This window comes from Paenibacillus sp. BAC0078 (genome assembly GCF_054483875.1).
The window spans coordinates 516020-573690 of the sequence record NZ_JBTLRW010000003.1 but is presented as its reverse complement, the minus strand read 5'-3'; the positions used below and the strand labels follow the sequence as shown (position 1 = coordinate 573690).

Genomic DNA, 57671 nt, shown 5'->3' with positions numbered 1-57671 from the left:
TGATCCGGGCTATTTTAATGATTATAGTTGACAAATGAAATAAACATGCTATTATATATGCGTGTGCATGCATTTTATTGAGATTTTTTTATAATAATAACAAGAGAGGAGTCTTTTCACACATGAAAGACTTGTTTAGTCCCTATATAATTAAAGGATTGGAATTGAAAAATCGCGTAGCTATGCCACCCATGTGCCAATACTCGGTTGACCAAAAGGATGGAGTCGCCACAGATTGGCATTACGTGCATTATGTTAGCCGTGCAATAGGCGGAACCGGTCTGATCATGATTGAAATGACAGATGTAGAGCCGGATGGCCGTATTTCCGACCTGGATCTTGGCTTGTGGTCAGACGAACAGATTCCTGCTCTCAAACGGATTGTAGATGCTTGTCACAGCTACGGTGCCAAAGTGGGAATCCAAATTGCGCATGCCGGACGCAAGGCGGAGGATGCTGAAGTTCCTGTAGCGCCATCTGCCATTGCTTTTGATGAAAGTTCAAAACAACCCCGTGCGCTTACGACAAAAGAGGTTAAAGGGCTGGTGGAGAAATTCCGCGCTGCTGTAGCCCGCGCTGTCAAGGCTGGATTCGACACTATTGAAATTCATGGCGCGCATGGCTATTTGATTCATCAATTTCATTCTCCGCTTACGAACAAACGGGAAGATGAATATGGCAAAGACCTTGCCCTGTTTGGCCGGGAGGTTATTCAGGCAGCGAAAGGTGAAATGCCGGAAGACATGCCGCTCCTGATGCGTATTTCCGCCAAAGAATACGTAAAAGGCGGATATGGCATACAGGAAAGCACAGCTTTTGCTAAGGAATATCAAAAAGCAGGGGTAGACATGTTCGATATTTCATCCGGCGGTGAAGGACCTATTGCTGCATGGGGCAGACCAGGAACTCACGCAGCGTACCAAGTACCTTTGGCAAGAGCTATCAAAGAAGCTCTGGATATTCCGGTGATGACCGTTGGAAGACTCGATGATCCAATTTTGGCGAATGCAGTTATCGGAAATGAAGAGGCTGATCTGGTGGCTGTGGGCAGAGCAATGCTGAGAAACCCTTATTGGGCACTGGAAGCCGCGTCGAAATTAAAAAAAGAAACTGCAATTCCTAAACAATACACTACAGGATTCTAAGGCTGGCTATTTTGCCAAATCAAATAACATTGGAGGTATTCTGCTATGTCTAGTTCTGTATCTGTACAACCCTTATTCCGTCCGTTTACGCTGGGAAATCTTACGCTGTCCAATCGTATAGTGATGGCGCCAATGACTCGGGGTCTGTCGCCTAATGGCGTTCCAGGGCCAGATGTTGCCGCATACTATCGCCGAAGAGCCGAAAATAACGTTGGCCTGATCGTGACGGAAGGTACCGTAATTAATCATGCTGATTCATCCAATCAGAAGGATATACCTTTCTTCTATGGAGAAGAAGCACTAAAGGGCTGGGCAAATGTGGTGTCCGAAGTGCACAAGGCAGGAGGGAAAATTATTCCTCAAATCTGGCACATGGGGGCAAGAGGCAATGTTAATGATTATTCGGAACCCGAAATCAGAGACATTGTTGATGCATTTGCAAAGGCAGCAGTTGAGGCCAAGCGCATTGGATTTGATGGAATCGAGCTCCACGGAGCGCACGGCTATTTGATCGACCAGTTCTTCTGGGAGAAAACCAATGAACGTACAGACCGTTACGGAGGCAGCTTGATTGCACGTACCCGCTTTGCTGAAGAAGTGGTCAGAGCATGCCGCCTTGCAGTAGGCCCTGATTTCACGATTGTGCTGCGGATTTCGCAGTGGAAGGGAACGGATTATACAGCTAAATTGGCCAAAACACCAGATGAGCTAAAACAATTTCTGGAGCCTTTGGTTGAAGCGGGAGTGGATATTTTCCACTGCTCAACCCGCCGATTCTGGGAACCGGAATTTGAAGGCTCTGCCTTGAATTTTGCCGGCTGGGTTAAACAAATTACCGGCAAACCAACGATCACTGTCGGTTCGATTGGCCTGGATGGTGAATTTACCACACTCTTCACCGAAGGAAAAGGTGCTGGAAACGCAAGTATCGAGGGATTGGGTCAAAAGCTCGAAAATCAGGAGTTCGATCTGGTTGCTGTCGGCAGAGCGTTGCTGGTAGACCCTGCTTGGGCCAGCAAAATTCGGGATGGAAGATTGGATGAACTAGTGCCATTTACTCCTGAAGCGCTTAAAACACTTTCCTGATCGGTAATAAAGTGATTAGAGTCCGTTGCGGAAATGGCGAATGAAGTGGAAAAAGGGATTAAATAATTATTCGTAAAAAAGCAGCCGCTTGGCATAGGCATTGCGGAACTCGCTTGGCGTCAGGCCGACGATTTTTTTGAAGGATTTCATGAAGGTATGGCAATCTTTATAGCCGAGCTGGAGCGAGACTTCGTTAATATTCTGGTTGGTGTCCGTCAATAGAAACTTGGCCAGCTCCATCTTTTGCTGCAGAATATACTGCTTCAGGGATGTGCCGGAAATTGTGCTGAAGAGATGGGAGAGGTATTTCTCGTTGTAGCCAAAATAGCCGGCGATTTGGGACACCTTGATATGCTCGCTCCGGCTCCATTTGATATAATCCACGATGTCGTTGTAGAGCTGTTCCTGTTTGCTTTTTCCAGCAGGAGGGTGCGATGAGAAAATGACCTGGTTGTACAGCTCGCACAAAATGACGGTGGACATATAATTGTTCAGCGTCTTGTCGTTGTAGCAGCGGACGGAGTCCTGAAGCTGTTTCATCATGACGATGATTTTTTCCAGGCTGCTTAGTGTTCCCGACTGGGGCAGAATCACTTCTCCAGCGCTTACGCCAGGGGAAACGGAGGCGGGCTCTGTCACTTCGATGGCATTCTCCGAAGAGAAATGCAGCCAGTAGAAGCTGCACTCGGAGGCTTTATATCCATATTGCTTCGTGAGCGGCGGGAGGAGCAGATACTCTCCTTTGGACACGGAAAAACGCTGCTCACCGCTGGCAAGATACAATGTGCCGCTGGTCATAACAATAAGCTCGTAATCGCACAGCACCCGGCTCAAATGCATCCAGTCCGGCGACGGCGCAACAAATTTCCCCGTAATCTCCAGAGCAACAGGCTTGTCTACCGCCAGTTTGTAAGCAATCATTTGTGTGGCCCCCTTTCTAGCATAGCTGCATAAATAAAACTAACATAGCATGCTCGATAAAAACAACCGGCCTGCCGGAGCGGTGAACCTGCTCGGCAGACCGGTTATTTTTATACTACTGGATCTGTTGTTCTAAGCTGGCTTAATAATGGTAACTTTGTATTCCTTAGCCGTCTCCAGATCCTCCGCCTTGACGATGATATGCAAGCTCGTAATATGATCCGGAAGGAACACTGTTCTCGGAAGGGTATCCTCGATCAGGATATCATTGATATAGACGAGTGCATTTTTGTGCGACGGTACGGCATGCATACGCACAGCCGGTGTACCGGCGGCCACTGTCAAGGTATAGTCGGACTGATCGGCGGTGAACGTCTTGGAGAGGGTGCCTGCATCAAAGTACAGCTCCGCCAGCTCCGCATCACTGCTGTAGCTTGTCATCATCCGCAGCAGATCAAATATTCCGTTCATTTGCCCCGGAATGACAAATTTGGCTTCTACCTCGGTGGAGGACTGTATCCGCTCTGCTGGAATGAGGTAGCGTTTGTTATAGAAGGTGCGGACCTTATCCGTCATGAGAGTATCGCTGACAAGCAGCTCACCGTCTACATAAATATCAAGGGTTCTGCCGTTGTTGCCGGAGAAGCAGGTGACAGACAAATAGTTGTCCTGATCAGGAAGCACCTTCAGCCGGTAGCTGAACCAGCCGTTGTTCTCCGCTTGTCTCAGGGTATACCCGTCCCAGACGGCGACGGAGGTATTCTCTCCTTTGACGCCATGCTCAAGCTCGTATTGATCATTGCCTACAGGCAGACTGTCAATGGTGGCCTCGCGGATGGTCTGATTTTGTTTTCCCTGCAAAATATGCTCCTGCAATTCCCGCGAATCCGGCTCTACAAGCTTCCAGTAGATGCCGTAGCGTTCCTCATGCTGCTTGTAATGCGGTGTGAATTCCAGCCGCCCGTCCTCATCTGTTCCCCGCAGGACGAAGACCAGTTCATCACTGCTGCGTACAAAATGCTCCTCGAAGCGGTCAAGCCATTCGCCGATGCTCTGGTTCGACGGCGTAATGAAATCCTTGATCAGCATGTTTTTTGTCGGCACGCTGACGGCCACGCCTGTTGCGGACTGAGTCAAGTCTTCTTTTCCCAAAGCGGCGCTGAGCACTACCGGTCCGTATTTGAAGGCCACTACATTCGGCGCGTCTGGCAGTGTGTGGTAGTACGGCTTCATCGGCAATTGAATGCTCAGCTTGTCGCCTTCCTTCCAGCTTTTCTCCAGAACAGCATAACCGCCCTCAGTCTTGTAGGCCACCGCCTCACCGTTCAATTGAATTTGCATCGGCCCGGCAATCCACTCTGGAATGCGAAAATGCAGCGCAAGTGTGGCTTCCAGGCTGTCCAGGGTACGTACAGTAAATGTTATCGTGTCGTTATAAGGAAGATTAGCCGACTGTGTCAGCTCAATCCGGTGCTGTTCCGACATCAGGCTGGAGCTGGCATATTGATTAATATAAATGCTGTTGCCCCGGTGGAAATACAGGCTGTCATTCAGCTTGGTGAAGCTCTCCATGCCGGTTCCGGTACAGCACCAGAAATGCTCGAAGGGAGAGCTGTACACCTTGAAATAGCCCGTAGCCATCGGCTGAAAATACATCGTCATGCCGGTGTGCGGATGCTGTGACGAAAGAATGGCGTTGATGAACGTATTTTCATAAAAATTCGCGTATTTGATATCGCCCGTGAGCTTGAACAATTCTCTGGTCAGCTTCAGCATGTTGTAGGTGTTGCAGGTCTCGGCGGTAAAGTTGGAGCGTTCCCCGTCCAGAATATCCGGATCGCCGAAATGCTCCCATTCGCTGTTCCCGCCGGTAACATAGCTATGGTGGTTGACAACCATGTCCCAGAACTCTACTGCAGCTTCCAGATAGAAGCGCTCGCCTTCTCCCAGCACAAGATAACGGTTCAGCGCACCGAGAAACTTCGGAATCGTCGTATTGGCATGTTTGCCTTTGAGAATATCCCGGCCTTCATGGACTGGCGTGAATAATGTCAGCTCATCGAACATATGGGCTGCGTACAGATGATGCTCGTCTTGCGTAATCTTATACAGGTCATAGAGGCAATCATTCATTCCTCCGTACTCAACCGCGAGTACCCGCTCCTGAATTTCCGGCGACCAGGCAGAGACGCGCCGGTACACCCACTCGCCCAGCCGGGATACTATGCTATATGCCGCTGCGCTGCGGGTTGAGCTGTAGACGGCGACCAGACCTGCGATGATTTTGTGCATGGTATACCAGGGTACCCAGGCAGGCTGCTTATTTTCCACATGATCGAACAGCTTCTCGGGAAAAGCCGACAAGTAGCCGTTATCGAACTGGCATTCCGCCAGCTCGTCTATGATATATTCCAGCCGTTGCAAAAGCCCGCCGCTGCCGGTACTTTGGTAAGCCTGAGCCAGCGCCGTCAGATAATGACCCAGCGTATGCCCTCTGATTTCGGTATTTTCCCAGCCGGGGTATTTTTCGCTTTTGGGAGTGAGCCCCCGGTTTTCGCGGAAGCCGGCGAGGAGCCGGTCGGGGTCATAGCTTTTGAGATAGAGGTTTTCTTTGGCAAAAGCGTTAACCATATACGGGTCGGTCAGCGTAACTTGATTCATGGGGAAGCTTTGAATGTGGGGCTGCAGGGTTGTCAGGAGTGGTTTGTTGTCTAAGGTCATTTTTTTATTCTCCTATATCCAGATTATATGGGCAGGTTTTCACTTAAAGCTTATATTTTACACAGGGTATGCGTAAATAGAGCAACGTTCGAATATGTGTCAAAAGGTTAGATTTTACGAAAAAGCGGATGACAAATCAGTGCAGCTCACGTTATGGTAAACCGGGATATTGACAGCGGCAGCGGTTGGTGATGGTGTCGTTTTTTGAGTTTAATTTTAAATATAACTAAATAAATTCATGTTTACATAAAAATAATGCTGTGCTAATTTGGTAATGCATGAATCGCAAACGGTAAACATGCATTCCCGGCTGGCGGGGCACGGGTGAACCCCGGATAGCTGCGGCAGCCGGCATCATAGTAAAGAGGAGAGATCATTATGCCTGCAAACAGAACATTTACCAATCCGCTGGTGGAGCAGCGCGCCGATCCTTGGGTGTACAAGCATACTGACGGCTGGTATTACTTCACAGCTTCGGTCCCTGAATATGACCGGATCGAAGTGAGAAGATCAAAAACACTGGAAGGCCTGCCGGAAGCTCAGCCTGTTGTGGCCTGGCGCAAATATGCAGCCGGACCGCTTAGCGCGAATATCTGGGCACCGGAAATTCATTACCTTATGGGCAAGTGGTACATTTATTTCGCGGCGGCACATACGACTGAGACGAACGAAGGACTGTTCGACCACCGCATGTATGTGATTGAGAATGAATCGGCCAATCCGCTGGAAGGAACCTGGGTGGAGAAAGGACAGGTGAAGACGGCCTGGGAATCCTTTGCCCTGGATGCAACGGCGTTCCAGCACAAGGGAGTGCTCTATTATGTGTGGGCGCAGAAGGACCCTGAAATTGAAGGCAACTCCAACCTGTACATCTCTGAAATGAGCAACCCCTGGACACTGCGCGGTAAGCAGACGATGATATCGACTCCTGAGCATCCGTGGGAGATTATCGGCTTCAAGGTCAACGAAGGAGCAGCGGTTCTCCAACGAAATGGCCGTATCTTCATCAGCTTCTCGGCCAGCGCCACCGATCACAATTATTGCATGGGGCTGCTTGCGGCGGATGAGAACAGCGATCTGCTGGATGCCGCTTCATGGACGAAGCATCCTGAGCCGGTGTTCCAGACAACGGAGGAGAATGGCCAGTTTGGACCGGGACACAACAGCTTTACAGTAGATGAAGACGGCGGGGATGTTATCGTGTATCACGCGCGTAATTACAAGGAAATTACCGGTGATCCCCTCTATGATCCGAACCGGCATACGCGGGTACAGGCATTCGGGTGGAAAAAGGATGGCACACCAGATTTCGGAGTGCCAGTGAAGGATAACCGGAGCTAACGTGCGGGCTTTAAGCCGTAAGAAGCTAACCGCAGCTCTGCACCGCAGGGCCAGTCAGGCTGTTGAGAACTTCTCGACAGCCTATTGGCTTTGTCGGAAGGGGAACATTGACTAGCTTTGTAAGTTGAACTTAAAAAAATCATAAAAGGGGCAGAAGTAACGGAGGGGAAGTTTGGAACTGTAGGAGCGGTAGCGTCCGCCTGAGAGCTTTCCGTAGGAAAGCTGGCATCGTAAGCATAGGCTATGTTTGGATTTCTACCGCAGCTAGCGGTTTAAATCAGGAAATCCAAACATAACAGCGGCCGGAAGTCCAAACATTCCCCGCAGTTACGACCAGGCCCCAATATGAAAATCTAGAAAAACTTGATAAATGGTAGGCAAACAGAGTAGGATAAGTATAGTTCATACTTTTATTAATTTATTCACTATTTTATTAATTAAATGTATAGGAGAATGCATATGGCTACTTTTCAAGAGCAAATGATCGCCCATTACAGATTCGATGATGCCGGGAACCCCGGCAAAGACAGCTCGGGTCACAACAATCACGGGGTTGCAGCCGGCAAGCTGCCTCCGGCGGTCTCCGGGGTAGGCGGCAGACCGGCTGTTACCTTTGCGGGAGGCCGGAACAGCTCATCCTTTATCGAGCTGCCCTCTACTCTGCTTGAAGGAGTGAGCGACAATACCGGGATAGCGGTTACGGCCTGGGTGAACTTCGGCAAGGGGACCAGCGTGTGGGAACGGATTTTTGATTTTGGCAATGGAGAGGCGGGACCGGCTGTGTTCCTGACCCGTCAATTGCGCGGAACATTGTCTGCGGGCGGAGACCTGGTCGTTGATCCGGGCCGGGGTTTTGCCAGCGGCGAGTGGATGCACATTGCGATATCCATCATTGGGACGGAAGGCGGCAAGTTAAGCAGCGCAGGTCCGGTTGTATATATGAACGGTGAATTGGTTGCCGACGGCTCTATCAGCCAGACCTCCAGCGGCAACTATGCCCAGCTTCGCCGCTGGTTCGCGACGTTAACCGAAACGTCCAACTACAGCAGCAACTTTATCGGCCGCTCCCAATATGCGGCGGACGATGATTTTGCCGGTTCGCTCTCGGATTTCAGAATCTATAAAGCTGGTTTATCTGCGGATAAAGTGATTGAGGTGATGTGCGACTCCCTGACGGATGAGGAGATTGTGAAGCTTGCCGGGGACAAATACCTGATCTTGCCGACAGCGATTGTAGCCCATGACCTGACTTTGCCCTCCGCCCTCCTGGGTGGAACAGTGCAGGTTGCATGGGAATCCAGCCGCCCTGAGGTGCTCTCGAACGAGGGTTGCATACAGGCCATTAACTCTGCGCATGGAGTAACGCTTACCGCTATTGTGAGCAAAGGCTCCTGCATTAGCCGGAAAAGCTTTGAAGTATCGGTCATCCCTTCGAATCTGCCGCCGTACACCTTGAACGTGCACGGGAACCGGGAAATATTGGACGTCAGCGAAGTGCTGTACGGCTTATTCTATGAGGACATTAACAATGCAGCCGACGGCGGGATTTATGCGGAGCTGGTGCAGAACCGGTCTTTCGAGTCCTTCGCCTTTGACACCTATTCCCATGCTTCGGGAGAATGCGGCTGCTCGACCGGCCGGAACCGGGAGCCGCTGTTCGCCTGGTCCGGGGATGTACACCGGATGAGTCCGCAGAACAGCGGCGGGCTTAACGAATTTTTTAATACCAGTGATAAGGACGTCAATTCCTATTATGTGAAGGTGGCTGACGGGGCGACCATTCGGAACAGGGGTTTTGCTGATTCCAATCAGCACTGTGCCATGTCCGTCCGGGCAGGCGCTAAATATGACTTTACGATATGGGCCAAGGCCGAAGCTGCGGGGACAATTACGGTGCAATTGCAGTCGCCGGATGGCGAAGCTGTAAGTGATGCCGTAGCCGTGCAGGTGGAAGGCGGCGGCACTTGGAAGAAGTACGGGGTGGACGCTAAGCTGGTGCTGACGGGATCGGCTACGGTTCTGGGCCAGCTCGCGCTCACTTTTGCCGGTGAAATCTCCATTGATATGGTCTCCTTGATGCCGCAGGATGTTTGGGGTGCAGGGGAAGAACCGCGTTCTGCTTCGGCGCATGCCAATTATCAGGGCAATCCGAATTACCGGTTAAGAAAAGATCTGGTCAACGCGCTTGTGGACATGCATCCGAAATTTCTGCGTTTTCCGGGGGGCTGCATCTCTGAAGGCTCCTTCATTTGGGAGAATGTCTATGACTGGAAGGATTCAGTGGGCGACATCGAGCTTCGCAAGGAAAACTACAACGTCTGGGGCTACATGATGACTATGGGGCTGGGATATATGGAATATTTCCAATTGGCCGAGGACCTGAACGCTACTCCGCTCCCGGTTATGGCTTGCGGCGTGCTGTGCCAGGCCCGCTCCGATTATGCCCATCCTGCCGGAGGCAAGCTCAGAGAGTATTACATCAAGAACTTTACGGATTTGATTGATTTTGCAATCAGTACGGATTTTGCGGGCAACGAATGGGCCGCCATGCGCAAAAAAATGGGCCATGAGGCGCCGTTTGATCTGCACTATCTGGGAGTGGGCAACGAAAACTGGGGCACAGAGTTCTATGCCAATTTTGAAGTGTTCAAAACGTCCATTGACGAATACATGGAGCGTAACTATCCGGGCTATACACTGCACATTATTTCGACAGTCGGCGCTCAAGCGGATGACGATGCCTATCAGCAGGGCTGGAAATTTCTGAGCGGCAATATGGAAGGCTCTGCCAAGGTCGCTTTTGCGGACGGGCATGAAGTCATTGAAGAGACCGTAACCTGGTACGAAAAACAGCCGAACTATATGGATACCATCGCGGACGAGCACTACTACCGTTCCAATGAGTATTTACTGAACAATGTGGACCGTTACAATTACTACTACCGGGCAACCAATCCGGACGGAAGTGTGAACTGGAAGGAAACCTCGAAGGTGTTTGTCGGAGAGTATGCTTCCACGGATAAAAATACATTGGCTGGCGCCGTAGCGGAGGCGGCGATTATGACCGGCTTCGAGAACAACGCCGATGTCGTATTGCTGTCCGCCTATGCGCCGCTGTTCAACAAGGTGCTGACAGATGGAACGTACAGATGGACCCCGGACTGCATCTGGTTCGATGATGAAACCGTATGGTTCACTCCGAACTACTATGTACAGCAGCTATATGCCAAATATTTGGGCGACAAGGTGCTGAAGACATCCTTTTCAACATACAGAAACGGCAAGCCGACCGAGCTTATTCCGCATGGCGGCATCGAGATCGCGACAGGCAACGCCGAAGTGGCGGTTAAGCGGGTGACTGTAACCTCCAACAAGGACGGCAGCGTGCTTTTGAACCAGGATTTCACACAGCAGCTAGACCCGGCATGGCAGGTCATTCCCGGCTCTGCGGGTTATGTTGTCCGGGCAGGAGAAGGAATTGTGCTTAAGGCCCAGACCGGCGGGCTGAACGGCTTGTACATCCTGAATGACAACTGGACCGACTATAAGGTGGAGGTTGCCGCTACAAGGCTTGCAGGTGAAGACGGCTTCTACGTGGGAGCAGGACTGACGGATATTAATCCCGGAACCAAAAGTGTTATCGAATATGCCATCGGGTATGGCGGCAATGCCACCGGCGTCAAAGTGTATAAGCAGGGTGTAGAAGCGTACACCTTGGGAGATTACTCTTCCAGCACGGCGGCGGGCAATTTAAGAGCGGCCCAATATGAGGAGCTTGCCGACAACACCGAGTATACCCTGATGCTGAATTATGGCGGCGGTACCGGCGAACGGCTGATTTGCTCCTATACGGATGGCCGGACGACCAGCAAAATTCTGGATTATAAGCTGGAGGCCTACAACCGGGAGATCTTCAGCTCGGTTACAAAAGACGCAGCGAATGTATATGTGAAGCTTGTTAACGCCGACAATGTGGACAAAACAACACAGCTCCATTTCCATGACCTGCACGTTCAGACAGCCGCGAAGCTGGTGACCTTGACCGGTGATTCCTCGCTTGTGCATGTGCCGAATGTCAATAAGAAGAACAATGAACAGATTGTGCCGAGCGAGCGCATGGTCTCCCTGGACAGCAACGCCATCGTCCTGAACCTGCCAGCCAACTCTGTAAATGTACTGGTGCTTGATCTGTAAGCGTAAACTGAAAAGTTCTATTGTGAAGCGGAGCTGTTCCATCGTCATGACTTGACGGAGGGGCGGCTCTTTTTTTGCTATACTAGATCAGTCAGCGGCATGCTGTGCCGTTAGTTATATGTTTATCTAAAAAGTCTCAGCAACAGGTAAAGAAAAGATACAGAAAGTCAAAGGATACCACTCGCGGGTGTGAACGCTTTCTTTATACAATAGGATTGTAAATAACAAGGGAGGTTCATCAGATGACAAAAAAGCATAAAGCATTGCCGGTGCTGGCTTCAGCGATGGTGTTATCAATGGTTCTCAGCGCATGCTCCGGTGGAAACAGTGATAACAGCAGCAAGGATAGTGCGTCCGCCAAACCGGACAATGCGGCCCAAGCCGAAATGCAGGGCGGACCGCTTACGAAATATGACCCGCCGATCAAGCTGAGCTCAACGATGAGCGAGACAGGCAAAGAGACGCTGGCCCAAGGCGACACCTATGCCAACAATATCTGGACCAGAGGGTATGAGAAAGAGCTTGGCATCAAGGTATCCTATGACTGGATCGTTCCCGGTGCCAACTATGATGAGAAAATGAACGTTACGATGGCGAGCGGCGACTTGCCCGACCTTCTGAAGGTCAATATGGTGCAGTTCGAGCAGCTTCATGAAGCGGGAATGCTTGAGGATTTAACCCCGTACTTCGATAAATATGCTTCAGATCTGGTCAAGGGGTACTACCAGGAAGAAGATGGAGCAGGTCTGAAGCCGGTTACGAAGGATGGCAAGCTGTATGCATTAACCAGCTTCGGCGGTTCGCTTGACTCTTCGGATATGATGTGGATTCGGAAAGACTGGCTTGACAAGCTTGGCCTGGCAGAGCCGAAGTCGCTGCAGGATGTCATCAAGATTGCAGAGGACTTCACCACTAAAGATCCTGATGGCAACGGTAAAAAAGACACGTACGGCATCTTTATGAACAAGGATCTGCCGATCAACGGCTTCCTGCTTGGCTACCATGCTTATCTGGAAACCTGGATCAAAAATGACAAGGGCGAGATTGTCAACGGTACGGTCCAGCCTGAGGTGAAGGCGGGCTTGACCGAGCTGCAGCGGTTGTACAAGGAAGGCGTTCTTGATCCTGAGTTCGGCGTCAAGGATTTCGCTAAGGCTATAGAGGATGTCAACGCAGGCAAAATCGGAATTATGTTCCTGCCGCAATGGGCTCCTTTCCAGGTCATGAATATGATCAAAAAGGATAAAACAGTGAACTGGGTTCCATATCCGGTACAATCCATTGACGATCAGCCGGCCAAAACACAGAATCACCTGGGAATCGGCGGAGTCTTTGCTATCCGTAAAGGGTATGAGCATCCTGAGGCTCTGATCAAACTGCTTAACTTCCAGGCTGAAAAAATGTTCGGCGCGTCGGCGGCCAAAGAACGGGCCAGCTATCTGAACGGTGAGACAGGTCTCGGATTCCAGAACGCAACTGTAGCCAACCTGCCTCCGAACAAAAACGTGAAGGCGCAGGATGAAGTAGAGCAGGCGCTGAAAACAAAGGATACTTCCAAGATGGGGCTGGAAGCCAAGCTGTTCTACCAGGACATCCAGGCATACCGCAATGGTAATCTCGACAAATGGAATATGGAACGGATCTTTGGACCGCTCAGCTCGCAGGGGGTAATCAAGCACTATCGTGATAATAACCTGATCGTGATGAACCAGTTCATTTATGCGCCAACCAAAACGATGAACAGCAAACAGGCAACACTCGATAAGCTCCGCGCCGAAAATTTCGTAAAAATCATCTATGGCAACCTGCCGGTTGATGCCTTCGATAAATTTGTAGCGGACTGGAAAAAACTTGGCGGCGATCAGATTACCAAAGAAGTAAATGAAGTGGTAAAAGGCAACTAATCCTGTCCTGTAGGCCTGCTATTAACGGGATAGCCCAAAGTCATGCGAATGGCGGTGCGGCTGTCCCGTTTTTTGTGAGTGCATCGCGCCGGGGAGAGGTCAATAAAAGATACCAAATGTCAACAGGCTCCACTGTCGGCGTTCTTTTGGGGTGAACTATAATTTAGCATATAAGGAGGGACAGAGATGCACTTTAATACCAAAAAATTCGTCCGTAACATCCCGCTGCATGCCATGATTCTGCCGGCGCTGATTGTAATCATCATCTTCAGCTATGTGCCGATGGCGGGTCTTGTCATTGCGTTTCAGGATTTTTCCCCGATTGCAGGCTTTAAAAATATTACATGGAACGGATTGGAAAACTTCCGTTACTTGTTTAACTTGCCCGGCTTCAGCCAGGTGGTGTGGAACACGGTGTTTATTTCTGTGATGAAAATTGTGGCCGGCCTGACGGTGCCGGTAATCACCGCCCTGCTGCTCAATGAGGTCCGTGTGAACGGCTTCAAACGCACAATACAGACCATAATATATATGCCGCACTTTTTCTCCTGGGTTATTCTTGGCGGCATCGTTGTTGATGTGCTGTCCCCAAGCTCCGGGATCGTCAATATGCTGCTCAAAAGTCTGGGCATGCAGCCGATTCAATTTCTGGCGGACAATCACTGGTTTCCATATGTTCTGGTCATCACAGACCAGTGGAAGGAATTCGGCTTCGGGACCATTATCTATCTGGCCGCGCTAACCAGTATTGACACCTCATTGTATGAAGCAGCCATTATCGACGGCGCCGGCAGATGGAAGCAAACCTGGCATATTACGCTGCCCGGCATCCGTCCGATTATGATTCTGATGCTGACGCTCAGCCTGGGCAATGTCCTGAACGGGGGCTTTGATCAAGTGTTCAATCTCTATAATCCGCTCGTTTACGAATCAGGAGACATTCTGGATACGATGATTTACCGGATAGGTCTGCAGGATGCGCAGTATTCGGTATCCACGGCCCTTGGCTTGATTAAATCCGTCGTTTCGTTTGGCTTTATCGGGCTGGGTTATTACCTGGCTTACCGGTTCGCTAAATATCGGATATTTTAGGGGAAGGAGATCAACCTATGTCATTCACATCTCGGCCGTATCGCTGGTTTATCCGCTTTAATTATGTTTTTCTTGCTGTGCTTGCCGGCCTTTGCCTGTTTCCAATCGTCAATGTGCTGGCGGTTTCCTTCAGCTCAAGCGCGGCTGTCAGCGCCGGAAGGGTCACCTTCTGGCCGATTGACTTCACATTATCTTCTTACCGGTACATGCTGGAAAATAACCAGTTCATCCATTCCTTCGGAACCAGTCTGCTCAGAGTGGTACTGGGCGTGTCCGTTAACCTGCTGTTTACGGTTCTGGTTGCCTATCCGCTCTCGAAAGAAGCGGCGGCGTTCCGTTCGCGGACCGTATATGCATGGATCTTTGTATTCACCATGCTGTTCAGCGGCGGCTTGATTCCCGGCTATTTGGTCGTTAAGGAAATGCACCTGCTGGATAGTGTATGGGCACTTGTCCTTCCCGGGGCTGTGCCGATCTTCAATGTGCTGCTGATGCTGAATTTTTTTCGGGGTCTGCCGAAGGAGCTGGAGGAAGCGGCCTGGATGGATGGCGCCGGCCATATGCGGACTCTATGGAATGTGTATCTTCCGGTGTCTATGCCCAGCATTGCAACAGTGACGCTGTTTGCGCTTGTAGGCCACTGGAATGCCTGGTTCGACGGAATGATCTTTATGCGGAGCCCGGAGCATTACCCGCTGGCTACTTATCTGCAGTCGATGCTGCAACAGACAATGGCTTCGATGGAGAATGTTACGCTTGAGGAAGCAGCCTTGCTAACCCAGGTCTCGGACCGTACGACGCAGGCTGCGCAAATCTTTTTATCCATTCTGCCGATCATGGCGATTTACCCGTTCCTGCAAAGATATTTCGTGCATGGACTGGTCGTTGGAAGTGTAAAAGGTTAAAGTGTAATAATGAAGAAATCAATTCTATTCCGTTGGAACCGCCACTCCATCGTTCACAAGCTGCTGGTTGCGTTTTTGCTGGTTGTGCTGCCGCTGTATATTCTGGGCATATCCATTACCTTTTACAGTTCCAACCAAATGCAGGCGGAAGTGGAAAGGGCGAATGAGTCGAAGCTGCGTTTTTATTACAGTCACCTTGAGTTTGAGCTTCAAAGAATCACCCGTCTGGTTGCGGAATATTCGATTGATGATACAATGGCCTCCTTCAGCGCCAGGCTGCCGATCATGAGCCAGTATGAAGTGGACAATACGCTGAACAATATATTCACCAAACTGAAGCAGATCAGAGAAACCAGCCCTTACATCGCCGATGTGGTCTATTATCTGCCTGAGATCAATAAAGAAGTCAGTGTTCAGGATGGCGTCCAGGATGTCAGTCCGCCGGATTGGCAGAGCCTCTCCGACACTATGGGCAATCTGGGCGGTCCTGTCTCTGTCTATAAGGACGAGCTGTATGTGCTGCGGCGCAATCCGTTTAATCTGGACAACAAAGTTCCGCCTAATTTTCTATTGGGCATCAAGCTGTCGAACACGGAGCTGGAGCTGCGGCTGAAGGAGTTCGCGGTGTCCGGCGGAAGCAATATTACCCTGGAGTTCGGGAACAACAACGAATATGTTCTTTCGACTTCACAGCCTGCGCCAAAGCTGCTGCCGAACACGGAGCGTCCGCCGGAAGATGAATCTGTCAGTGTGCAGCGCTACAGGCAGAATGATTCCTTTGATTATTCACTCTATGACCATAACGATCATTTCAGGCTGATTGCCAGCATTCCCAATTCGATACTGCTGAAGCCAATCCGTGTGTTCACCGGGCTGATGTGGCTGTTGACGCTGCTGTCGCTGATCGTTATCCTGGTGTTCTCCGTATGGTCGTTCAGGGCGATCCACCGTCCAATCACTATACTGATCAGGGGGTTCGAGAAGGCGGAGCAGGGGCAGACAGGACTTCACATTACCCATTCCCGCAAGGATGAATTCGGATATTTGTATCTGCGGTTCAATGACATGCTCCGGCGCCTGCATACTTTAATAGAAGAAAATTATGTGCAGCGTATCCGCACCGGGGAAGCGGAATTGAAGCATTTGCAGTCCCAGATCACCCCTCACTTCTTGTATAACAGCCTGTTCAGCATCAAGCAGATGGCGGAAGTGGAAAATGTGGAGCTGATCAAAGAATTCTCCGACTATTTGGGACAATATTTCCGCTACATGACGCGCGATTTTGCCCAGGAGGTGACCTTGCAGCAGGAGCTTGACCACGCGCTGGTATATCTGGCTATTCAGAGAATCCGGTTTGGGCCGCGTATCCAGGCTGAGATTGATGATATGGAGCCGGATTGCAGCCGCATCCATGTTCCCCGGGTGCTGCTGCAGCCCATACTTGAAAACGTGTTCGAGCATGGCCTCCGGCAGAAGACCAGCGGCGGCCGGCTGCGAATGAAATATGAAAAAACAAATGACACGCTGACGATCCTTATAGAAGATAACGGCGACACATTGACCGAAGAAGGGCTGAACCGGCTGCAGCAGCAGTTATCCCGGCAAGAAATCACCAGGGGAGAGACAACCGGCTTGTTAAATGTAAATCAAAGACTGCGCATCAAATTTGGCTCATCTTACGGACTGCAGGTTGAACGGAGCGAACTGGGTGGGTTATGCGTAAAAGTCAACATTCCGGGAAAGGGGGAGGCCACCGGTGCGGCGGATGATGATCGTTGATGATGAACCGGTTATTTTGGACGGGCTGTATGAATTTTTTGTAAAAGCCGATTTTGCCGATTTGGAAATTATAAAGGTGCATTCGGCAGATAATGCGATAGAATGGCTGAACACGCTGAGGATAGATATTGTACTAAGCGATATTTGCATGCCGGGCATGGATGGTATGGAGCTGATCCGGGAGATCGTTGACCGGTGGCCGCGCTGCAAGGTTATTTTGCTGACCGGACATAACGAATTTGATTATGCCCACCAGGCCATCCGCAATCCATGCGTCATCGACTATTTGCTGAAGACCGAGGGCATGGACAAAATCCGTGCCTCCGTAGCCGTGGCATTGGAGCGGCTCTCTTCAGAGGAGGAATATCAATATCAGACGCAGTGGTTCCGCGACAAGCTGCCCCGCACGCTGCCCCAATTGCAGCAGCAGCTGCTGCATGACATTCTGCGGCGTACTGAAAAGATTGATTACCGGTCCTTGCAGGAGGAATTCGACACGATTCAATTGCCGTTTCAGGCTTCAGAGCCTATATTGCCTTTGATTATCAGAATTGAAGCCTGGAGAAATTACGAGACTCCCTCAGACCGGACCCTGATCCGCTATGCTGTAGCCAACATCTCGGAGGAGCTGCTTGGCGACAAGGCCGAAATTAAAGCCGTCGATCTTGATCCCGTTACAATTGCCTGCTTCGTTCAGCCGGAGGCCGGCCGCTTGCCGGCAGCTTCCGGTGAAGAGGTCTGGCTGAAGACGCACCGCTTCGTGCATGGCACGATGGAGTCCATCCAGCAGGCCTGCGACACTTGTCTGCGGCTGTCCGTATCCATCATTGTCAGCAGCCATACGGTAGACTGGCATGAGCTGAACTATACCCTCAACCGCTTGCGGCTGGCTGCCTATGACAGCTTGGGGCTTGGGATGGAGAAGCTGCTGAAGGTCAACACGCTGGAAGCGGAGCCGCCACAGGGTCTCATGCAGAGCCGGCTTGCGTCTACGGGTGTGCTGCTTGAATATTTAAAGCAGCGGCTGCTGGAGGGGAATGCGGATTGGAGCGCTTCGTTCCGCAAGTGGGTGGATCTGGCCGGAGAGGACGGCCCGGAAGATCCTTTTATCAGATGGAGAATGCTGTCCGGCATCAGCAACACCTTGCTGGAGGTGGTGCAGGAGTTGGGCTTGACTGAACAGGCTTTGAGCGAACAGGACTTGTCGCAACTGCTGCATTTTAATATCGGCACCCCCTGGCCGGCTGTCATCGCTTTCTATCATTCTTTCTTCGAATGGATTGCTGCCAACCGCAGCGCCGCCTTCAGGCATGATGAATCCAGCATTCTGTCGATGGTCCATCAATACATCAAGCTCCATTTAGCCGATGATCTGTCTCTGACCCGGATTGCCCAGGAGGTCTCGCTTAATCCCTCCTATCTGTCACGCTGGTACAAAAGAGCGACCGGAAAAAGTCTTTCGGATTATATCGCTGAGAAAAAGCTGGAGTTAAGCAAGGAACTGCTGCTGGGCACAGCTCTGAAAATGCATGAAATCTCGACCCGGCTTGGCTTCAGCGACCAGCATTATTTTTTTCGTTTCTTCAAGAAAACGGCCGGCTGCACGCCGCAGGAATTCCGGGAGCAGCGCAAAACAAGGGCCTAACAATAGCGCAGACTATAGTCCGGCATGCCAAACAGCCTTACCTCCATTCGTGGAAGTAAGGCTGTTTGCTGTGCAGGCTTCTTCCCGTACTATGAGAGCAGACGCTCGATGCTCCACCATGATTAACCTGTTTTTATAGCCTGATTATACATTAAATTCTAATATCATAAATTTATTGACAGTGGTGGAACTCGTTGAGTGGGCTGCTGACACAACCTTAATTCTCTACTGATATTTTGATAACATTGCCATGCCACAATGAAATATAGTCAGTGAATTAATGCCGTTAAGCATTGATACGTTTTCATATGAACGTCGACCTGACGAAATGGCTTGGCGGGCGTTGCGTTTCTGTTACATAGAAGCGAAGAGGCACTCAATCATATGACTGAGTGCTGCTTGGCTGTAAGCAATGGAAAACGGCGTTCATTATTATGTTTGGGGGGAATTACTGGTGTTTCGAAGGAAATTTGTAGCTTCATTGTTCAGCTTCTCGATTATTGCAAATACGTTAAGTCCGGTCATGATGGTCGGCTCCACTGCTTATGGTGCCGGTGACAACGGGGGCTCCCAGGGAAGATGGATGACCGGGGAGTATCATGCCCATACCATTCAGTCCGATGATGCCCAGGGAAAACTTACGGATGTGCTGGATACCGCTTTTGAGAAGTATGGGCTAGATTGGCTGGCGTTGTCCGATCATTTGCGTATGTCCAGCCGTGATGCAGACGGCAATACGCTGGCCAGTCCAATTCCGTTATCGCAAGGCATTGCGAAGTACCAGGCACCCAAAATCAAGGAGCTGCAGGATTCCGGCAAATACGCGGGCAAGACGATATTTAACGGCTTCGAATGGGACATGCCTACCTATGATCACGTTGGTGTCGGCATTGTCACCGATAACCCAGGCTCCGCGGAAGCGTTGAAAGCGATCAATCAATTTGAGTATCTGTTCACGAACCGTGATGCCAGCTTATTCAATGCCGATGATGTTGCTGCGTGGAGTGCAAAGGACAGCCGGGCGTATACCACGGCAAGCGATGCGCGCAAAGCATACCAGTGGCTGGCCGACAATTACCCCGACAGCTATGCCCTTATCAATCACCCTTCCAGAAAAAATGGTACCGGCTCTGAGCTTAAGGTCAGTGATATTCGTGACTTTAACAACATTGCGCCGAATATTGCCTTCGGGTTTGAGGGAATGCCCGGGAATCAAATGGCGCCGGACCGCGGAGAGACTACGGACGTCTATGGCGGTGCGGATATCCGCATTGCTAAAGTAGGCGGAATGTGGGATGCGCTGCTGGGCGAAGGCCGGCACTACTGGAACTTTGCTAATTCCGACTTTCATTTCAAGATCAGCAGCGATCGTAAGTATTCGAGCGGCTATTGGCCGGGTGAATATGCCAAGAACTACACCTGGACCACAGGCAGCGACATGAAGTCAATTGTGGACGGCATGCGCTCCGGCAAATCCTTTTCGGTTACCGGGGATTTGATTAACGCTCTTGATTTCCGCATCGGCGGCGGCGGCTCCGAGAAAGAAATGGGCGGAGATCTGGAGGTGCCTGCCGGTGAAGAGCTTAAGCTTAACCTCCGGTTCAAAAGCCCCGGAACGAACAACAACGGTGATCCCGTCAAGGTAGATCATGTCGATCTGATTGCCGGTGATGTTACCGCAAAGGCTGAGCAGGGAACCGCTGCCTACAATAAGGCAACCAATGACTCAACCAAGGTGGTTAAACGGTTCACCAGCGCCGACTGGACAACTGATGCCGATGGATACAACACGATTTCGTACACCATTGGCGCTGCGAGCAAGAACCAATATTTCCGGCTGCGGGGAACAAATCTCGGAACGGATGTTGCCGGGGAGACAAGCGGCGGGGAGCCGTTAATTGATCCGAAAAATACGACCTCCGACAACGAGACGCGGTTTACGCAAATCAATAACCGTAACTACTCGGATATGTGGTTCTATTCAAATCCGATTTTTGTGAACGTGACCTACACGGATAGCCAGGCTGTACAGGAAGCCCTCGAGCATATCAATTTTCCTGCCGGCAAGGTGACTTCGGCGTTCACATTGCCTTCTGCCGGAGCACAAGGAGCATCCATTACTTGGGCATCCTCCAATTCGGCGGTAGCTTCCGTTACAGGAAGCAGTGTACAGATTACCCGTCCTGCGCTTGGACAACCTGATGCCAAGGTAACACTGACGGCTACAGCTACCAAAGGTGCCGAGAGTGATACACGTGCTTTTGAACTGACGGTAAAAGCGCTTGGTGCCAACGATCCGATGCTTCATTATTCATTTGATGCGGATCAGGATTACGGCACAGCGGTTCCCGATGTTTCGGGGAACGGATATAACGGTACGCTAATCGGCGGCGCTTTAGTGACCTCCGAGCATGGCGGAGCGGTGACGCTTGACGGCTCGAACGATGCGGTTCAACTGCCGAACGGCATCCTGTCAGGGCTGAGCAGTGCCTCGTTCACCATGAGCGTCAAAGTTGATTCCTCGCTGGTACGTCCGGCGTGGCTGTTCAGCTTCGCTACTGCACCGGCTGCTGTAGACGGGACTAAGTATTACGGTCTGCTGGAAGATGGAAGCGGGCGCTTCCGCACTGCGAGTACCACCAACTGGTGGGCTGCTGAGCAAAATGTCTCGAAAGGATCAGCTCTGACTCGCAATGTCTGGAAATCAATCGCCTACACGATTTCCGGTTCAACCGGAACGTTGTATGAGGACGGTGTAGAGGTTGGGAAGAATACAGTTCTTTCAACGACACCGCAGGATATCGAGAAGACTGTCGCGAACTATCTCGGCAGACCTACCTACTCGGGCGATAAGTATTTTAAAGGAAAAATCTCTGATTTCCGCATCTATTCGCGTGCGCTGACGACAGAGGAAATCACAGCACTAGCAACTGAAGAGAATGATGGTGCTGTTGCTGATGACAAGGCCGCGCTTACGCTGGGGGATACGACTGCAGTTATCTCGAACCTGACGCTGCCTGCAGCCGGTTCGAACGGAAGCACGATTAGCTGGCAAACCAGCAATGCTGCCGTAGTTGGAACGGATGGGACGGTTACACGCCAGAATGATGCCACGAAGACTGTCACGCTGACGGCTACGATCAGCAAAGGCACGTCCTCTGCCGTTAAAAACTTTTCAGTAACAGTGCTGGGAACGGGCGATGCTGAAGCGGTGGATAAGGATAGTCGTGCCATCAACCTGGGCACCAAGGCGATTCAGTCGGATAAGCTGACGCTGCCTGCTTCCGGAACAAACGGCTCAGCGATCGAATGGAAATCCAGCAATGCAGCGGTGCTGGAGGACGACGGTACGGTTCACCGTCCTGCGGCTGCGGACAATGCCAAGGTCATGTTGACCGCTACGGTAACGAAGGGCAGCGCGGTAACCACCCGTACCTTCGACCTTGTAGTGCTGTCGCAGACACCGGTTCTGGCACACTGGAAGTTCAGCCAGGACAATGTAACATCCGGCGCGCTTGATACCTCCAATCTGAGACTTGGCGATTTGTCCGGGCTCGGCAATGATCTGACACTGGCGACGACTGGAAACGGATTGTCCAGCGAAGCAGGTTCAATGCTGAAGTGGTCAGAGGACGGTAAGAGTCTCGACTTCGGCAATTACCGCGGGGCAAGTGTCGGCAAGTATTTCAAGACCGTAGACGGGGCTCCGATCAACAGCGAAGAGTTCATGAACGGTTATACCATCGAAGCGGTATTCAAGATGCCGAAAGGGTTCACGCCGGCCAGAAATCAATGGACAGGGATTCTTACCCGTCAGGGCACAGGCAAGCAAGCCGGTAAAACGGCTGGCGAGACTGAGATCCTGACTACACTGTCTGTTTCCAATCTGGGCGAGCTGCAATGGGAGAGTTACCCGACCAACCTGAACAACAATCCTTCGGCATGGTCGTTCTCCTTGAGCAGCCCTAATAACTGGTACCATACAGCAATCGTCAATGACGGGAAAAATACCAAGCTGTACATTGACGGTGTAACGGATTTCCGTAATCCGCCCGAAGAGCTGATCGGTATTAAAGCTGTAAACGGCAAGGGCTGGAACATTGGCGCCTCCGAATGGGACGGAGCAATTGACGGCTTGTTCGCCGGATCACTTGAAGAGATCAAGATTACAGCGAACGCGCTGCCGGAGAGCAAATGGGTGGTACAGGATTATGATACCGCCGGCTTGATTGAAGGCAACAATGACGATACGCCGCTTGTTAGCGGTGATGGTACGTATACATTTGCCTTCCTTCCCGACACGCAGATGCCGGTGCGGTATCAGGAGAACATTTTCTTCAGTCAGATGCAGTGGCTGGTTGATAATTATAAGAAAATGAATATTAAAATGACCTCCGGTCTTGGTGATATCGTTGACCAATCGTGGGTATCCGAACAGTGGGACCGGGCAACAGTCGGCTACAATATGCTGGATACCGCCGGCGTACCTTACATTGTTACCCGCGGAAATCATGATGTTGGCGGCTATGACTCGTACACTTATCTGAACAGGTTCGGAGCGAGCAGATTCTCGGACAAATCCTACTGGCATGGCGGTTCGCCGAGCGGGACAAGCTCCTATGTTATCTATGAAGCCGGCAGCTACAAGTATATGGTGTTGTCCATAGATATGAAGGATTTCAACACCGATCTTGCCTGGGCTAAGAGTGTCTTAGCGGCAAACAGCAAGCTTCCGACTATTCTCATCTCGCATGAGATTCTTGTAATCGGCGGCAATGGAGATCTGGAGTATAGCGGAAATGGCCAGTCGATGTTCGATAATCTGGTGAAAAACAACAATCAGGTGTTCATGACGATCGCCGGGCATAACCACGGCACAGGATACCGGGTTGTAAAAAATACCAGCGGCAATGATGTGCTTGAGATGCTGGTCGACTATCAATCTTATTATCACGGCGGCAACGGCTGGATGCGGCTCATGGAGCTGGATGAGGCGAACAATAAGCTGATATTCAGAACGTACTCCCCGTGGGTTGATTCATTGTCTCAAGGAGATCTAACATTCTTCGATCTGAAGAATTTGACTAACAACTCCGAAAATTTCACAACGAACTTTAACTTTGCCGAGCGTTTCAGCTTCTACAACAAAGTAGGCTCCCTGGCTGGTACAGTAACCGACGGGACGAAACCGCTCGAAGGTGTCAAAGTTAACTTAACTGTGAACGGACAGCAGTATTCGGCGCTGACATCTGCCGACGGCAGCTATAAGGTTGCTGACATCCCAGCAGGCGATGGCTACACAGTGACGGCAAGCAAAGCAGGTTATGTTGATGCTGAACTGAAGCAGATTAGTATCGGGTCCAACCGCACGACCGAAGGTGATATAATGCTTAAGCCGTTATCAACGGTGTTCTACAAGGTGACCTTCGATTCGAACGGCGGCGATACAGCTGCGGACCCGGCTGAGAAGGTTGTTATTGAGCACGGCAACGTTGGAGTATTGCCTGCACCGCCGACCCGCAGCGGATATGTCTTTGCCGGCTGGAACAGCAAGCCGGACGGCAGCGGAACTGCATTTAATGCGGCTACTGAAGTAACTGGTGATTTGACGGTGTATGCACAGTGGACCGATTTGGTGCTCCGTTACACATTTGATGCGAATGCGGCTAACGGTACAGCAGTACCGGATCAATCAGGCAATGGCAACAACGGTCTGCTGATTGGTGGTGCTGAAGTGACAGCGTCACACGGTGGTTCAGTGAAGCTCAATGGAACGAATGGTGCGGTGCAATTGCCGAACGGTATATTAAAAGGCTTAAGCGACGCCACCTTTACAATGAATATTAAAGTAGACTCCTCTATGGCCCGTCCAGCGTGGCTGCTCTCCTTCGCTTCGGCGCCGGCAGCGGTCAGCGGCACTAAGTACCTTGGACTGCTGGAGGATTCAGGCAGTAAATTCCGTGCTTCTATTACGCAAAACTGGTATCCGAACGAACAAACGGTGTCCAAAGGCTCGGCGATCGACCGCGGCGTATGGAAGAGCATAGCGTTTCAAATTTCGGGTACAACCGGTACATTATATGTTGACGGTGTGCAGGTAGGCCAGAACACGAGCATGACTTTGACACCAAAGGATGTCGAGGCAACGGTTGCGAACTATCTGGGCAGACCGGCATATTCAGGCGACAAATACTTTATGGGTGAAATTTCTGACTTCCGTATCTATTCCCGCGCGCTGTCTGCTAACGAACTTGCAGCAGTAGCGGCTGAGGATCTGACCAATTACGGCACGATCAGCGGTACGGTAACAGATGGAACAGATCCGCTCGCGGGGGCTGCCGTTGAAGTAACAGTTAACGATCAAAGCTACCTCACGGTAACGGGTGCGGACGGCAGATACGTTCTCGGCAGCATTCCGGCTGGTTCGGGCTACAAGGTCACTGCTTCCTTGAAAGGATATGAGGCGGGGGCTGCAGACAATGTTACGGTAGCTGCCGATGCGGTGGCAAATGCCGATATTGCACTAAAAGCTATTGTCTACTCCGTATCCTTTGATAAGAACGGTGGCGACACCGAGGCTGATCCGGCAAAAGTAACGGTAGCTGAAGGTAAGAGTGTAGGTACATTGCCAGCTCTGCCTACGTATAATGACTATCTGTTCACAGGCTGGAATACAGCAGCAGACGGCAGCGGTACTGCATTTACGGCAGCAACGCCGGTTACCGCCAATCTGACAGTTTATGCCCAGTGGAAAAAGATAGAAAAGACTGGTGCTATCTCTGGTAAAATAACTGACGGTTCGCTTCCAATGGCAGGGGCCGTTGCTCAGGTTACGGTAAGCGGAAGTGTGTATTCGGCCTTCACCAATCCATCAGGCGAATACCTCCTTACTGGTATACCGGAAGGCAAGGGCTATACTGTCACTGCCAGCAAGTCCGGTTATTTGGACGGCAGCGCAGCGAACGTAAGTGTAACAGCTAATGAGACGACGGAAGGTGTGAATATTACCCTTGGTCTCGTTGTCATCATTACCAAGCATACTGTAAGCTTTGACCGTAACGGCGGTGACACGGCAGCCGATCCGGCAGAGGTTACCGTTGATGAAGGCAAGAGCCTGCATGCTCTGCCGGCACCTCCGACCCGGGCCGGTTACTTGTTCACTGGCTGGAACTTAGCAGCTAACGGCAGCGGGGCAGCCTTTACTGCGGAAACACCGGTAGTAGCCAACCTGACAGTCTATGCCCAGTGGCGCGCAGTAGAGCCTGGTGAACCGGAAGCACAGACAGGCAGCATCTCCGGTACTGTAACAGACGGCTCGCTTCCGGTAGCAGGAGCCATTGTAACGGTAAGCGGCAGCGTGTATTCGGCTATTACGAATGCAGCGGGCGGTTATATTATTGCCGGTGTACCGGAAGGCAATCGTTATACAGTTATCGCAAGCAAAGCGGGCTATCAGGACGGCAGCGCAGCGGATATTAGTGTCAAGGCTAATGAAACGACAGGCGGAGTAAATATTAAGCTAGCTCAGGTGGTCGTTGTTAAGAAGGTCACTGTCACCTTCAATGGGAACGGTGGCGATACGGCTGCCAATCCTTCAGCGTTGACGGTGAATGAAGGGGAGAGCCTAACTTCGCTTCCGGCAGCGCCGACTCGTACCGGCTACAGCTTTATCGGCTGGAATACAGCGGCAGACGGTAGCGGAAAGAGCTTTACGGCAGGCATGCCTGTAAGTGCCGACCTGATTGTGTACGCACAGTGGCAACAACTTAGCACTCCGGCACCAACGCCAGTGCCGACCACGGCACCGGTATCGACGCCAGCACCGGCGCCGACGGCATCACCATCGCCAACGCCGACCGTATCACCGTCACCAACGCCAACAGCGACGGTGACTCCAGTACCGACGGCAACAGCAACACCGCAGCCGAGCGCGCCTGCTCTGAGCGATATTACGCAGCATTGGGCGAAGACGGCCATTCAGCAGGCAGTGGAGCTGGGAATCGTGAAAGGTTACCCTGATGGCTCCTTCAAGCCTAATGGAGAGGTTAACCGCGCCGAATTTGCTTCCTTGCTGGTGCGGGCGATGAAGCAGGGCACATCGAATGGTGATCTGGCTTTCGCTGATAAGATCAGCACACCGGCCTGGGCCTCCGCGTCCATCCGCAGTGCGGTGGATGCCGGTTGGATTAAGGGCTTCGAGGATAATTCCTTCCGGCCGCTGCAAAAGGTAACCCGCATTGAGATGACCGTAATGGCTGTCCGTGCGCTTGGGCTGGAGGTTGGCTCGCCAGAGAAGTTATCGTTTGCCGATGCCAAAGACATTCCAGCATGGGCTAACGCATATGTGGCGGCTGCCGTGAAGGCGGGAATTGTCAAGGGCGGAAGCGACAACCGGTTCAATCCTGGAGCTGCGGCTTCGAGAGCAGAATCAATTGTGCTATTAATGAATATGCTTGATTATAACTCTAGCAAATAGCTATACCTGGTATTTTTTAAATGGAAGCCGACCGGAGAAACAAATGCCGGTCGGCTTTTTTTGTGCGCTACGCTTAGCAAATAGTTTCAAATTAATTTATTGTACATATTGCAATAGTGTGTGGCATACAGTATGATGCAAACAGGAGTTGATGATGAAATGGACATCCGCGAGACGATTAACGGACTGACCCTGGAACTGCGCCGCGGAACGATCATTCTTGGCGTACTCAGCCAACTATCCGAGCCTCAATACGGTTATTCGCTGGTTCCCATTTTGAAGGAAAGAGGTATTCCCGTTGACCCCAATACACTGTACCCGCTGCTGCGCAGGCTGGAGAAGCAGGGACTGCTGAACAGCACCTGGGACACCAACGAAGCCCGGCCGCGTAAGTACTATTCGCTCAGTCCCGCAGGGAAAGAAGTATACGAGCGTTTATGCGGAGAGTGGAACAGCCTGAAGATTAGCATTGACAGTCTTATTGAAGGGGGAAGCAACAATGGATCAGATTAAGCGGTACATTCATGAAGTGACCAGGCAACTGCCGGAGCAGCAGCGGAGCGAGATCGGGAAAGAGCTCGAAGGACTAATCGGAGATATGCTGGAGGAGCGGCTTCAGGACGGGAGCCCAGGGGCGGCAAAAGATGTGGAGGAAGTGCTGCTGGAGCTGGGAAATCCCCGGCAGCTAGCGGATCGATACAGAGGTTCCAGCCGATATCTGATCGGGCCGGAGCTGTTTGCCCCCTACGTATCTGTTCTCAAAATTGTGTGCATCGCCATTATAATCGCCATAACTGTCGAATTCGCAATCACAAGCATTATTCAACCGGTTCACCAGCCTGAGCTTACCGAAAGCGGTATGCTTGACAGATTCGTAAACTATATAGCCGATCTGTTCATGGGCGGCCTCCAGGGATTCACCAGTGTAACGATCATTTTCGGACTGATTGAATATACGGGACTGCGCAAAGGAAAAGCGGGCTTCAACAGCAAAAAGGATTGGCATCCCTCACAACTGCCGCCCCTGCCAACAGAGCACAGCAAGATTCGCCGTTCTGAACCTGTTGCCGGTTTGATTTTTACTATACTATTCGGTGTGTTGTTCACCACTATCTCCATTGATTGGCTTGGTGCTTGGAGATTCAGGGACGGTGGCGGAATGTCGATTGTGCCTCTTTTTGATGGAGGGATATTCCGGGGATATCTGCCGTTGATCTGGGTCTTCCTGGCGGCAAGCATTATTAGGGATACACTGAAAATCATCGTTGGAAAATGGACGGAAACACTGGTCATATTCAATATTGTGATCAGCATCTTAGGATTCGGGCTGGCGTTGCTGATGTTCACCAATCCGGAAATCTGGAATCCCGATTTTATGGCGCAAATGGTTCAGGCCGGAATAGTTCAAGACGGAAGCGAGGCGTATGGTACCCTCTTGAACTTCTGGAATTCGGCAGCAGGCGGACTTATTTTTATTGTGGGGATCGTGTTTGTCATTGATCTAATCGTTGCCGTAAGCAAGCTGTTCAAGCTCAGAAGTGCCGCTTAGGATTAGTTGCGGGTTTCTCCGCGGGGTTGCTTCATCTTGGCAAGGTGAAGCAACCCGGCCCCGGTAATGGTTATGAGGCATAACAGTCCAAAGACGGGAAGGCCGGACTCGAGTCCGAATTGCTCAAGCAGGAGTGTTCCGATGATGGGGCCGCAGATGGTGCCGATTTTGACAGACTCCGAGCAGCCGAAGTATAAGCCTTTGGATTCTTCTGTTGCCAGCTCATCTACAAGGGTATCGAAGCGGGCCCCGATTAATAATTCGCCCAGACTGTAAAGTACAATGAACACCAGCAGAAGTGTATACGAGGTGGAGTGGACAAGGGACAAGAAGCTTATGCCGATCAGCAGATTGCTGACCAGAACAACGTTAAAGGGGTTCCAGCTTGCGATCCAGCGAAGTATTGCAAACTGCGAGACCAGAATAATAATGCCATTGAGCGATAAGAGAGTGGAGTATAGCTGAATGCCATTTCTTAAGGTGCCGGTATTCGCCATAAACTGTGAGACGGTCGCGTTAAGCAGGGAATAGCCAAAGAAGGAGAAGCTCATGCCAGCCAGCAGGAGAAGAAACACATGATCCTTTCGAAGCGTAGAGAAGGCCTGCCCCAGACTGTATTTCTTTTTTTGCTGCTTGGGTGCTGTGACATCAGACAGGTCTCTGAAGAAAAACCATGTGGATAGCCCGTATAAAATATAGAAAATGCCGAGGATTACATAAGGAAACAGGGTCATTTTCATATTGAACAGCAGACTTAGCAGCGGCCCGATAAAAGCTCCAAGGTTAATCGCCGTGTATCTCAGGTTGAATACAAGCAGCCGATTCTCCGGGAGGGTCTGGGTGGACAGCACTTTTTTGCTCGCCGGCTCGAAGATAGAGTAGCATAAACCGTTAAGGCCGCTAAGCAGGAGGAATTGCCAGAAGCTATCAGCGAAATAAAAGAGGATAAATACGGTTCCCCAGCCAATGGGGACGCAGCCTATGATCCTTTTCAATGAAAACCTGTCTGCGAGTCCCCCGCCAAAACCGCCGAACAACACATTAATGAGCGGGTTCACGCTGAGAATATAGCCGGTGTGGAGGATCGAGATGTCCTTTTGATTCGTTAAAAAGATGGCCAAAAAGGGGGTGCTCATAAAAAGCGCCGTTCTTGTAAAAAAGGTTCCTGTCAGGATGTTCCATACTTTGCTGTTCAGCTTCTGTTGCAATGCCATGACTGCCCCATCCTTCCCCCAAGATATGTATTTCCACCCTGTCGAATGTAGCATACAATGAAAAAAACGCTGATAAATTGTGCTGCATACTCACATAATGGTGGGGGGACAAGGAATGTATCTCGGCAAAACGATTCAACAGATCCGTAAGTCCAAAGGGCTGAACCAATCCATGCTTGCAAGGGGAATTATGAGCCGCTCCAACCTGTCGCGCTTTGAGGGAGGGAAGTATTTTCCCGGCTATGACAAGCTGATTCTGCTGCTGGACAAGCTGGAAATGTCGCTCGAGGAGCTGCTGTTTCTGCATCAGGATCTGACTCAGCCGCTCAAACGGACGCTGCACCTTACACTGGTTGAAGCGGGGAACCGTTATGAATTTGAGCGGGTTAGGGCACTCAGCTATGAATGCCATGCTTTGTATGAGGAGACGGGAACAGAAGCCTTTTACCATTTGTATCTCCTTGGACAAGGGTTTCTGCTCCAGCATCATCAGGAAGATCAGATTAGGCGTCTGAGTGAGATCGCTGATTATATCAAGCCGTATTTGCTTGGAGTAGAAACTTGGTATTTGTATGAATTCAAGCTGCTCAACAACTTCTTATTTACGCTGAGCAGTGACGATGCCATTTTTTTTGGACAGAGGGCTGTGCGGGAATTCGATAAATATCACTTCTTGGCCGAGAGCAAAACCATTCAGCAGCATTTGCTGCAGAACATCTCCCGCATTTGTCTGGATGAACGGAATTATGAGAAAAGCTTGTTTTTTCTGGGGAAGGCGCTGCCTTCGGCGGATAAAACCAACCTGCTGTACGATAAGATCGTGACCTTGATCTATTATGAAATTACAGTGATCTGCCTGAAGATCAGCAAGGACACTGCTAAATTAATCAGTTATTTGGGCATTCTGAAGGAGCTTGATTTCATGGACAGCTATCATGCTATGCTTAATTTGTGCCGGAAGCATCTTCATGAGGGCTTGCCTTTGGCGTAAGGAATTTTGGTGTATGAAAAGATAAGCTGTAATGTTGCTAATAGCAATTTTACGGCTTATTTTTTTGTTTATTTTGGAGGGTTAAGACGGAGGTTTCACCTATTTGTGACAAAATTATGAAATTTTTATGGTTTTTTTATTTTTTTCTGAATCTAAAAGAAGGGGAATATGGTGGATTATAGAATATTTACTCTCTAATCAAATTTTGGATATTTCTATTTTAGGAGGGGAAATATGAAATTTTACTCTAAGCATTTAAAAAGATGGCTTATTCTCACCCTTGCGCTCTTGTACATCTTCTCGGGTGTGCTTATTCCAAAAGGGAGAGTAGCAGAAGCGAGCGGGGCCGAAAAGTATTTAAGCAGAAGTGCGGATGACAAGTATATTTTGTATAAAAACAGTGATGGAGATTATTATGTAAATGACAAAAAGATTAAGATGTCGTGGTCACGAATCTACTCTTTTAGCTATTCCGGAGGTTCTCATTACAGGAGCCAATCCGCGAGTCTTTCTTCGAGTAATTTGCTCGATGTTAAATTCGTAAGATATGTATCCAACTACACTGGAACTGTTGAGAACGCGTTTAGGATTCGCTTTGATAACTTTTACTATCTACATACTCTTATGATATACACTCAATCTGGTATGAACCCTGGAGTCTGGGACATTACTAGAACAGATGTTTACGGGAATGAGACACCAGTACAAACCCGGGACTATCGGTTGCAGGAATATTTCATTGTGAATGCAGATACGGGTGAGGTCGTAGATTATGATTCTAATGAGAACGTATACTACGCTTCCGGTGGAGAGAAACGGACGTCTACGCCTAAGGCGGAGGGTACAGGGGAGCTTGCCGCTCCTGGTGCTATGGGAAATGTAACCGCGGCTGCAGCCAGCAATTCTGTATTGCTGTCCTGGCCTTATGCTGACCGGGCAATGTCCTACGAAATTGAAGAGAATGGATCAATAGTCGCTTCCAGTTCATCCTCAGCATTTACCAGATCGGGACTTACTCCCAACACTGAATATACGTACCGGGTCAGGTCGGTAAATCCTGCAGGAAAAAGTGACTGGAGCAGCCCAATCACAGTAAAAACTTTATTGTCAGTCCCTGTTGTCACAGCACTCTCGAAAAGCAGTGAAATCAGCTTGAATTGGGATGCGGTAGCCAATGCTGAATCCTATGAGGTAGAGTATGACGGCGTGGCAGTAAATGTTGGAGCACAAACCTCCTATACGCTTACCGGTTTGGAGCCCAGCACTGAACATACCTATAAAGTAAGGGCGCTTAGCTCCGGGAATGCCAGCGTCTGGTCCACACTAACCAAAAAATTCACAACACCGGTTATACCGGCCAATGTGACAGTTAACCCAACAAGCTCAACGCTTGCCGTTGCCTGGACTGGAGTCACAGGAGCGACAGGATATGATGTGGAGATTAATGGGGCAGTCTCTGGAAGTTCGGCAACAACCAGCTATTCCAAAACAGCGCTTGCAGCTAATACGGACTATACCGTTCGGGTGCGGGCCAAAAATACCGGGGGAACTGGTGAGTGGAGCGCACCTGTAACAGTAAAAACGCTGCTGGTGACGCCAGCGCCAACGCTAGTTTCGACAAGCAGCCAGGTAACGGTAAGCTGGGCGGCTATTACTGGGGCCACGGAGTATGAAATCGAAGTAGATGGCACTGTAGTGGATAATGGAGCTGAATTAAGCTACACCCACAGCGGCCTGACATCAAGCACTTCCCATACGTACAAAGTACGGGCCTTAAGTGCGGATAACGCCAGTGCCTGGAGCGCTGCGGTCAGCAAGTTTACGACGCCGGCAGCAGTAGGGCCTGTAACAGTAACTCCGGCGGCTTCATCTTTGGCAGCCACATGGACCGCTGTCACAGGAGCTACGGGATATGATGTGGAGATTAATGGGACCGTTGCAGGCAGCGTGGCAGCAGCCAGCTTCTCCAAAACGGGATTAGTAGCCAACACCGAATACACGGTACGCGTAAGAGCGAAAAACGCCGGTGGAGCGGGCGAATATAGCGCCCCGGTGAAGCTGAAGACGCTGCTGGCAACGCCAACAGCAACGGCGGTTTCAACAAGCAATCAGGTAACGGTAAGCTGGGCAGCCATCGCCGGAGCAACTGAGTATGAAATTGATGTAGATGGCGCTGTAGTAGATAACGGAACAGAATTAAGCTACACCCACAGCGGCCTAACGCCAAGCACTTCCCATACGTACAAAGTGCGGGCAAAGAGCGAGGATAATGCCAGTGCCTGGAGCGCAGCGGTCACCAAGTATACAACGCCGGCAGCAGCAGGAACAGTGACAGTTACGCCTGCCAGCACATCGCTGGCTGTGACGTGGACGGCAATTACAGGGTCAACGGCTTACGATGTGGAGATCAATGGTACTATCGCTGCCAGCCCGACTACAACAAGCTATACCAAAACAGGGCTGACTCCAAACACGGAGTATACGGTTCGAATACGGGCCAAGAATAGCGGAGGTATCGGAGAATGGGGAACGCCGGTGAAGCTGAAGACGCTGCTGGTGACGCCAACGGCAACGACAGTTTCAACAAGCAATCAAGTAAAGGTAAGCTGGGCAGCCATCGCCGGAGCTACGGGATATGAAATTGAAGTAGATGGCACCGTAGTAGATAACGGAACAGAATTAAGCTACACGCACAGCGGCCTAACGCCAAGCACGTCCCATACGTACAAAGTACGGGCATTAAGTGCGGATAATGCCAGTGCCTGGAGCGCAGCGGTAAGTAAGTTTACGACGCCAGCAGCAGTGGGTCCGGTGACATTAACTCCAACGTCTACTAGCTTAGCAGCTAGCTGGACTGCTGTTACGGGAGCTACGGGATATGACGTTGAGATTAATGGATCGGTTGCAGGCAGTGTGGCAACGACTAGTTTCTCGAAAACAGGATTAGTAGCCAACACCGAATATACGGTACGCGTGAGAGCGAAGAATACCGGTGGAGCGGGCGAATATAGCGCACCGGTGACAATGAAGACGTTGCTGGTAACACCAGCGCCGACAACAGTTTCGACCAGCAACCAAGTGACAGTAAGCTGGGCAGCCATCGCCGGAGCCACGGGATATGAAATCGAAGTAGATGGCACGGTAGTAGATAACGGAACAGAATTAAGCTATACACACAGCGGCCTAACGCCAAGCACTTCCCATACGTACAAAGTACGGGCCTTAAGTGCGGATAACGCCAGTGCCTGGAGCGTAGCGGTAAGTAAGTTTACGACGCCAGTAGCAGTGGGAGCTGTGACAGTCACCCCAACGGCTACTTCTTTAGCAGCCACTTGGACCGCTGTTACGGGAGCCACGGGATATGATGTGGAGATTAATGGAGCGGTTGCAGGTAGTGTAGCAACGACTAGTTTCTCGAAAACAGGATTAGTAGCCAACACCGGATATACGGTACGCGTGAGAGCGAAGAATACCGGTGGAGTGGGCGAATATAGCGCACCGGTGACAATGAAGACGTTGCTGGTAACGCCAGCGCCGACAACAGTTTCGACCAGCAACCAAGTGACAGTAAGCTGGGCAGCTATCGCCGGAGCTACGGGATATGAAATTGAAGTAGATGGCACCGTAGTGGATAACGGAACAGAATTAAGCTACACGCACAGCGGCCTAACGGCAAGTACTTCCCATACGTACAAAGTACGGGCCTTAAGTGCGGATAATACCAGTGCCTGGAGTGCAGCGGTCAGCAAGTTTACCACGCCGGCAGCAGTGGGTCCGGTGACAGTTACCCCAACAGCTTCTAGCTTGGCAGCTAGCTGGACTGCTGTTACGGGAGCTACGGGATATGATGTGGAGATTAATGGAGCGGTTGCAGGCAGTGTAGCAACAACCAGCTTTACCAAAACAGCACTTGCAGCCAACACTGAATACACGGTACGAGTAAGAGCGAAGAATGCCGGAGGCGTAGGTGAATATAGCGCTCCAGTGACACTGAAGACGCTGCTGGTGACCCCAACACCAACGACAGTTTCAACAAGTAACCAGGTGACGGTAAGCTGGGCAGCTATCGCCGGTGCCACAGGCTATGAAATTGACGTGGATGGCACTGTAGTAGATAACGGAACAGAATTAAGCTATACGCACAAAGGCTTGACGCCAAGCACGTCCCATACGTACAAAGTGCGGGCATTAAGTGCGGATAATGCCAGTGCCTGGAGCGCAGCGGTCAGCAAGTATACCACGCCGACAACTGTAGGTCCGGTGACAGTCACCCCAACAGCTTCTAGCGTGGCAGCTAGTTGGACAGCGGTCACGGGAGCCACAGGATATGATGTGGAGATAAATGGAGCGGTTGCAGGCAGTGTAGCAACAACCAGCTTTACCAAAACAGCGCTCGCGGCCAACACCGAATACACGGTACGCGTGAGAGCTAAGAACACCGGGGGAGCAGGCGAATATAGCACACCGGTGATGCTCAAGACGCTGCTGGTGACCCCAACACCAACGACGGTTTCAACAAGCAGTCAAGTGACGGTAAGCTGGGCAGCTATCGCCGGAGCCACAGGCTATGAAATTGACGTGGATGGCAAGGTAGTCGATAACGGAACGGAATTAAGCTATACGCACAAAGGGTTGACGCCAAGCACTTCCCATACGTACAAAGTGCGGGCCTTAAGTGCGGATAATGCCAGTGCGTGGAGTGCAGCGGTCAACAAGTATACTACGCCGACAACTGTAGGTCCGGTGACAGTTACCCCAACATCTTCTAGCGTGGCAGCCAGTTGGACAGCGGTCACGGGAGCCACAGGCTATGATGTGGAGATAAATGGAGCGGTTGCAGGCAGTGTAGCAACAACCAGCTTTACCAAAACAGCGCTCGCGGCCAACACTGAATACACGGTACGAGTAAGAGCTAAGAACACCGGGGGAGCAGGCGAATATAGTGCACCAGTAACGCTGAAGACGTTGCTGGTGACACCAACGCCGACAACAGTTTCGACAAGTAATCAAGTAACAGTAAGCTGGGCAGCTATCGCCGGAGCCACAGGCTATGAAATCGACGTGGATGGCAAGGTAGTCGATAACGGAACTGAATTAAGCTATACCCACAGCGGCCTAACGCCAAGCACTTCACACACGTACAAAGTACGGGCATTAAGTGGGGATAATGCCAGTGCCTGGAGCTCAGCGGTCAGCAAGTATACTACGCCGACAACAGTAGGTCCGGTGACATTAACTCCGACGTCTTCTAGCTTGGCAGCTAGCTGGACAGCAGTCACAGGGGCTACGGGATATGATGTGGAGATTAATGGAGCGGTTGCAGGTAGTTCGACAACAGCCAGCTTTACCAAAACAGCGCTCGCGGCGAACACCGAATATACGTTACGCGTGAGAGCAAAGAACACCGGGGGAGCAGGTGAATATAGCGCACCGGTGACGCTCAAGACACTGCTGGTAACGCCAACGGCAACTACGGTTTCGACAAGCAACCAGATAACGGTAAGCTGGGCAGCCATCGCCGGAGCTACGGGATATGAAATCGACGTGGATGGCAACGTAGTGGACAATGGAACAGAATTAAGCTACACGCATAGTGGCCTAACGCCAAGCACTTCACATACGTACAAAGTACGGGCGAAGAGTGAGGATAATGCCAGTGCCTGGAGCGTTGCGGTCAGCAAGTACACCACGCCGGCAGCAGTAGGCCCAGTAGCATTAACTCCGACAGCTTCTAGCTTGGCAGCTAGCTGGACAGCAGTCACAGGAGCCACAGGATATGATGTGGAATTTAATGGAACGGTTGCAGGCAGCGTCACAGCAGCCAGCTTCTCCAAGGCCGGTTTAGTAGCCAACACCGAATACACGGTACGCGTGAGAGCAAAGAACAGCGGAGGTGTAGGTGAATATAGTGCACCAGTAACTCTGAAGACGCTGCTGGCAACACCAACGGCAACAACCGTTTCAACAAGTAACCAAGTGACGGTAAGCTGGGCAGCCGTCGCCGGAGCTACGGGATATGAAATCGACGTGGATGGCAATGTAGTGGACAATGGAACAGAATTAAGCTACACGCACAGCGGACTGACGCCAAGTACTTCCCACACGTACAAAGTACGGGCGAAGAGCGAGGATAATGCCAGTGCCTGGAGCGCAGCGGTCAGCAAATATACCACGCCGGCAGCAGTGGGTCCGGTGACAGTAACTTCAACGTTTTCTAGTTTGGCAGCCAGTTGGACCGCAGTTCCAGGAGCCACGGGATATGACGTGGAGATTAATGGAGCAATTGCAGGCAGCGTGACAACGACCAGCTTTTCTAAGGCGGGACTAGCAGCCAACGCAGAATATGCTGTTCGGGTCCGGGCTAAAAACAGCGGCGGGCTTGGAGATTGGGGCAATGCAACATCGGTAAAAACGCTTTTGGCAACTCCTGCAGCATCTGCTGTAGCAACAAATAATCAAATCACAGTAAGCTGGGGGACGGTTGCGGGTGCAGCCGGATACGAAATTGAGGTAGATGGTGCTGTAGTGGATGCTGGCGCAGCAACGAGTTATACTCATTCTGACCTGCTTCCTAAAACTACACATACGTATCGTGTAAGGGCAAAATCCCCTGACAATAGCAGTGCATGGAGTACAGTTGTAAGTAAACAAACTTTGTCTTAGGTATCTATAGCGCTACATCGCAACTGTAGCAAGACGGATCACAAGTAAAAAGACGTTCCCTTCGGTTACTGCTGAAGGGAACGTCTTTTTTTGAGATTAGAGACTCTTACGGATTCTCAGTGAATTACAAAACCTGATTGGGAATATCTACCTCAGGGTCAATATCGGCTTCATAGTCCACACCATCCGTGCGGAAGCCGAACAGGTGGAAGAAGTCGTCCTGATAGCCCTTAAGGTCGGACAGCTCAGGAACATTATCGGTCTCCAGTTCATTCCACCGTCTCATAACCTCAATCTGCACATCCTCGCGCATTTCCCAGTCATCAATCCGGATCAGGTGGCTGCCGTCGGCAGACGCTTCGCCGCCATTATACAGATGCTCTGCGAACAAGCGGTACATTTGCTGGATGCAATTTTCATGCAGATCTTTTTCCTTCATTACTCTGTATAGTGCGGAAATGTACAAAGGAACTACCGGGATCGCCGAGCTGGACTGCGTGACGAGTGCTTTGTTGACTGATACATAAGCACGTCCGCCCTTTGGACTCAGCTTTTCATTTAGCCGGATAGCTGTCTTTTCCAGATCATTTTTAGCCTGGCCAATGGTTCCGTCCCGGTAGATCGGATGGGTAATCTTCGGGCCGATGTAGGAATAGGCGACTGTTGTTGCCCCGTCAGCAAGCACACCTGCTTCCTGAAGCTGATCAATCCACATGCCCCAGTCTTCTCCGCCCATGACGGCAATCGTCTGGCGAACCTCATCGTCTGTCGCAGGTTCAATAGTCACCGTGGATACTTCTCCGGTATGGAAGTTCATGGTTTTGTTCGAGTAGGCTTCGCCTACCGGCTTAATGACGGAGGAGAAGGTTTCTCCGGTTACCGGATGGGTACGGCGCGGGGAGGCGACACTGTATACCACAAGATCGACTTTACCGTATTCCGCTTTGATAAGCTCAATGGTTTTGGTTTTGATGGCATCGGAGAAAGCATCTCCAACGATGCTGTGTGATTTCAGGCCCTGTTCTGCGGCAGCCCGTTCAAAAGCTGCGGAATTGTACCAGCCTGCCGAGGCTGTGCGGGAGCCCTCTGCCGCTTTGTCAAAGTATACGCCAATCGTATTTGCACCGGCGCCAAAAGCGGCGGTAATCCGTGATGCGAGTCCATATCCTGTAGAGGCGCCGACCACCAGCACGTTCACAGGTCCGGTCAGCTTCTTTTGTGCTTTGACATAATCAATTTGTTCTTGTATTTGTTTGGCGCACCCTTCCGGATGGGCGGTTGTGCAAATGAAGCCGCGTGTTTTTGGTTGAATGATCATCGAGGATTACCCCTTTGTTTTAGTTTTTAACTAATTCGCTAATATAGAGTATAGCAAATGATGGCTTAGAATGATAAGTATGAATGTATTTTTACACCCAACCGGGGGGATTCGTCAAATTTTACGTCAAAACGCATAAAGCCTCCCTTCACAGGCCACAATAGGAAAAAAGCAGAATGAAGGGATCAACGTGAATGCTTTTCGCTTAAAAAAACAATTGTGGCGGCGTTGGAGACGCTGGAAAAAAGCTCCCTGGGTAGGCGCGGCTTGTATTGCCCTGACAGTGCTGGCCTGGCGCGGCATGCAGGTGCCGGAGGAGCTCAGCGGATTGCTGACCGATAAGGTGTGGACTGTACCTGAGGGGCTTGGAGAGCTGCAAAATGGTGATGCGGGCGGAAGCGTGCCGGTTGCGGCAGCCGCGTATAACAATACAGAAAGCGGCAGGACAGAAGGAAACCCGGCAGTGGCAGTAGACCGTGAGCAGCTGCTGCAAGCGGTTAGCAGGGAGCCGATTGCCCGCACGGTTCATTTGAAGACGGCCTATATTTCCGGCGAGGAAGTGCAGACGCTTCCCGGTGAACGTTCTCCGGCACAGCTTAGAGAAGTGATTGCGGCTCATCCGGGCTGGAACGGCTGGATCAGCCAGGAGGGCGATCTATGGCTGGAGCGCAGCGTCAATGATTTATCTCCGCTGGTTAAGAAGGATGCCTATTTCGGAGTGGATGAACACGGGAACCTGACCCTGTTCAAAGGTCCGCCCGCAGCGGATAAGGTGCTGAAAACCTTTTTTCAAATGGATATGGGCTCGATGAAATCCTCACTGCCCGAAGAGATTCTGAACCAGCTGCATGAGGGTATCCGCGTGCAGGACATCGAAGAATACAACAGCGTGCTCTCCACCTTCAGCGATTATGCGCGGGATACGGCGGAGCAGGTGATGCAACCGGAATAGGCCGGACTTGAGGTCCATCATATTAGTCCCGTGATGCTTAGCATCGCGGGTTTTTGTGTTGTTTCAGATGGTGCGTGTGCTGCTGGATGCGATTCTCGAGCTGCTTCCCCTGGATCATTATGCGCCGCATCAGGCGGCGTTCATGGCAGTATGGAAATAGAATTATCAAGAGTGGTGTCGTCAAGCCGGGGGACAATAGCTGAGGTTTACTAGTTTATAAAAAAGGAGGTTGCAGCAGCCAATCAAGGCTTTTTGCAACCTCCCTTTTTGCATACCTACGCCAGTTCGATCACGGCCAGCTGATGATTCTCAAGGTAAGGAACGGTGTAACTGAGTTCATCGTCTTGACCTACTGTAAACGGCAGCTCTGTCATCGACGGTGCCAGATAGACGCGCTGGACGGACTCCGGAGCCGGGAAGCGCAGGCTGACGGAAATATCCCGCAGTGGCACGATATCCTCAATAACCTCGATGCGGCCCTTCAGAGCCGGTGCGGCATAGAGCAGATGGTTCACATAACGGCGCTCCGCCTGCTGGTATTGCAGGGTCGTAATTCCCCGGGCCGGCAGATTGGTCCGCAGGGCAGGCTGCGGAAGCAGCAGAGATAGTGCATGAAGTACCATATCCTTCAGGATAAGTTGACCGCCGTCCGCATATTCACTGAATACATTCCAGCCGATATAGATTCCGTACTCGCTCTGAACCATGCCTGGCCCATTATCCTGTCTGGCACCCGGTGTGTGCTGATGCGAACAGAACGTGAAGACATCGCGGTTAAAATACGGATTCTCCAGATGGCCTAGCAGATGGCCGCCGTCAAGCTCCACAAGCTGGCCTTCGCCGTACATCACATAGGAGGCGGGCAGCAGGGCGCCGGGAGTGAAATGCGGATGGAAGTAGGACGGCCGGAACGGATTGATGCCCAGCCAGCGGACACCAAGATCCAGGGCAAAGGCATCGCCCGCCGTGTTCAGGCCGGATCGTCCGGTAGCGAGTACCTTGCCGCCGCCTGCAGTAAACGCTTCTATTGCAGCAGCCAGCTCCGGCCACACCAGCACGTCATCCGGCAGAACCAGCACCTTATAGGCGGAAAAATCGCTCAACGTGTCGACTATGTCGTACAGGTAGTGGCCTTCACTTAATATCCGCACTGCGCCGGCGTCGGCCAGATTGGGCTTCCCCTTCAGCACCTCCCTGTCAGGACAGGCTTCCCGCGCTGCCTCCAGGGACAGGACAGCGATGTCGGCTACATTCTCTACTCCGCTGCACCAGGGCTCCTTCGCCTCCACCTCGGCATAGGCGGCGCCGATCAGGGTGTAGGTTGCTTCATCCATCAGGCCCGAGGGGTGAAGCTGGTCGCCGATGGAGCATTTGGCGCCGTGCGCGAGACTGAGCGCGGCTTCATACCGCAGTGCATTCGGATGCTTAAAGCCGCCGAATTCGCCCCACGAGGTATGGAATTTGCCGGTCATGCCGAGAAAATCCAGCCCAAGCTGCTGGGCGTATCTTGCGGACAGCGGGAAGTGGTCGTAGCCCCAGCCTCCGGTCGGAAGCGATTCCAGCTCAAGGTGGGTGTTGACTGCGGCCAGGTCACGACGGCCCCGCTGCTGATGGCCGCTGTTGTGAAAGACCGGCAGGCCGGGCTTCACGGCATCGATGGTCTCACGGACGCGGCGGGCGTAGTTCAGGTAGGTCGCTTCGCCCAGGGCGGTGACGGCGGCTTCGTCGCGCGGATCCTGCCCGGCTGCCCGCAGTGCAGCTACGCAATACTGGCAGCGGCATTTACGGATGCCGACGATATCGAGGAAGATGCCGTCTGCGTCATAGCGGGAGACAACTTCATGGATCTGCGCCAGCAAAATATCCAGATAAGGCGTATTAAAGCAAAATTCGTGATAACCCGGCGTCATAAAATCCTTCACCCAGCGTGTCCGGTCCTCGGCATCGCGGATCAGCCATTCGGGATGACGGCGGGCCAGCTTCTCATCCAGACCGGCCGATAAATATACCGGCGTCCGGACTCCGATCTCATGTGCGGCAGTGATCATCTCCTCCAGCAGGTCAAAGTTGAGGTGCGGGTGCATCTCATTGGCATCGCTTGGATGGTAAGCCCAGCCGTGATGGCATTTGGAGAACACGGTGATTGAATCAACATGGCCGGTGCGCAGCATGGACTGAAACTGGGATTTGGAGAATTCGCTGCCTATGCCGGGAATTGCCTCCGAAGTATGGAAATCGAGGTGGACCTGACGAAAACGCATCGTTAAACAGCCCCTTATGTGGTTGGTGATAAAGCTTATTCCCAGTCAATGTAACTCTTTTTTGCCGGGGCAGCCAGTGATAATATAGACTTTGAATAGCACAAAACCGACTTGTGAGAGAAGGGATAGAAGATGCTGTGCCTGGAATTCGCCATCCCGCCGCTGCCTCAGTTCGTAACGGTCGGGCATGCGGTCTGGTCGCCGGGAGACCGGCATTTCGCCCGTACCTTCGGCGTCTACGATCTGCTGCTGGTGAAGCGTGGGACGCTGTATATGGCGGAACAAGATAAGGAGTACGCGGTAGGTCCGGGGAAGCTGCTCGTCCTGGAAGCGGGGCTGCCGCATGCCGGATACGGGGACTGCGCAGAGGATACGGAAATCTACTGGGTGCACTTCATTCATGGAGGCAAGCCGGCCTCGATCCGGCGGGAGGAGATCCCCTGGTCGTCGCTGCTGGCGAAAGGGACGGTCGACGATGAAGCGCCTTCCGCCCAGCAGCGGCTCTATATACCGAAGTTCGCCTCAGTTGATGTGGAGGCCATAGAGCCGGTGCTGCACGAGATGAACGAGATTCACAGCGGGCTGAATACAGAAAACGCGCTCCGGCTCCACCTGCTGCTGGCCAGGCTGCTGGCGCTCCTGCAGGCGGAATGCAGCCGGACTGCCCAGCCGGAGCCGGCAGTCCGGCTGGCCCGCGCGGCCGCAGCCTATCTGGATCTTCACTGGAGGGAACCGTTTCAGCTGGCGGGGCTTGAGGAGGAGCTGCATTTCCAGGCGGATTATATTACGAGGTGCATGAAGCAGCATATCGGCACGACGCCGCTGCAATATGTGCTGCACCTGCGCCTGGAGGAAGCCAAGAAATTGCTGGGGGAGACGGTGCTCAGCATTCCCGAGATTGCCGAGCGGGTGGGTATCCGTGATTCGAACTACATGATACGCCTGTTCAGCGGGCGGTTCGGTATTACCCCCGGGGCCTACCGGCGGCGGCTGCGCCAGAGAGACGAGGCTGCTGCCGGAGCCGACAGGGAAGAAGGATAAGAGCGGTTGAGGGCAGCGTCAGGAAGGCCGCAGGTTCCCGCGGTATTCGCTCGGCGAGCAGTTGAATACCTTGCGGAACTGGCGGGAGTAGTAGTTCTGGTCATGAAAGCCGCTGTCCATGGCCACCTGGGAAATGGAGAGATCCGGGTTCCGCAGCAGCGTGCAGGAATAATCCAGCCGCTTACGGATCACATAGTCCATCGGAGTCGTCTGATAATTGCGGGTGAAGACCCGCAGAAACTGGCGGGTGGACATATAGGCCATATCCGCCATGGACTGCAGGGTGATGGGCTGCAGGAAATGCTCCTCGATATAGGTGACCGTCTCCCCGATCCGCAGCGCCTTATTGTCCTCGCTTCCGCTGCTGTTCTGGTAATACCGCGACAGCAGGCCGACGAGCGCAGTAAAATAGCTGCGGATCATCAGCCGGTACCCTTCGGGCCGGCGGTCATGCTCTGCGAGAATCACATCCAGCAGCCGCGTAGCCTCCTGGAGCTGCGGTTCATCAAGCGTAAGCATGCCCTTGAAATACATCTCTTTCCGGTAGAAGGGCTCGATGTAGAACAAAGCCTGAAAGCCCGGCAGCAGCCTGAGCTCGGTCAGCTGCAGCAGCTGCTCAGGCTGGAACATGACGTTGACGTATTCGATCCCGTCAACATTCTTGTAGCCGTGGGAAACGTTGCTGTGGATCAGAAAAACCTGACCGGCGGTAACCGGATACTCCCTTCCCTCGATGATATGCACGGCATTTCCCGACAAAATAACGACCAGCTCGGAGAAATCATGGCTGTGAACATAGTAGTCATGATTCAGCGGGCATTTCTGGATTCTGAAAGTGAACCCGGGCTCAAGTCCGATGTCCCGGGCAAATAGTTTGGTTGTCATGGCCATATTATGCTAAAGATGGTCGGTATCGTCAAGGCAGAACGGGGCGGGCGGTGCTACCATTAGAGTGCGGGCGTACCGCCCGGTTTCGGCCGGGAGAAGGGCCTGGGCAATGATCAGGAGGGAACAGCATGCAGCAAATAATAACCGAGTTGATCAATAAAGATTTCGCGAAGCCGCTGATTCTGTTTCTCGGGGACAGCATTACGGCAGACGGCCTGTATATCCGGCTGGCCGGCGAATGGCTTAGGAAGTACCGTCCGGATCTGGGCGTGGAGCTGCTTGGCCGCGGGGTCCCGAGCGAGACGGCCTCCGGGCTCAGTGAAGCAGCCCATCCGTTTCCGCGGCCCTGTATCCATGAACGGCTGGCGGGGGAGCTGGCGGAAGCTTCGCCCGGCGTAGTTGTGGCTTGCTATGGGATGAACGACGGGATATATCATCCCTTTTCAGCGGAGCGTTTCGCAGCCTATCAGGCGGGAATGCGGCGATTGAGCGCTGAAATCCGTGAAGCCGGCGCCAGTGTCATATTGATGACTCCTCCGCCATTTGACGGCACGTCGATGAATGTTCAGCTTTTGCCGGCCGAAGCGTCCGGGTTCAGTTATCTGACTCCTTATAAGGAATACGATCTTGTACTGGAGCGTTATGCGGACTGGCTGTTATCCGGGGGCTGCCCCGCTGATGGCGTGATTAATCTGCGGACTCCGCTGCTGGAGCATATCCGCCAGGAACGCGCGCGGAACGCTTCATACCGCTATGGTGACGGAATTCATCCGGATGCATCGGGAAACCGGGTTATGGCTGAGGTGCTGCTGCGGGAGCTGTTCGGCGCAGAACAGGTTACCTTGCCGGATGCGGAAGGGTCCCTGGAATAATTTCACTGAGCTGCGGATTGACAAGCAAAATCGCGCAGGATTATAGTTAGGTCACTCTAAGAGCAGGGAGAGAGGGCCCATGAATGTAATGCAGACGATCCGTTCGCGCAAATATTTACAGCGGATTCTGCTCAGTTTTATGCTTGTAGTGGCTATTCTGGCCGTGGCTTCGCTGTTTCTGAACGCCGGCGCCCGCAACAAGGTAATGAGTCTGCAAAACGAAGCTGACCGTAAGCTGCTGACCCAGATCAACTACAACATAGAGAATATGAACGGCATTGTGAAGGATTTGGCGGTGTCGCTGTACAATGACGATGAGCTGCTCGGGCTGAAGTCCGGTGCGGATTACAAGATGAGCATTCTGAAGATCGAACGCCTGAACCATACGGTGGCTTCTTCCCCGTATCTGCACGCCGCCGTCTTTTACAACGGTGCCCAGCACAGGTTTTTCTCGTCGCTGAACCATGAGATGGATAACAGCGTGTTTTATGGAGCTCTGCAAAAATATATGGATGCCCACGCGGATGTGCCGAAGCTGCAGCTGATTCCGCTCGATCTGGACGGAAAGAACGGTGGAATCGACGTATTTGCGTGTTTCCTGTACGACGGGGATTCCCTGGGTTCGATCAATGATAATGTGCTGGTTCTGACCGTGAAGCCGGGCTGGATGCTTGATAATATGAAAGCGCTTAATATGGTGGCGGAGCGGCAAAATGATGTGCTGTTCGTCACCGACAGCAACGGGGAGGTACTGATCTCTACCGATGGGCTGCTGCCCGCCGGGCTGGATATCAAGACTGACCTGCTGCCGCAGATAGCCGCGGCAAATTCTCCGCTGGATTCATTTATCTACCCGCATGGAGATAGGAAGTACAAGGTAACCTTTTTGAGTAAAGCCCTGAACAACTGGCAGATCATCAGTATGCAGGATTACGATATCGTACTGGGCAGTGTCCGGCAGATGAAATGGACGGAAGTGGCGGTAACGCTGTCTGTCGTCACGCTCGCCGTCATGCTGTCCGTATTCTTTGCGCTGCGGCTCTATAAGCCGGTGGGCCAGCTGCTGATGCTGGTGCCCGAGGAGGTGCGCGGCGCTCCGCAGGGGAAGGATGAGCTGTCGCTGATCGCCGCCAATGTCAGCGAAATGATCGGCAAGCTCAAGGGGCTGGAGCAGGAGCGGGCAGCGCAGTCGAACGTCGCTAAGCTGTACCAGCTGCGCAACCTGATCGGGTCCAGCCGCAGTATTGATGAGCAGGCGTTCCTGCAGATCAGGGAGCAGTACGGGCTAGACATCGCTTATCCGTCGCCGCTGCGGCTGGCGCTCGTGCAGCTGGATGACCTGCAGGAGCTGGCGAAGGGGCCGGGGTCCGCAATGGAAGCACTGCTGTATTTTGCCGTGGCGAACATTGGCCAGGAGCTGTTACGGCTTGATGGCTCCTGCGAAGCGGCAGATATGAAAAGCGGGCATCTTGTCTTCATCGCCGGCGGCGGAACCGGCACGCTGGAGAAGCTTGGCGGGCGCTTCAGAGAGCTTCAGCAGACGATTCTCGGGTATTACCGCATCACCTTTACCGTAACGCTCAGTGAGATATTCACGGATTACCGCAGCATTTCGCAGCACTACAATCTGGCGGTGCGCCATTCCAATTACCGGATGATCTACGGCAAGGGAGCGGTGCTTGAACCGGAGCAGCTCCGCGAGAATGAGCGGAACGAGTCGCTGCGTATCCCGCTGGAGCTGGAACGGCAGCTGACCGAGGGGCTGAGGGGCGGCGATCTGGCGGAGACAGAGCAGGCGATCCGCCGCTGGCGGGAGCTGCTCGGCGGATTCAGCTATGAGACGATGTTCTCCGCCGTGCTGCATCTGGCGGTTACACTCAGCAATACGCTGGGTGAGATGAATAACCACAGCGTCAATCCGCTATCCATTAATCTGCAGGCGATTAACCGGCGCATTCTGGAAAAAGAGACACTGGATGAGATTGAAGCCGTACTGCTCGAAGTGGTGCAGGAGGTGACCGAGCAGCGCCGGAGCGGACGGGAGGATAAGAACCGGCTGCTGGCCGAGACGGTTAAGGAGATTATCGATAAGCATTATGCTGACCCCGATCTTAATGTGCAGCGGATCGCCGACATGCTGAAGATGAGCTCCGTCTATCTGGGCCAGGTGTTCAAGGCGCAGGAGGGCACGACGGTAGTTGACCAGATCAATGCAGCCCGCCTGGCCTATGCCAGAGAGTTCCTGGAACAGAAGGATTTAACCGTGACGGAGATTATGGAGAAGGTCGGCTTCGGCAACGAGAGCTATTTTTACCGCCTGTTCAAACGCCGCTACGGAACGACTCCCAAGGAATACCGCCTCAAATCAGCCATCGACCGCAGCAGATAATCCATATACGCATTAACACCCAAGGCCCGAATGAATCCATGTTCATTTTCGGGCCTTTTCTTGTGCAGGGGCTCCATCCGGGCCGGCCGGCACAGGAATCCGGGAACTATACAGCCCCTCTGTACAGCAATCCTGCGATTGTACAGTACCGAAAAAGCCTGATTCTACGCTATTCTTAGTCGTGCAAAGCCTGAAACACAGGCATCAGCTAAGGAAGGAAGGGAAGGGGCTTTGGTTATGATGAAGAAGGTTACACTCGCGGAGCAAAGAGCAAATTCGGGTGCGCCGCCGGTCACGCGTAAACGGTCGTGGGCCCGGAGAGAGCTGAATCATTTCCGCAACAACCGGGAGCTGTTCCTGCTCTCGCTGCCGGGAATACTGTACAAATTGATTTTTGCCTATATTCCAATGATTGGTCTGGTCATCGCATTCAAAAATTACCGCTATGACCTCGGCATCTTCGGCAGCAAATGGACCGGGCTGGATAATTTCCGTTATTTGTTCAGCACCGATACGGCATGGCGGATTACCCGCAATACGGTCCTTTATAACACCGCTTACATTCTGGTGGGGACATCGGTGGCCCTGCTGCTGGCGATTCTGCTGAACGAGCTGAAAGCCAAGTGGACCAAATTTTATCAGACGGCGCTGTTCCTGCCCCATTTTTTATCGTGGGTGCTGGTGGGTTATGTGGCGTACGCGTTCTTGAACCATTCCGACGGCTTCATTAACCGCACGCTGGAATCCTTCGGCCTGGACCCGGTGAGCTGGTATCAGAATGCCGCGCCGTGGCCGGTAATACTCATCCTCGTTCAATTGTGGAAAGTGGTCGGGTTCAACACGCTGATTTATTTTGCCGGCGTCATCGGAATCAACAGTGAATACTACGAGGCGGCGCGGATCGACGGGGCAACCAAACGGCAGATGGCTTTTAAAATCACGATTCCGCTGCTGGCACCGCTGGTCATTATTATGCTAATTCTGTCGATCGGCAACATGTTCCGCGGGGACTTCGGCCTGCATTACTTTATCCCGAACAACTCAGGCTTTCTCTACGGCTCAACGGATGTCATCGATACGTATGTGTACCGCGCGCTGCGTGAAGTCGGCAATGTCAGCATGTCGGCGGCTACAGGCTTCTATCAGTCGGTTGTCGGTCTCGTGCTGGTGCTGACGGCTAACAGAATCGTGCGCAGAATCAATCCCGATCATTCCCTGTGGTAAGGAGGTGCCTCAAGTGCCAAAAAAATTCGAATTCTCCAAATTGTTCATCAACCTGCTGTTCATCGTGCTGTCGCTTGCGGTCATCCTGCCGTTCCTGCTGGTCATTGCCGTGTCGCTAACGGATGAACAGTCGCTCAAAGAAAATGGGTATCAGTTCATCCCGCATTCGTTCAGTCTCGATGCTTACCGCTATCTGCTGGATGCTCCGGATATTCTGCTCCGTGCCTACGGCGTAACCTTCACGGTGACGATCATCGGCTCGCTGCTGGGTCTGCTGCTGACGGCAATGACCGCTTACGTCATCTCAAGGCAGGATTACCGGTACAACCGGGTGACGACGTTTTATGTATTTTTCACGATGCTGTTCAGCGGGGGGCTGGTTCCCTCCTACATCCTCATTACGCAATATCTGCATCTGAAAGACAGCCTGCTGGCGCTCATTCTGCCGATCCTGCTGTCGCCGTTCAACATCATGGTCATGAAGGGTTTCATGTCCAAAATTCCGCTTGAGATCATTGAATCGGCCAAAATGGACGGGGCACGGGAATTCCGCATCTTTTTCAAAATTATCCTCCCGCTGTCTACGCCAGCGCTGGCGACGCTGGGTCTGCTGATTTCGTTTACCTATTGGAATGAATGGTTCAACGCGATGCTGTACATCGACGATCCGAACAAAGTACCGCTGCAGCTGCTGCTGGTGCGAACGCTCAATAGTATTGAGTTCCTCACCACGAATTCAGAGTTTACAGGGCAGCTCGGCATCGACTTAAGCAGTTTCCCGAACAGTTCGGCGCGGATGGCGATTGCAGTGCTGGCCGGGGGACCGATGCTGGTGATCTTCCCGTTTTTCCAGCGTTTTTTCGTCAAAGGGCTTACGGTTGGCTCCCTTAAGGGTTAACATACAATTACATGTACTAAGTACAGGAGGTCACTCACATGAAAAAGAGGCTGATTGGGGTTTTGGCGCTTTGTCTGCTCGCCGGGTCCGTGCTTGCCGGCTGCGGCGGCAACAATAACGGAAACGGGGGAAACAGTGCTGCGCCGGCCGGCACGGAAGGGGCTCAAAGCGCTGCTCCGGATTCGGGGGGCTCAGATGAACTGAAGCCGGTCGAACTGACCTGGTATTATCCGCTGTCACAGCTTCAGGCTGATCAGGACAAAGTGCAGGAGGAAGTCAATAAGATCGTAAAATCGAAGATCAACGCCACAGTCAAGCTGATGCCGGTCGCGGTCGGGGATTATGTGCAGAAGATGAACACGGTGCTGGCGGCAGGCGAGAAGTTCGATATTCTCTGGACCGGCTACATGCTGAAACCGGAGGAGCTGGTACGCAAAGGCGCGATTCAGCCGATGGACGCCTTGCTTGATCAATACGCGCCGGAGCTGAAGGCGGATGTGCCGCAGGTAATGTGGGACGGTCTGTCGGTCGACGGGGAAATCTACGGCATTCCAAACCAGCAGATTAACGGCTCCCGCTACGGCTTCATTATCCAGAAACGTTTTGCTGACAAGTACAAACTTGATACCGCTTCCATCAAAAAGATCGCCGATATCGAGCCGTTCCTGGCCCAAATCAAGCAAAATGAACCGGGTATCATTCCGTTCGGCATATTCGGCAATTCATTTATCAATCCTCAGTCACATGACGACCAGTACTGGGTAGTTCCGGGGCTGGATGACCACTTCTATATCAAAACAGATGACCCGACCTATACGCTGTACCGCTATCCGGAAGAAGAGCTCGACAATTTCCGGCTGGCCAGCAAATGGTATAAGGAAGGCTATATTTACAAGGATGCAGCTACGGAAAAAATGAACGATTACCTGGCCAAAGGCCAGATCGCGGTAGACTTTAACGTAACGCTGAAGCCTGGGGTGGAAGCGGAGGTTAAAGCGAAAAATGGCGGAAATGAAGTCATCACCGTTCCGCTGAGTGACTGGTTCTCCAACGGATATTCGGCTACAACCAACCAGTCGATCAGCCGCACGGCACCAAATCCCGAACGGGCGATGATGCTCCTCAACCTGGTGAACACCGACAAGGAGCTGTACAATCTGCTCTGCAACGGTATTGCCGGTGAACATTATGAGAAGACAACAGGCGATTACATCAAGCCGCTGGCGGATTCGCGCTATATGCCGAACATGGACTGGGTTTTTGGTAGCGTATTCAACTCTTATCTGAAGGAAGGACAGCCGGAGAACATCTGGGAGGAAACGAAAAAGATCAATTCCGATTCTGAGGTTAATCCAGTCGGCGCCTTCAAATTCAACTCCGAGCCGGTCAATACAGAAATCGCCAACCTGAACGCGGTATGGGGAGAGTACAAACGGGGACTGGTCACCGGTACGCTTGATTTCGATGAAACCTGGCCTGCACTCTACGGCAAGCTGAAGGAAGCAGGCGAAGAGAAATACGTCGCGGAAGTAACCAAACAATTTGAACAATTCCTGAAGGATAAAGGATTGAAGAAGTAGGCGGCGGTATAGGCTAAAGCTTGGGCTAGATTAACAGTTCAATGTAGACAAGAGACCTGCAACATCGTGGAGTCCGGAGAACCTGCTGCTCACGGGCGGCTTCGCCAAGGCATAGACTGGCGGAGCCGTCAACATTCCCATCTGAAAGGAAGAGGAGCTATGGTGAAAAAAAGGTTGCTTGCCGCACTTATGACCAGTCTTCTGCTTCTAACAACGCCCTATCTGCCCTTTGCTGCTTCTGTATCAGCGGAGAACGGGCCTGCCGGAAAAACATTTTTTGTTGCTACAAATGGAAGCGATTCCAACAACGGGACGCAAAATGCCCCGTTCCTGACCCTGGAGAAAGCGCGGGATGCCATCCGTGCACTGAAAGCGGGTGAAGGGCTGCCGGCGAGCGGCGTCACCGTGTATCTGCGCGAAGGCCGGTATGAACGGACGGCCAGCTTTGAGCTGGGCCAGCAGGATTCCGGCGAAGCCGGCAAGACGGTTACCTACACCGCCTATCCGGGTGAATCGGTAACGCTGACGGGATCGGAGAAGCTGGCGAAGTCAGCATTTACGCCTGTTACGGACTCGGCCATCCTCAGCCGGATCATCAGCCCGGAAGCGAGAACCAAGGTGCAGGTTGCCGATCTCGCCGCACTCGGGATCACCGATTACGGTGAGCTTAGCCGCCATGGCTATTATCTGGCCAATGATCTGAGCGAGGTACCGCCGATGGAACTGTATGTGAACGGACAAGGCATGACGCTTGCCCGCTGGCCTAACGAAGGCACTGTCCAGATGGATGAGATTATCGATCCCGGACCGACGCGGAAGGACCCGAACGGGGAAGTGCATACGCGCGGCGGCACCTTTACCTATACGTATGACCGGCCTCAGTATTGGACGCAGGCCGATGATATCTGGCTGGACGGCGTGTTCGGCTACAGCTGGGAGTGGTCATACAACAAGATCGCATCCATTGATACAGCCGCCAAGACCATTACGCTGCGGTACGGGGAAATGAGCGGTTTATTTAAGAACTGGTATCCGGATTTCCATTTTGCGCAGAATCTGCTGGAAGAGATCGATATGCCCGGTGAGTACTATATTGACCGGCAGGCCGGCAAGCTGTACTTCCTGCCGAATGCCGAGTTTGCTACATCAGACCCGGATATCGAAGTGACAATGCTGAAGACGCCGATGATCAACGCGATTAATGCTTCGTACATTGATTTCTCGGAGCTGGTGCTGGAGAACGGCCGCGACTCGGCGGCTGTGTTCATGGGCGGCAGTCATATGCGCATCCTGAACAGCGAGATCCGCAACTTCACCAACAGCGGTGTGCTGGTCAATACGCAAAGCCGGTTCTATTACAACAATTTCGACGGTGCGCCGGGGACGGATCACGCCATTATCAGCACCCATATCCATCATATCGGCGGCACTGCGGTTACCCTGGCGGGAGGCGACAAAACGACGCTCCAGCCGGCGAATAACAGCGTGGAGAATTCGCATATTCATGATTTTGCTTACTACCACAAAGCTTACAATCCCGGTGTCCTGCTCTCGGGGGTCGGCAACCGGATGTTGCACAATGAGCTGCATGATGCGCCCCATCCCGGTGTGCTGATTTTCGGCAACGATCATGTTGTGGAATATAACGAAATCTATGATGTCTGCACCACCTTCTCGGATCTCGGGGCGATCTACATGAACGCGGGAGAGACGCCTCAGCAGCGGGGGACAGTGATCAGGCGCAATTATTTTCATAACATCGGTGAGAGCAAAGCGGGAGTAGAAGGCGTGTACCCCGATAACTTCACGATGGGGCTGACGATCGACGAGAATATTTTTTATAAAATGGGCAATTCGGCTATCAAAAATAACGGCGGCGCGCATATCCAGGCCCGTAACAATATTTTTGTCGACAGCAAGGTTCCTTATGATTACGCGGATCTGTACCTCGGCGATGAGCCGGATGATCAGGTGCCGCTGAATTACATGCCGAAATGGCAGGCGCTGTTCGCGGCGAACAATAACTTTGCAGGCACACCGTATTTGACCAAATACCCTGAGCTGGCGGATTTCTTTACGGAGAACCGCTATTATCCTGACACCAACACCTTCCAGGGGAATGTGGTCTACAACCCGCAGCTTGCCCGCAGCGTAACGACCAATGTATATGGTGCTTATGACAAATTCGGGCTGCTGCAATATGCGAACAACTGGGTGACTACGACAGACCCCGGCTTCACCGATCTGGCGGGAGGGGATCTGTCGCTGCGGCCGGATGCGCAAGTATTTACTGCCATTCCCGGCTTCCCGGACATACCGTTCGGTGACATTGGTATAAACGGCAAAGCGGGAACCACTACCGGCCCGGATAGCCGGCCTGTGCAGGGTGTGGCTGTATATGACAGTGAAATTACGGTAGACCGCTGGAAGACGGTGAAGCTGCGGACGACGGTGCTCCCATGGAATGCGGATAACCCGGCATTAACCTATGTCTCGGCTGATCCTTCCATTGCTTCTGTCGACAGCAGCGGTGTGGTCACCGGCTTAACGGTCGGAAGCACGGTCATTACGGTGGCGTCGGCGGAGAATCCGCTACTGACAGCTACCGTTATGGTGACAGTGGAGGCCGGCGACGGTGTGATGGACTTCACGGATTTCGAATCCGGCGCGAACGGCTGGACCCAGGACGCCTACCGCAGCATTGAAAAAATTAACGGCAACCGCTGGTATAAGGTGCTGAACGGGGCATCTTCACTCAGCGCCAAAACCTTCTCCGAGTACGAGCTGAGCTTCCGGCTGAAGACTCCGGAGACGATGGGCGACAATGTGACGCTGTATGTCTTTGACCGGCAGTCCGGCAGCGGCTCCAGCCGGATCGGCTACAAGACGCGGGCGGACGGAACTTCAGCCTGGCTGCTGTACAACTCCGCATGGGCGGTGCTGAAGGAAGTGAAGCTGCCCGGACATGGTCTGCTGCCGAATACGGAATATACAGTCAAAATGCTTGTGAAGGGCGGCGATATCAGCGTCTATCTGGACGGCGAGTTCCGCCTGAAGGGCAATGACCCCGGACACAATGCGTCCGGCAAGGTCGGCTTCTATGTCAACAATGTCAGCCATATGCTGTTCGATGACATCCAGTTCAAGGAGCTGACAGCTGATTTAGCGGGGATTATCCCGGCGGAAAGTAAAGTACGGCTCGCGGCCGGGGAACAGAAGCAGCTGCAGCTCAGCTTCGATCCATCGGATACGCCGGATACGGCGGTCACCTGGCAGTCGGCTGACCCGGCAGTGGCTACCGTGGACAGTGCAGGGGTAGTTAGCGCCGTGTACGAAGGGGAGACGGTGATTACGGCAGTTTCTGTGGCTGATCCGCTGATTAAGACGGATATTACCGTAACGGTGTCGAGCATTATGCATGAGACAGACTTCGAGAACGGCGGCAACGGCTGGCCGGTCGACCCTAACCGCAGCATCGCCGCCGATCCGGACGGGAACCGCCGCTATAAGCTTCTGAACGGCGCCACGGCGTTACTGGACCGCAGCTTTACGTCATATCAGCTGGAATTCAGGCTGAAGACGCCGTCCGTCATCCCGGACAATGGCATCCTGTACATCTTCGACCGCCAGGACAGCACCGGCTCGACCCGGATCGGCTACCGCACGCGGGCGGATGGAACCTCGGCCTGGATCTTGTACGATACGGCCTGGCAGAAGCTTACCGAGAATGTCCTGCCGGGCTATGACCTGCAGCCGGACACAGAATATGCAGTGAAGGTGACCGTGAAGAACGGGGATATCTCCGTGTTCGTGGATGGTTCTCCGCGGCTGACGGGCAGCGATCCGGGCCACCGGCCGTCCGGCAAAGTCGGCTTCTATACCAGCGGCTTCTCCTACCTGCTGTTCGATGACATTGTCTTCTCGGTAAACCCTTAATCTTCGTGAGCGCTCTTCCTGCGGGGAGGGCGCTTTTTGCAAATGAGAAAGGGCAGGGCGGCGGGACGGTGAGCCCCGGAAAATGGCTGTACCAGCCCATGTCGTTATCATGCTAAACATGGTCGCCATCGTCAAGGCGGATAAGGGTTGTATGCGATAACATGAAGGTGAACTTAAGCATAGGGAGGTACGGCATGAAGCGTTGTATGTACAGATCTGAAGGGCTGGAAGGTAAGGAGGCCGCCGCTTTTTTCCGGAGCCGGGAGCTGCAGATTTCACTTCGCGGGGCGATGGAGCGGCTTGCTGTAGATCATTTAAGCCTGTTTGCCTGCGGCAGCCAGCTGTTTCTATATTACGAATGCCTGGGGGCGGAAGCAGCACCGGAAGCTTTATTGCCGGAAGCTGCGGAGCATCTTGCTGCGTGGCCCGGCGGGGAGCGGGGGCGGTGCTGGGCGCCGCTTACGGATATTTTTCATTATCAGCAGCCGATATCAGTGGAGCACTGGGAGCGCCGGAACCCGGAAAGTGTGCCTTACGGGCGGCTTGCAATGCTGAAGCCTGAAGAGGCCGCCAGCTATATTTATTACCACTACCAGTACCAGGAGGAACGTCCGGGGGACGGGGATAAATACGGCATCATCGGGCTGCATGAGAATGTGCTGTTTTTCTATGCGGAGCAGCCGGACACCTGGGAGCCGGCTCCCTATGAAGGGAAACTGAAGACGGCGCTGCGTCCGGTGAACTGGGGGGAAGTGATGGAGCCGCATTTTTTGAAATGGAAGGGAATGCCGGTGGGCCAGGAGCTGTGGCGGAGGCTGGAGCTTGTGCTTGAGGTGAATTTGTCCAAAGGAAAGCTGGGGATAGAGCATGCGTAATTTATTTTGTCTGAACGGGGAGTGGGATTTCATGCCCCTGTATGATCAGCCGCAGTGCCGCAGGCTGCCTGAAACGATTATGTATGAAGCGCGCAAGGTGCAGGTCCCGTCCAGCTGGAGACGGACCTATCCGCAGCCGGACGGCAAGCGCTTCGGCAGCATTCCGGAGTATGATTATGCTCCGTTTGACCTGTACGGGTATCCGCAGGAGTGGGATGCCGCTGAAGCAGGTGTGCTGCACCGGAGCTTCCGGGTGCCGGAGAGCATGGCCGGGCAGCGGATCGTGCTGCGGCTGGACGGGATCATGCAGAAGGCTGTCATCTATGTGGACCGCCAGGAGGTTGGCGTCTGGGAGGACGGATATCTGCCGCTGAGACTCGATATTACTTCACTGGTCGAGCTGGGACGGGAGCATCATCTGCATGTCGTGTGCAGCGGTTTCGATACCGTGACGCTTCCGAACGGCCAGTCCAAAATCACCGGGCTAATGGGCTCCTGGTATGGAAGAATCAGCCGGGGAATCTGGCAGGATGTATATCTGGAGGGTTATCCCGTGCTGTCGCTGGAGGATGTAACCATCCGCACTTCTGTCAGGGAAGGACGGATTGAGGTCAAGGCACTGGCCTGCGCAGCGGAATCAACTGCCGTGAATGGCCCGCTGACGGTCAGATTGGGCATCCGGGAAAAGGGGGTGCTGCGGCGGGCTGTGGAGGGGCCGGAAGGGACGGAGGATTCCGGAGTCACTATTTCATCGGGGTTGGTTCTGTCCGCTGAATGTCCCGCCGAGTCTGGCGGCGATGCCGCGGCTGCGGAGAAGCTCAGACGGTGTGAGAACATGCGGACGGGGACAGTGTACAGCGCTTCCTTCGATCTGGACTGGAGCGATGTCAAGCTGTGGAGCCCGGATACACCGTTTTTGTACACTGTGGAACTGGAACTGCTCGAAGGCGGAGTGGTCATTGACCGGCAGGTGCAGGTATTCGGTTTCCGCGAATTCTGGTGTGAAGGCCCGCAGTTTATGCTGAACGGCATTCCGCTCAATCTGCGCGGGGATTCCTGGCATTTTCAGGGCGCCCTGCAGATGACAGAAGATTATATCCGTAACTGGTACCGCATCTGCCGCAGCGTGGGCATCAACAGCATCCGGCTGCATGCCGAGCCTTATCCGGCTGATTATCTGCGTATCGCAGATGAAGAAGGCATGCTGATCGTCGATGAGACGGCGATCTACGGCTCGGGCAAATCGATGCTGGCGGATCATCCCGACTATGTGGAGAACTGCCGGCAGCATGTGCGGCGGCTGGTACAACGCGATAAAAACCATCCCTCCGTCATCCTCTGGAGCCTGCAGAACGAAATGCGCTGGGTGGACGGACGGGATGGCTTCAAGCAGCATATGCCCGGTCTGATGGACGACATCCGTGCGCTTGATCCGACCCGGCCGGTGATCGCCGAAGGTGACAACCGGCTGCTGTCCAAAGAGCATACCGAGGTGGAGAGCCGCCATTACAACATCGACGGCACGATCAGCCAGTGGGACCGGAGTGTGCCGCTGACCTTCGGGGAGCACGGCGGCTGGTGGTATATCTGTCCGCAGAACAGCAGCATGTATAGCGGACTTGAGGTTTACCGGGGAACAGATGAGAGCACCGCAGGACTGGCGCAGAAGGAGCGGCTGTTCGTGGAGTATGCCAGACGGCAGGAAGTGTCCGGCATCTCTACCTTCAATTTCGCCCATTATTTCATGCAGGCGATGCCGGAGGAGAACCTCACTCTGCCGCCTGCTGACCCGGCATCACCAGGGGTGAAGC

Annotated in this window: 30 protein-coding genes (1 of these 30 cut by a window edge); 24 read left to right on the top strand and 6 right to left on the bottom strand. The window is 52.5% G+C overall.

What is annotated here, in order from left to right; translation table 11 throughout:
* The first annotated feature begins 122 nt into the window (after window positions 1–122).
* Window positions 123–1145: an NADH:flavin oxidoreductase/NADH oxidase gene (locus tag ACX1DY_RS09190; protein WP_458963934.1), complete on the top strand. Its 1023-nt coding sequence runs from the start codon at window positions 123–125 to the stop codon at window positions 1143–1145.
* Between the two features lie 45 nt (window positions 1146–1190).
* Window positions 1191–2231, top strand: a complete 1041-nt coding sequence (locus ACX1DY_RS09185; RefSeq protein WP_458963870.1) for an NADH:flavin oxidoreductase — start codon at window positions 1191–1193, stop codon at window positions 2229–2231.
* 66 nt (window positions 2232–2297) lie between these two features.
* On the opposite strand, the gene ACX1DY_RS09180 is transcribed toward ACX1DY_RS09185, so the two are convergent.
* Together ACX1DY_RS09180 and ACX1DY_RS09175 are read right to left on the bottom strand one after the other, a co-directional pair.
* Window positions 2298–3152 carry an AraC family transcriptional regulator gene (locus tag ACX1DY_RS09180; protein ID WP_458963869.1) on the bottom strand — a complete coding sequence of 285 codons (855 nt, stop codon included), beginning with the start codon at window positions 3150–3152 and terminating at the stop codon, window positions 2298–2300.
* Between the two features lie 132 nt (window positions 3153–3284).
* Entirely contained in the window at window positions 3285–5873 is a 2589-nt protein-coding gene (locus ACX1DY_RS09175) for a beta-L-arabinofuranosidase domain-containing protein (protein ID WP_458963868.1), read from the bottom strand.
* Window positions 5874–6251: 378 nt separating this feature from the next.
* Here ACX1DY_RS09175 and ACX1DY_RS09170 point away from each other — a divergent pair, with 378 nt between their 5' ends.
* The 10 genes from ACX1DY_RS09170 (at window position 6252) to ACX1DY_RS09125 (ending at window position 28758) form a co-directional block, all read left to right on the top strand.
* Window positions 6252–7214 carry a glycoside hydrolase family 43 protein gene (locus tag ACX1DY_RS09170; RefSeq protein WP_458963867.1) on the top strand — a complete coding sequence of 321 codons (963 nt, stop codon included), beginning with the start codon at window positions 6252–6254 and terminating at the stop codon, window positions 7212–7214.
* 459 nt (window positions 7215–7673) lie between these two features.
* A complete protein-coding gene (locus tag ACX1DY_RS09165; protein ID WP_458963866.1) occupies window positions 7674–11408 on the top strand; it encodes an alpha-L-arabinofuranosidase C-terminal domain-containing protein in 3735 nt (1244 codons plus the stop codon).
* A 242-nt stretch (window positions 11409–11650) separates the two neighbouring features.
* Window positions 11651–13312 (top strand): extracellular solute-binding protein, encoded by a 1662-nt coding sequence (locus ACX1DY_RS09160; protein ID WP_458963865.1) that lies wholly within the window; start codon window positions 11651–11653, stop codon window positions 13310–13312.
* Between the two features lie 186 nt (window positions 13313–13498).
* Window positions 13499–14404, top strand: a complete 906-nt coding sequence (locus ACX1DY_RS09155) for an ABC transporter permease (RefSeq protein WP_458963864.1) — start codon at window positions 13499–13501, stop codon at window positions 14402–14404.
* A gap of 17 nt (window positions 14405–14421) precedes the next feature.
* Window positions 14422–15309: a carbohydrate ABC transporter permease gene (locus ACX1DY_RS09150; protein ID WP_458963863.1), complete on the top strand. Its 888-nt coding sequence runs from the start codon at window positions 14422–14424 to the stop codon at window positions 15307–15309.
* A 9-nt stretch (window positions 15310–15318) separates the two neighbouring features.
* On the top strand, window positions 15319–17088 hold the full coding sequence (locus tag ACX1DY_RS09145; RefSeq protein WP_458963862.1) for a sensor histidine kinase: 1770 nt from the start codon (window positions 15319–15321) through the stop codon (window positions 17086–17088).
* On the top strand, window positions 17075–18733 hold the full coding sequence (locus ACX1DY_RS09140; RefSeq protein WP_458963933.1) for a response regulator: 1659 nt from the start codon (window positions 17075–17077) through the stop codon (window positions 18731–18733). Before ACX1DY_RS09145 ends, ACX1DY_RS09140 begins: the two co-directional genes overlap by 14 nt.
* 454 nt (window positions 18734–19187) lie before the next feature.
* Complete coding sequence (locus ACX1DY_RS09135; protein WP_458963861.1) at window positions 19188–27209, top strand: immunoglobulin-like domain-containing protein; 8022 nt, start codon at window positions 19188–19190, stop codon at window positions 27207–27209.
* Window positions 27210–27368: 159 nt separating this feature from the next.
* The gene (locus tag ACX1DY_RS09130) at window positions 27369–27722 is read left to right on the top strand and encodes a PadR family transcriptional regulator (RefSeq protein WP_458963932.1); all 354 of its coding nucleotides are present in this window, start codon (window positions 27369–27371) and stop codon (window positions 27720–27722) included.
* A complete protein-coding gene (locus ACX1DY_RS09125; RefSeq protein WP_458963860.1) occupies window positions 27709–28758 on the top strand; it encodes an HAAS signaling domain-containing protein in 1050 nt (349 codons plus the stop codon). Before ACX1DY_RS09130 ends, ACX1DY_RS09125 begins: the two co-directional genes overlap by 14 nt.
* Window positions 28759–28760: 2 nt before the next feature.
* Here ACX1DY_RS09125 and ACX1DY_RS09120 read toward each other — a convergent pair whose 3' ends face one another.
* Complete coding sequence (locus ACX1DY_RS09120; RefSeq protein ID WP_458963859.1) at window positions 28761–29972, bottom strand: MDR family MFS transporter; 1212 nt, start codon at window positions 29970–29972, stop codon at window positions 28761–28763.
* 115 nt (window positions 29973–30087) lie between these two features.
* Between ACX1DY_RS09120 and ACX1DY_RS09115 the strand changes: the two genes are divergently transcribed.
* Both ACX1DY_RS09115 and ACX1DY_RS09110 read left to right on the top strand, forming a co-directional pair.
* Window positions 30088–30963, top strand: coding sequence for a helix-turn-helix domain-containing protein (locus tag ACX1DY_RS09115; RefSeq protein ID WP_458963858.1), 876 nt, complete (start codon window positions 30088–30090; stop codon window positions 30961–30963).
* A gap of 741 nt (window positions 30964–31704) precedes the next feature.
* Window positions 31705–37626 carry a fibronectin type III domain-containing protein gene (locus ACX1DY_RS09110; RefSeq protein WP_458963857.1) on the top strand — a complete coding sequence of 1974 codons (5922 nt, stop codon included), beginning with the start codon at window positions 31705–31707 and terminating at the stop codon, window positions 37624–37626.
* 124 nt (window positions 37627–37750) lie between these two features.
* Here ACX1DY_RS09110 and fabV read toward each other — a convergent pair whose 3' ends face one another.
* Window positions 37751–38944 (bottom strand): enoyl-ACP reductase FabV, encoded by a 1194-nt coding sequence (gene fabV, locus ACX1DY_RS09105; RefSeq protein ID WP_458963856.1) that lies wholly within the window; start codon window positions 38942–38944, stop codon window positions 37751–37753.
* Between the two features lie 190 nt (window positions 38945–39134).
* On the opposite strand from fabV, the gene ACX1DY_RS09100 reads away from it, so the two are divergent.
* Complete coding sequence (locus tag ACX1DY_RS09100) at window positions 39135–39896, top strand: BofC C-terminal domain-containing protein (RefSeq protein WP_458963855.1); 762 nt, start codon at window positions 39135–39137, stop codon at window positions 39894–39896.
* A gap of 275 nt (window positions 39897–40171) precedes the next feature.
* Here ACX1DY_RS09100 and ACX1DY_RS09095 read toward each other — a convergent pair whose 3' ends face one another.
* Window positions 40172–42157, bottom strand: coding sequence for a beta-galactosidase trimerization domain-containing protein (locus tag ACX1DY_RS09095; protein WP_458963854.1), 1986 nt, complete (start codon window positions 42155–42157; stop codon window positions 40172–40174).
* Window positions 42158–42289: 132 nt separating this feature from the next.
* Between ACX1DY_RS09095 and ACX1DY_RS09090 the strand changes: the two genes are divergently transcribed.
* Window positions 42290–43198, top strand: a complete 909-nt coding sequence (locus ACX1DY_RS09090) for a helix-turn-helix transcriptional regulator (protein WP_458963853.1) — start codon at window positions 42290–42292, stop codon at window positions 43196–43198.
* Window positions 43199–43216: 18 nt separating this feature from the next.
* Here ACX1DY_RS09090 and ACX1DY_RS09085 read toward each other — a convergent pair whose 3' ends face one another.
* Window positions 43217–44083: a helix-turn-helix domain-containing protein gene (locus ACX1DY_RS09085; protein WP_458963852.1), complete on the bottom strand. Its 867-nt coding sequence runs from the start codon at window positions 44081–44083 to the stop codon at window positions 43217–43219.
* Between the two features lie 131 nt (window positions 44084–44214).
* Between ACX1DY_RS09085 and ACX1DY_RS09080 the strand changes: the two genes are divergently transcribed.
* The 8 genes from ACX1DY_RS09080 to ACX1DY_RS09045 form a co-directional block, all read left to right on the top strand.
* The gene (locus tag ACX1DY_RS09080) at window positions 44215–44958 is read left to right on the top strand and encodes a GDSL-type esterase/lipase family protein (RefSeq protein WP_458963851.1); all 744 of its coding nucleotides are present in this window, start codon (window positions 44215–44217) and stop codon (window positions 44956–44958) included.
* Window positions 44959–45037: 79 nt separating this feature from the next.
* Complete coding sequence (locus tag ACX1DY_RS09075; protein WP_458963850.1) at window positions 45038–47347, top strand: helix-turn-helix domain-containing protein; 2310 nt, start codon at window positions 45038–45040, stop codon at window positions 47345–47347.
* A gap of 240 nt (window positions 47348–47587) precedes the next feature.
* Window positions 47588–48571, top strand: a complete 984-nt coding sequence (locus ACX1DY_RS09070; RefSeq protein WP_458963931.1) for an ABC transporter permease — start codon at window positions 47588–47590, stop codon at window positions 48569–48571.
* Between the two features lie 13 nt (window positions 48572–48584).
* Window positions 48585–49469: a carbohydrate ABC transporter permease gene (locus ACX1DY_RS09065; RefSeq protein WP_458963849.1), complete on the top strand. Its 885-nt coding sequence runs from the start codon at window positions 48585–48587 to the stop codon at window positions 49467–49469.
* A 38-nt stretch (window positions 49470–49507) separates the two neighbouring features.
* Entirely contained in the window at window positions 49508–51049 is a 1542-nt protein-coding gene (locus tag ACX1DY_RS09060) for an ABC transporter substrate-binding protein (protein ID WP_458963848.1), read from the top strand.
* Between the two features lie 159 nt (window positions 51050–51208).
* The gene (locus ACX1DY_RS09055; RefSeq protein WP_458963847.1) at window positions 51209–54985 is read left to right on the top strand and encodes an Ig-like domain-containing protein; all 3777 of its coding nucleotides are present in this window, start codon (window positions 51209–51211) and stop codon (window positions 54983–54985) included.
* A 194-nt stretch (window positions 54986–55179) separates the two neighbouring features.
* Window positions 55180–55860: a hypothetical protein gene (locus tag ACX1DY_RS09050; protein WP_458963846.1), complete on the top strand. Its 681-nt coding sequence runs from the start codon at window positions 55180–55182 to the stop codon at window positions 55858–55860.
* Window positions 55853–57671 carry the start of a glycoside hydrolase family 2 protein gene (locus ACX1DY_RS09045; protein WP_458963845.1) on the top strand. The gene runs 2294 nt beyond the window's last position, so the window shows 1819 of its 4113 coding nt (coding positions 1–1819); the start codon lies at window positions 55853–55855; its stop codon lies beyond the right edge, outside the window. Before ACX1DY_RS09050 ends, ACX1DY_RS09045 begins: the two co-directional genes overlap by 8 nt.

Excerpts from the sequence above, each read along its gene's own strand:
- ACX1DY_RS09150 (WP_458963863.1), top strand. The coding sequence starts at position 14,422 with ATGTCATTCACATCTCGGCCGTATCGCTGGTTTATCCGCTTTAATTAT.
- ACX1DY_RS09140 (WP_458963933.1), top strand. The coding sequence starts at position 17,075 with ATGATGATCGTTGATGATGAACCGGTTATTTTGGACGGGCTGTATGAA.
- ACX1DY_RS09190 (WP_458963934.1), top strand. The coding sequence starts at position 123 with ATGAAAGACTTGTTTAGTCCCTATATAATTAAAGGATTGGAATTGAAA.
- ACX1DY_RS09055 (WP_458963847.1), top strand. The coding sequence starts at position 51,209 with ATGGTGAAAAAAAGGTTGCTTGCCGCACTTATGACCAGTCTTCTGCTT.
- ACX1DY_RS09170 (WP_458963867.1), top strand. The coding sequence starts at position 6,252 with ATGCCTGCAAACAGAACATTTACCAATCCGCTGGTGGAGCAGCGCGCC.
- ACX1DY_RS09085 (WP_458963852.1), bottom strand. The coding sequence starts at position 44,083 with ATGACAACCAAACTATTTGCCCGGGACATCGGACTTGAGCCCGGGTTC.
- ACX1DY_RS09165 (WP_458963866.1), top strand. The coding sequence starts at position 7,674 with ATGGCTACTTTTCAAGAGCAAATGATCGCCCATTACAGATTCGATGAT.
- ACX1DY_RS09125 (WP_458963860.1), top strand. The coding sequence starts at position 27,709 with ATGGATCAGATTAAGCGGTACATTCATGAAGTGACCAGGCAACTGCCG.
- ACX1DY_RS09070 (WP_458963931.1), top strand. The coding sequence starts at position 47,588 with ATGAAGAAGGTTACACTCGCGGAGCAAAGAGCAAATTCGGGTGCGCCG.
- ACX1DY_RS09130 (WP_458963932.1), top strand. The coding sequence starts at position 27,369 with ATGGACATCCGCGAGACGATTAACGGACTGACCCTGGAACTGCGCCGC.
- ACX1DY_RS09185 (WP_458963870.1), top strand. The coding sequence starts at position 1,191 with ATGTCTAGTTCTGTATCTGTACAACCCTTATTCCGTCCGTTTACGCTG.
- ACX1DY_RS09090 (WP_458963853.1), top strand. The coding sequence starts at position 42,290 with ATGCTGTGCCTGGAATTCGCCATCCCGCCGCTGCCTCAGTTCGTAACG.
- ACX1DY_RS09075 (WP_458963850.1), top strand. The coding sequence starts at position 45,038 with ATGAATGTAATGCAGACGATCCGTTCGCGCAAATATTTACAGCGGATT.
- fabV (WP_458963856.1), bottom strand. The coding sequence starts at position 38,944 with ATGATCATTCAACCAAAAACACGCGGCTTCATTTGCACAACCGCCCAT.
- ACX1DY_RS09155 (WP_458963864.1), top strand. The coding sequence starts at position 13,499 with ATGCACTTTAATACCAAAAAATTCGTCCGTAACATCCCGCTGCATGCC.
- ACX1DY_RS09095 (WP_458963854.1), bottom strand. The coding sequence starts at position 42,157 with ATGCGTTTTCGTCAGGTCCACCTCGATTTCCATACTTCGGAGGCAATT.
- ACX1DY_RS09120 (WP_458963859.1), bottom strand. The coding sequence starts at position 29,972 with ATGGCATTGCAACAGAAGCTGAACAGCAAAGTATGGAACATCCTGACA.
- ACX1DY_RS09180 (WP_458963869.1), bottom strand. The coding sequence starts at position 3,152 with ATGATTGCTTACAAACTGGCGGTAGACAAGCCTGTTGCTCTGGAGATT.
- ACX1DY_RS09080 (WP_458963851.1), top strand. The coding sequence starts at position 44,215 with ATGCAGCAAATAATAACCGAGTTGATCAATAAAGATTTCGCGAAGCCG.
- ACX1DY_RS09145 (WP_458963862.1), top strand. The coding sequence starts at position 15,319 with ATGAAGAAATCAATTCTATTCCGTTGGAACCGCCACTCCATCGTTCAC.
- ACX1DY_RS09115 (WP_458963858.1), top strand. The coding sequence starts at position 30,088 with ATGTATCTCGGCAAAACGATTCAACAGATCCGTAAGTCCAAAGGGCTG.
- ACX1DY_RS09060 (WP_458963848.1), top strand. The coding sequence starts at position 49,508 with ATGAAAAAGAGGCTGATTGGGGTTTTGGCGCTTTGTCTGCTCGCCGGG.
- ACX1DY_RS09050 (WP_458963846.1), top strand. The coding sequence starts at position 55,180 with ATGAAGCGTTGTATGTACAGATCTGAAGGGCTGGAAGGTAAGGAGGCC.
- ACX1DY_RS09160 (WP_458963865.1), top strand. The coding sequence starts at position 11,651 with ATGACAAAAAAGCATAAAGCATTGCCGGTGCTGGCTTCAGCGATGGTG.
- ACX1DY_RS09175 (WP_458963868.1), bottom strand. The coding sequence starts at position 5,873 with ATGACCTTAGACAACAAACCACTCCTGACAACCCTGCAGCCCCACATT.